Origin of the sequence: Kribbella lupini (assembly GCF_039529595.1) — a bacterium.
GTDB lineage: Bacteria > Actinomycetota > Actinomycetes > Propionibacteriales > Kribbellaceae > Kribbella > Kribbella lupini.
The window spans coordinates 1,351,382-1,407,717 of the sequence record NZ_BAAANC010000001.1; the positions used below are offsets into that span (position 1 = coordinate 1,351,382).

General features: G+C 70.5%; 55 protein-coding genes (2 of these 55 running past the window's edge). 32 read left to right on the forward strand and 23 right to left on the reverse strand.

Features of this window, described 5'->3' with window-relative positions; translation table 11 throughout:
* The 4 genes from hemE to ABD235_RS06110 all read left to right on the forward strand — a co-directional run.
* On the forward strand, positions 1–46 hold the end of the coding sequence (hemE, locus tag ABD235_RS06095) for a uroporphyrinogen decarboxylase (protein ID WP_344170690.1). 995 nt of this gene lie to the left of the window's left edge; only the last 46 of its 1,041 coding nucleotides appear in the window; the start codon falls outside the window, past its left edge; the stop codon is at positions 44–46.
* Between the two features lie 208 nt (positions 47–254).
* Complete coding sequence (hemG, locus tag ABD235_RS06100; RefSeq protein WP_344170693.1) at positions 255–1,676, forward strand: protoporphyrinogen oxidase; 1,422 nt, start codon at positions 255–257, stop codon at positions 1,674–1,676.
* Positions 1,673–2,398 carry a hydrogen peroxide-dependent heme synthase gene (gene hemQ / locus ABD235_RS06105; protein ID WP_344170696.1) on the forward strand — a complete coding sequence of 242 codons (726 nt, stop codon included), beginning with the start codon at positions 1,673–1,675 and terminating at the stop codon, positions 2,396–2,398. The genes hemG and hemQ overlap by 4 nt, the downstream gene beginning before the upstream one ends.
* Before the next feature lies 1 nt (position 2,399).
* Complete coding sequence (locus ABD235_RS06110) at positions 2,400–2,777, forward strand: VOC family protein (RefSeq protein ID WP_344170699.1); 378 nt, start codon at positions 2,400–2,402, stop codon at positions 2,775–2,777.
* 44 nt (positions 2,778–2,821) lie between these two features.
* On the opposite strand, the gene msrB is transcribed toward ABD235_RS06110, so the two are convergent.
* From msrB to ABD235_RS06135, 5 genes are all read right to left on the reverse strand, one after another.
* Positions 2,822–3,238 carry a peptide-methionine (R)-S-oxide reductase MsrB gene (gene msrB / locus ABD235_RS06115; protein ID WP_344170701.1) on the reverse strand — a complete coding sequence of 139 codons (417 nt, stop codon included), beginning with the start codon at positions 3,236–3,238 and terminating at the stop codon, positions 2,822–2,824.
* A 154-nt stretch (positions 3,239–3,392) separates the two neighbouring features.
* Positions 3,393–5,786: a lamin tail domain-containing protein gene (locus tag ABD235_RS06120; protein WP_344170704.1), complete on the reverse strand. Its 2,394-nt coding sequence runs from the start codon at positions 5,784–5,786 to the stop codon at positions 3,393–3,395.
* Between the two features lie 94 nt (positions 5,787–5,880).
* Positions 5,881–7,224: an adenylate/guanylate cyclase domain-containing protein gene (locus ABD235_RS06125; RefSeq protein WP_344170707.1), complete on the reverse strand. Its 1,344-nt coding sequence runs from the start codon at positions 7,222–7,224 to the stop codon at positions 5,881–5,883.
* Between the two features lie 39 nt (positions 7,225–7,263).
* Positions 7,264–9,009 (reverse strand): NAD(P)/FAD-dependent oxidoreductase, encoded by a 1,746-nt coding sequence (locus ABD235_RS06130; RefSeq protein WP_344170710.1) that lies wholly within the window; start codon positions 9,007–9,009, stop codon positions 7,264–7,266.
* Positions 9,010–9,155: 146 nt separating this feature from the next.
* Positions 9,156–10,748, reverse strand: coding sequence for a M4 family metallopeptidase (locus tag ABD235_RS06135; protein ID WP_344170713.1), 1,593 nt, complete (start codon positions 10,746–10,748; stop codon positions 9,156–9,158).
* 161 nt (positions 10,749–10,909) lie between these two features.
* On the opposite strand from ABD235_RS06135, the gene ligD reads away from it, so the two are divergent.
* Positions 10,910–11,974 carry a non-homologous end-joining DNA ligase gene (gene ligD / locus ABD235_RS06140; protein WP_344170716.1) on the forward strand — a complete coding sequence of 355 codons (1,065 nt, stop codon included), beginning with the start codon at positions 10,910–10,912 and terminating at the stop codon, positions 11,972–11,974.
* 36 nt (positions 11,975–12,010) lie between these two features.
* Here ligD and ABD235_RS06145 read toward each other — a convergent pair whose 3' ends face one another.
* Together ABD235_RS06145 and ABD235_RS06150 are read right to left on the reverse strand one after the other, a co-directional pair.
* Complete coding sequence (locus tag ABD235_RS06145; RefSeq protein WP_344170719.1) at positions 12,011–12,775, reverse strand: SDR family oxidoreductase; 765 nt, start codon at positions 12,773–12,775, stop codon at positions 12,011–12,013.
* 104 nt (positions 12,776–12,879) lie between these two features.
* Positions 12,880–13,707 carry an SURF1 family cytochrome oxidase biogenesis protein gene (locus ABD235_RS06150; protein WP_344170722.1) on the reverse strand — a complete coding sequence of 276 codons (828 nt, stop codon included), beginning with the start codon at positions 13,705–13,707 and terminating at the stop codon, positions 12,880–12,882.
* Positions 13,708–13,783: 76 nt separating this feature from the next.
* Here ABD235_RS06150 and moaA point away from each other — a divergent pair, with 76 nt between their 5' ends.
* The gene (moaA, locus tag ABD235_RS06155) at positions 13,784–14,794 is read left to right on the forward strand and encodes a GTP 3',8-cyclase MoaA (RefSeq protein WP_344170725.1); all 1,011 of its coding nucleotides are present in this window, start codon (positions 13,784–13,786) and stop codon (positions 14,792–14,794) included.
* 92 nt (positions 14,795–14,886) lie between these two features.
* Here the strand turns inward: moaA and ABD235_RS06160 are convergent, their stop codons facing one another.
* Entirely contained in the window at positions 14,887–15,090 is a 204-nt protein-coding gene (locus ABD235_RS06160; RefSeq protein ID WP_344170728.1) for a hypothetical protein, read from the reverse strand.
* 177 nt (positions 15,091–15,267) lie between these two features.
* Positions 15,268–15,627 carry a DUF3099 domain-containing protein gene (locus ABD235_RS06165; RefSeq protein WP_344170731.1) on the reverse strand — a complete coding sequence of 120 codons (360 nt, stop codon included), beginning with the start codon at positions 15,625–15,627 and terminating at the stop codon, positions 15,268–15,270.
* 74 nt (positions 15,628–15,701) lie between these two features.
* Between ABD235_RS06165 and ABD235_RS06170 the strand changes: the two genes are divergently transcribed.
* From ABD235_RS06170 to ABD235_RS06190, 5 genes are all read left to right on the forward strand, one after another.
* On the forward strand, positions 15,702–15,914 hold the full coding sequence (locus ABD235_RS06170) for a dodecin (RefSeq protein WP_344170733.1): 213 nt from the start codon (positions 15,702–15,704) through the stop codon (positions 15,912–15,914).
* Positions 15,915–16,017: 103 nt separating this feature from the next.
* Positions 16,018–16,722 carry a 3-oxoacyl-[acyl-carrier-protein] reductase gene (gene fabG, locus ABD235_RS06175; RefSeq protein WP_344170736.1) on the forward strand — a complete coding sequence of 235 codons (705 nt, stop codon included), beginning with the start codon at positions 16,018–16,020 and terminating at the stop codon, positions 16,720–16,722.
* 30 nt (positions 16,723–16,752) lie between these two features.
* Positions 16,753–17,523: an enoyl-ACP reductase FabI gene (fabI, locus tag ABD235_RS06180; RefSeq protein ID WP_344170738.1), complete on the forward strand. Its 771-nt coding sequence runs from the start codon at positions 16,753–16,755 to the stop codon at positions 17,521–17,523.
* Positions 17,516–19,213: a Mur ligase family protein gene (locus tag ABD235_RS06185; protein ID WP_344170739.1), complete on the forward strand. Its 1,698-nt coding sequence runs from the start codon at positions 17,516–17,518 to the stop codon at positions 19,211–19,213. Before fabI ends, ABD235_RS06185 begins: the two co-directional genes overlap by 8 nt.
* Before the next feature lie 36 nt (positions 19,214–19,249).
* A complete protein-coding gene (locus ABD235_RS06190) occupies positions 19,250–20,122 on the forward strand; it encodes a hypothetical protein (RefSeq protein ID WP_344170741.1) in 873 nt (290 codons plus the stop codon).
* Here the strand turns inward: ABD235_RS06190 and ABD235_RS06195 are convergent.
* Complete coding sequence (locus ABD235_RS06195) at positions 20,106–20,954, reverse strand: ACT domain-containing protein (protein WP_344170744.1); 849 nt, start codon at positions 20,952–20,954, stop codon at positions 20,106–20,108. The genes ABD235_RS06190 and ABD235_RS06195 overlap by 17 nt on opposite strands.
* Positions 20,955–21,092: 138 nt before the next feature.
* Between ABD235_RS06195 and ABD235_RS06200 the strand changes: the two genes are divergently transcribed.
* Complete coding sequence (locus tag ABD235_RS06200; protein WP_344170747.1) at positions 21,093–21,440, forward strand: peptidase inhibitor family I36 protein; 348 nt, start codon at positions 21,093–21,095, stop codon at positions 21,438–21,440.
* A gap of 3 nt (positions 21,441–21,443) precedes the next feature.
* Here the strand turns inward: ABD235_RS06200 and ABD235_RS06205 are convergent, their stop codons facing one another.
* The 4 genes from ABD235_RS06205 to ABD235_RS06220 all read right to left on the reverse strand — a co-directional run bounded on the left by ABD235_RS06205 (position 21,444) and on the right by ABD235_RS06220 (position 27,094).
* Positions 21,444–22,538, reverse strand: coding sequence for a Dyp-type peroxidase (locus tag ABD235_RS06205; RefSeq protein ID WP_344170750.1), 1,095 nt, complete (start codon positions 22,536–22,538; stop codon positions 21,444–21,446).
* 89 nt (positions 22,539–22,627) lie between these two features.
* Positions 22,628–23,146, reverse strand: a complete 519-nt coding sequence (locus ABD235_RS06210; protein ID WP_344170752.1) for a copper chaperone PCu(A)C — start codon at positions 23,144–23,146, stop codon at positions 22,628–22,630.
* Positions 23,147–23,204: 58 nt separating this feature from the next.
* Positions 23,205–26,027: a cyanophycin synthetase gene (gene cphA / locus ABD235_RS06215; protein ID WP_344170755.1), complete on the reverse strand. Its 2,823-nt coding sequence runs from the start codon at positions 26,025–26,027 to the stop codon at positions 23,205–23,207.
* Positions 26,024–27,094: a cyanophycinase gene (locus ABD235_RS06220; RefSeq protein WP_344170758.1), complete on the reverse strand. Its 1,071-nt coding sequence runs from the start codon at positions 27,092–27,094 to the stop codon at positions 26,024–26,026. The genes cphA and ABD235_RS06220 overlap by 4 nt, the downstream gene beginning before the upstream one ends.
* Before the next feature lie 65 nt (positions 27,095–27,159).
* Between ABD235_RS06220 and ABD235_RS06225 the strand changes: the two genes are divergently transcribed.
* Positions 27,160–27,933 carry a hypothetical protein gene (locus ABD235_RS06225; protein ID WP_344170761.1) on the forward strand — a complete coding sequence of 258 codons (774 nt, stop codon included), beginning with the start codon at positions 27,160–27,162 and terminating at the stop codon, positions 27,931–27,933.
* 53 nt (positions 27,934–27,986) lie between these two features.
* Here the strand turns inward: ABD235_RS06225 and ABD235_RS06230 are convergent, their stop codons facing one another.
* Complete coding sequence (locus ABD235_RS06230; protein ID WP_344170762.1) at positions 27,987–29,384, reverse strand: glycoside hydrolase family 16 protein; 1,398 nt, start codon at positions 29,382–29,384, stop codon at positions 27,987–27,989.
* Positions 29,385–29,464: 80 nt separating this feature from the next.
* On the reverse strand, positions 29,465–30,361 hold the full coding sequence (locus ABD235_RS06235; RefSeq protein ID WP_344170763.1) for a GNAT family N-acetyltransferase: 897 nt from the start codon (positions 30,359–30,361) through the stop codon (positions 29,465–29,467).
* Positions 30,362–30,514: 153 nt separating this feature from the next.
* On the opposite strand from ABD235_RS06235, the gene ABD235_RS06240 reads away from it, so the two are divergent.
* Both ABD235_RS06240 and ABD235_RS06245 read left to right on the forward strand, forming a co-directional pair.
* Positions 30,515–31,336, forward strand: coding sequence for a hypothetical protein (locus ABD235_RS06240; RefSeq protein ID WP_344170766.1), 822 nt, complete (start codon positions 30,515–30,517; stop codon positions 31,334–31,336).
* A 185-nt stretch (positions 31,337–31,521) separates the two neighbouring features.
* Complete coding sequence (locus tag ABD235_RS06245; protein ID WP_344170769.1) at positions 31,522–32,349, forward strand: hypothetical protein; 828 nt, start codon at positions 31,522–31,524, stop codon at positions 32,347–32,349.
* A 128-nt stretch (positions 32,350–32,477) separates the two neighbouring features.
* Here ABD235_RS06245 and serB read toward each other — a convergent pair whose 3' ends face one another.
* Positions 32,478–33,689 (reverse strand): phosphoserine phosphatase SerB, encoded by a 1,212-nt coding sequence (serB, locus tag ABD235_RS06250; RefSeq protein WP_344170772.1) that lies wholly within the window; start codon positions 33,687–33,689, stop codon positions 32,478–32,480.
* Positions 33,690–34,177: 488 nt separating this feature from the next.
* Between serB and ABD235_RS06255 the strand changes: the two genes are divergently transcribed.
* Entirely contained in the window at positions 34,178–34,396 is a 219-nt protein-coding gene (locus tag ABD235_RS06255) for a hypothetical protein (RefSeq protein WP_344170775.1), read from the forward strand.
* A gap of 450 nt (positions 34,397–34,846) precedes the next feature.
* On the opposite strand, the gene ABD235_RS06260 is transcribed toward ABD235_RS06255, so the two are convergent.
* Entirely contained in the window at positions 34,847–35,581 is a 735-nt protein-coding gene (locus tag ABD235_RS06260) for a hypothetical protein (protein ID WP_344170778.1), read from the reverse strand.
* A gap of 503 nt (positions 35,582–36,084) precedes the next feature.
* On the opposite strand from ABD235_RS06260, the gene ABD235_RS06265 reads away from it, so the two are divergent.
* The 4 genes from ABD235_RS06265 (at position 36,085) to ABD235_RS06280 (ending at position 40,632) form a co-directional block, all read left to right on the forward strand.
* Complete coding sequence (locus ABD235_RS06265; RefSeq protein WP_344170781.1) at positions 36,085–36,867, forward strand: ABC transporter ATP-binding protein; 783 nt, start codon at positions 36,085–36,087, stop codon at positions 36,865–36,867.
* Between the two features lie 990 nt (positions 36,868–37,857).
* The gene (locus tag ABD235_RS06270) at positions 37,858–38,442 is read left to right on the forward strand and encodes an NfeD family protein (protein ID WP_344170784.1); all 585 of its coding nucleotides are present in this window, start codon (positions 37,858–37,860) and stop codon (positions 38,440–38,442) included.
* Between the two features lie 155 nt (positions 38,443–38,597).
* Positions 38,598–39,746 carry an SPFH domain-containing protein gene (locus ABD235_RS06275; protein ID WP_344170787.1) on the forward strand — a complete coding sequence of 383 codons (1,149 nt, stop codon included), beginning with the start codon at positions 38,598–38,600 and terminating at the stop codon, positions 39,744–39,746.
* Positions 39,747–39,885: 139 nt separating this feature from the next.
* Complete coding sequence (locus tag ABD235_RS06280) at positions 39,886–40,632, forward strand: sulfite exporter TauE/SafE family protein (protein ID WP_344170790.1); 747 nt, start codon at positions 39,886–39,888, stop codon at positions 40,630–40,632.
* Here the strand turns inward: ABD235_RS06280 and ABD235_RS06285 are convergent.
* Positions 40,616–41,287 (reverse strand): TetR/AcrR family transcriptional regulator, encoded by a 672-nt coding sequence (locus ABD235_RS06285; protein ID WP_344170792.1) that lies wholly within the window; start codon positions 41,285–41,287, stop codon positions 40,616–40,618. The genes ABD235_RS06280 and ABD235_RS06285 overlap by 17 nt on opposite strands.
* Before the next feature lie 62 nt (positions 41,288–41,349).
* On the opposite strand from ABD235_RS06285, the gene ABD235_RS06290 reads away from it, so the two are divergent.
* Positions 41,350–42,303 (forward strand): quinone oxidoreductase family protein, encoded by a 954-nt coding sequence (locus ABD235_RS06290; protein WP_344170794.1) that lies wholly within the window; start codon positions 41,350–41,352, stop codon positions 42,301–42,303.
* Between the two features lie 23 nt (positions 42,304–42,326).
* Positions 42,327–42,758 carry an organic hydroperoxide resistance protein gene (locus ABD235_RS06295; RefSeq protein WP_344170796.1) on the forward strand — a complete coding sequence of 144 codons (432 nt, stop codon included), beginning with the start codon at positions 42,327–42,329 and terminating at the stop codon, positions 42,756–42,758.
* Between the two features lie 56 nt (positions 42,759–42,814).
* Here ABD235_RS06295 and ABD235_RS06300 read toward each other — a convergent pair whose 3' ends face one another.
* The 3 genes from ABD235_RS06300 to ABD235_RS06310 form a co-directional block, all read right to left on the reverse strand.
* A complete protein-coding gene (locus ABD235_RS06300) occupies positions 42,815–43,639 on the reverse strand; it encodes a helix-turn-helix domain-containing protein (protein ID WP_344173672.1) in 825 nt (274 codons plus the stop codon).
* A 416-nt stretch (positions 43,640–44,055) separates the two neighbouring features.
* Positions 44,056–44,592 (reverse strand): YbaK/EbsC family protein, encoded by a 537-nt coding sequence (locus tag ABD235_RS06305; protein ID WP_344170798.1) that lies wholly within the window; start codon positions 44,590–44,592, stop codon positions 44,056–44,058.
* Positions 44,592–44,894, reverse strand: coding sequence for a GNAT family N-acetyltransferase (locus tag ABD235_RS06310; protein ID WP_344170801.1), 303 nt, complete (start codon positions 44,892–44,894; stop codon positions 44,592–44,594). Before ABD235_RS06310 ends, ABD235_RS06305 begins: the two co-directional genes overlap by 1 nt.
* Before the next feature lie 139 nt (positions 44,895–45,033).
* Here ABD235_RS06310 and ABD235_RS06315 point away from each other — a divergent pair, with 139 nt between their 5' ends.
* The 8 genes from ABD235_RS06315 (at position 45,034) to ABD235_RS06350 (ending at position 52,692) form a co-directional block, all read left to right on the forward strand.
* Entirely contained in the window at positions 45,034–46,632 is a 1,599-nt protein-coding gene (locus tag ABD235_RS06315) for an MFS transporter (protein WP_344170804.1), read from the forward strand.
* Positions 46,633–46,642: 10 nt separating this feature from the next.
* Positions 46,643–48,100: a cobyric acid synthase gene (locus ABD235_RS06320; RefSeq protein WP_344170807.1), complete on the forward strand. Its 1,458-nt coding sequence runs from the start codon at positions 46,643–46,645 to the stop codon at positions 48,098–48,100.
* 30 nt (positions 48,101–48,130) lie between these two features.
* The gene (locus tag ABD235_RS06325; protein WP_344170809.1) at positions 48,131–48,694 is read left to right on the forward strand and encodes a DinB family protein; all 564 of its coding nucleotides are present in this window, start codon (positions 48,131–48,133) and stop codon (positions 48,692–48,694) included.
* A 45-nt stretch (positions 48,695–48,739) separates the two neighbouring features.
* Positions 48,740–49,861 carry a CaiB/BaiF CoA transferase family protein gene (locus tag ABD235_RS06330; RefSeq protein ID WP_344170812.1) on the forward strand — a complete coding sequence of 374 codons (1,122 nt, stop codon included), beginning with the start codon at positions 48,740–48,742 and terminating at the stop codon, positions 49,859–49,861.
* A 15-nt stretch (positions 49,862–49,876) separates the two neighbouring features.
* Positions 49,877–51,019 (forward strand): acyl-CoA dehydrogenase family protein, encoded by a 1,143-nt coding sequence (locus ABD235_RS06335; protein WP_344170815.1) that lies wholly within the window; start codon positions 49,877–49,879, stop codon positions 51,017–51,019.
* Between the two features lie 85 nt (positions 51,020–51,104).
* Positions 51,105–51,701, forward strand: coding sequence for a sulfite oxidase-like oxidoreductase (locus ABD235_RS06340; protein WP_344170817.1), 597 nt, complete (start codon positions 51,105–51,107; stop codon positions 51,699–51,701).
* Positions 51,671–52,423 (forward strand): ferredoxin reductase, encoded by a 753-nt coding sequence (locus tag ABD235_RS06345; RefSeq protein ID WP_344170820.1) that lies wholly within the window; start codon positions 51,671–51,673, stop codon positions 52,421–52,423. Before ABD235_RS06340 ends, ABD235_RS06345 begins: the two co-directional genes overlap by 31 nt.
* Positions 52,420–52,692, forward strand: a complete 273-nt coding sequence (locus ABD235_RS06350; RefSeq protein WP_344170823.1) for a DUF6510 family protein — start codon at positions 52,420–52,422, stop codon at positions 52,690–52,692. Before ABD235_RS06345 ends, ABD235_RS06350 begins: the two co-directional genes overlap by 4 nt.
* Here the strand turns inward: ABD235_RS06350 and ABD235_RS06355 are convergent.
* Positions 52,689–53,426, reverse strand: a complete 738-nt coding sequence (locus ABD235_RS06355) for a MerR family transcriptional regulator (RefSeq protein ID WP_344170826.1) — start codon at positions 53,424–53,426, stop codon at positions 52,689–52,691. The two genes, ABD235_RS06350 and ABD235_RS06355, sit on opposite strands and share 4 nt — an antisense overlap.
* Before the next feature lie 88 nt (positions 53,427–53,514).
* On the opposite strand from ABD235_RS06355, the gene ABD235_RS06360 reads away from it, so the two are divergent.
* Entirely contained in the window at positions 53,515–54,732 is a 1,218-nt protein-coding gene (locus tag ABD235_RS06360; protein ID WP_344170829.1) for an acetyl-CoA C-acetyltransferase, read from the forward strand.
* A protein-coding gene (locus ABD235_RS06365; protein WP_344170832.1) for a 3-hydroxyacyl-CoA dehydrogenase NAD-binding domain-containing protein crosses the window boundary here: on the forward strand, positions 54,729–56,336 show its 5' portion. 537 nt of this gene lie beyond the right edge of the window; 1,608 of the gene's 2,145 nt are visible here — the first part of the coding sequence; the start codon lies at positions 54,729–54,731; its stop codon lies off the right edge, out of view. The genes ABD235_RS06360 and ABD235_RS06365 overlap by 4 nt, the downstream gene beginning before the upstream one ends.

Consider the following 56,336-nt stretch of genomic DNA (forward strand, 5'->3'; position numbering starts at 1 on the left):
CCACCAGATCGTCAAGGCAGTCCAGGAGAAGTCGGCCCAAAGCTGAGCCTGCCCGGCCCACCGCCGCCCAGCTGATCGAACCCGCAGCTCCCGCGCGTCCGAAGAATCTGCATACGTCCGAAGGACCGTGCGCTATAGCCTCGGCTTCTTCGGACGCACGCGGGTTCTTCGGACGCATCCGCTGGGCCCTGGCTTGGTGGTGGGGTTCGGACGCCGGGTCCTTCGGGGTTGGAAGCGTGGGTGAGGATGGGCTTGTGGATGCTCGGACGGTGGTTGTGGTCGGCGGTGGGATCAGCGGGCTCGCGGCGGCTCATGCGTTGGTGAGTGGAGTGAATCCGCCGCGCGTCGTCTTGTTGGAGTCCTCGCCTCGGCTGGGTGGGAAGCTGGCGGGGGACGTGCTCGAAGGAGTCCCGGTCGACCTCGGGGCCGAGTCGGTGCTGGCTCGGCGGCCTGAGGGTGTGGAGCTGATCCGGGCGGTCGGCCTGGGGGACGACTTGGTGCATCCGGCAACGACCTCGGCGGGGCTGTGGGTCGGGGACCGGATCCGGGCGATTCCGCCGACGGTGATGGGCGTGCCGGTGGACCCGGCCGCGACCGTCGACGTACTCGGGGAGGAAGCCGCAGCGCGGGTCGCCGAGGAGAAGACGCTGCCGGAGCCGGCGCTGACCGAGGACGTGGCGATCGGGCGGTACGTCGCCGAGCGGATGGGCCCGGCGGTGACGAACAAGCTGATCGATCCGCTGCTCGGCGGGGTGTACGCCGGGCGCGCCGACGAGATCTCGCTGGCGGCCGCCGTACCGGAGCTGTACGCGAAGCTGAAGACCGCGCCGAGCCTGCTCGCGGCGACCGCCGAGCTGAGGGTGACGAGCCAGCGCCGGGCGTCCGACGGCAAGCCGGTCTTCGCCGGCATCCGCGGCGGCGTCAACCGGCTGATCCAGGCGCTGGAGACAGATCTGAGCAGCCGTGGGGTGGAGATCCGGCGGTCGACGACGGTACGGAAGATCAGTCGTACGCCGGCCGGCTACTTCCTGGAGACCGGCCCGGTCCCGGCTCCGGACACGGTGTTCGCCGACGCGGTGGTCGTGGCGACGCCGGCTTCGCCCGCGGCGCGGATGCTGGCCGGTCTGGTGCCCACGGCGTCGACGGAGCTCGGCGCGATCGACTACGCGAGTATGGCGATCGTCACGCTCGCGGTCCGCAAGAGCGACTGGCCGGAGGCGGCGGCCGGATCAGGGTTCCTGGTGCCCTCCGACGAGGGCCGCACGATCAAGGCCGCGACGTACTCGCACGCCAAGTGGGAGTGGTCGTCCGAGGCCGGGGGAGAGCTCGCCGTACTGCGGTGCTCGGTGGGACGGCTCGGCGAGGAGTACGTGCTGCAGCGCTCCGATGAGGACCTCGCCGCGCTGGCGACGGCCGATCTGCGCAAGGCGGTCGGGCTCGACGCGCCGGTCGTCGGGTCGCTGGTGACTCGCTGGGGCGGCGGCCTTCCGCAGTACGCGGTGGGCCATCTGGACCGCGTCGACCGGGTCGAGAAAGCGGTCGCGGAACACGACGGACTGGCGGTCTGCGGAGCGGCGTACCGAGGTGTCGGGATCGCCGCCTGTGTCGCCTCGGGGAGCCGGGCGGCAACCCGGGTGCGGGCCCACCTGGACGCATTGGCGACAATGGGGTCGTGACCGACGCGAACCAGCCCGAGAGCAGCACGCCCGCGAAGCCCAAGGCCCGCGAGCTGAACAACGTGATCCGCTACACGATGTGGTCGGTCTTCAAGGTGGAGACCCCGCTCGGTGACACCGATCGCGACGAGCTGACCGCCGAGCTGACCGAGCTGGTCGGCAAGCTGGCGGCCGACGACGTGGTGATCCGCGGCTGGTACGACGTGGAGGGCTTCCGCGCGGACGCCGACTTCATGGTCTGGTGGCACGCGCCGACCTCGGACGCGCTGCAGAAGGCGTACCACGCGCTGCGCCGGTCGCGGCTCGGGCGGCACCTGACGCCGATCTGGTCGCAGTACGCGCTGCACCGGCCGGCCGAGTTCAACAAGAGCCACATCCCGGCGTTCCTGGCCGACGAGGAGGCGCGCGGGTACGTCTGCGTGTACCCGTTCGTCCGGTCGTACGAGTGGTACCTGCTGCCCGACGAGGAGCGCCGGCACATGCTCGCCGAGCACGGCAAGATGGCGCGCGGCTACCCCGACGTCCGGGCGAACACGGTCGCCTCGTTCGCGCTCGGCGACTACGAGTGGATGCTGGCCTTCGAGGCCGACGAGCTGCACCGGATGGTCGACCTGATGCGCGACCTGCGCGCGTCGACGGCCCGGCGGCACGTGCGTGAGGAAACCCCGTTCTACACCGGCAAGCGGACCGAGCTCGGCGAGCTGGTCGCCAACTTCGCCTGACATGGAACGCAAAGCGTTTCCGGTCCTGTACGTCGGCAGCGTCCGGCGGTCGGTCGAGTTCTACGCCCTGCTGGGCTACGAGCAGACCTACCAGTTCCCGCTCGAGGGCGACCCGCACTACGTCGGCCTCGAGCGCGGCGAGTCGTCGCTCGGCCTCGCCCACACCAGCTGGCCCGAGGCCCAGCTCGGCATCACCGTCGGCACGGCGCCGCGCTTCGAGCTGTTCGTCTACGTCGACAACGTCGGCGCCCAGGTGGAGATCCTCCGCGAGGCGGGCTACACGATCGTCCAGGAACCGGCCAACATGCCGTGGGGAGAGCGACAGGCCTACGCCTTCGACCCGGACGGCAACCCGGTAGCCCTCGCCACTCCTATCTGAAGAAGCCCGGCACTCTGTGGAGTGCCGGGCTCTTCAGCGTTTGATCAGGCCGGGTCGAGCGTGAGGCTGATCGAGTTGATGCAGTAGCGCAGGTCGGTCGGGGTGCCGTAGCCCTCGCCCTCGAAGACGTGGCCGAGGTGGGAGCCGCAGTTGGCGCAGCGGACCTCGACGCGCTTCATGCCGAGCGCGGTGTCCTCGATGTACTCGACGCGGTCCTCGGCCAGCGGGGCGAAGAACGACGGCCAGCCGCAGTGCGAGTCGAACTTGGTCTCGCTGCGGAACAGCTCCGCGTCGCACGCCCGGCACTTGTAGACGCCGACCGTCTTGGTGTCGGTGTACTCACCGGTGTACGGCCGCTCGGTGCCGGCCTTGCGCAGTACCTGGTACTCCGCGGGGGACAGCTGCGCGCGCCACTCCTGGTCGGTCTTGTCGATCGCGTACTGCTTGGTGCCGTCGGTCACGGTGCCCGTACCTCCTCAAGGTCAAGGAGCCGGTTCCCCGGGGAAACCGGCTCCTTTTCATTATCGGCGGTGGGACAAGCGAAACCCCGCCCGGGGCCCCGGCGTCAGCGCCCCGTAACCGGCCGGCCGGAGAGCGGACGCCGAGGCCCTGGGCTCACCGGTACCAGGACGGCAGCGGCACCACCCGGACCACCTGCGGGTCGTGGTCGGAGATCTGGTCGGGGAACTCCGCGTTCATGTGCACCACGTCGTACGACGACGCCGGCTGCAGGTTCCGCGACATCAGGATCTGGTCGAGGATCTGGCTGTTGCCCTCGAACACGTAGCTGTACCGCTGGTTCGCGGGCAGCGTGCGCGGCAGGTCGATCAGCGACGTCCGGCCGGAGCCGACCAGGATGTCGGTGGTCTGGCTGAAGTCGAAGTCGTTCAGGTCGCCGAGCACGATCACGTTGGCGCCCCGGTCCTTGGCCAGCAGCTGGTCGACGAACGTGCGCACCGACTGCGCCTGCTGGTGCCGCTTCGGCGCCGAGCTCTGGACCGGCGGCTGGATCCGGCCCCACAGCGGGTCGTCGCCGCCCTTGGAGCTGAAGTGGTTGACCACGACGAACAGCGACTGGCCGAGCCAGGTGAACTCGCCGGCCAGCGGGACCCGGGTGGCCTCCCAGGCCGGGTTCGCCGGGTCGACGCGACCGGGCGACGCGCTCAGGTGCGGCCGGCCGAACCGGTCGGTCGTGATCGTGGTGCCCACGGTCGGACCGCCGCCCGCCCGGTCGACGAACTTCACCGGCCGGTCGGTGCGGTACAGGAAGGCGACTCGGATGTTGCCGCCCGGCTCACCGCCTTCCTTGCCGTCGACCGGGTCGATCTGGCGCCACGCGTATTTCGGGCCGCCGGCCTTCTGGATCGCCGCCGCGAGCGTGTTCAGCGTGACGTCCGCGGCCGTCGTGCCGGAGTTCGTCGCGCCGTCGTTGTCCTGCACCTCCTCGAGCCCGAGGATGTCCGGTGACGCGAGGTTGTGGACGACGGCCTGCGCGAGCCCGTCGAACTTGGCCGGGCCGTCGGACGGGTCGAGGTTCTCGACGTTGAACGTCGCCACCGAGACCTGCAGCTTCGACGACGGCGTCGTCTTCTCCCGCGTCACTCCGCCGTCGATCACGGTCGGTGTCTGGGTGACGAGGAACTTGAAGTTGCCGAACCCGTAGTCCAGGACCCCGGTCACCGTGCCGGCCAGCGTGTCACCGGTCTTCGCGTCCGGGATCGGAGCCAGTACGTCGTCCAGCAGGACCCGCTCGGGGTTGCTGTCGGTCTTCTGCAGCACGATCCCGCCGCGGACGGTTCGCACCCCGGCCCCGGCCGGGACCACCGACAGCTCGCGGAACGAGCTGGTCGGCCCGGTCACCTGCGGCTTGTCGATGCCGAGCCACATGCCTTCGAGGGACTCCCAGAAGTCGAGCCCGTCGGTGGCCGGCTCGAACGTGCCGGTCGTCTCGACGTCGCCGGCGGAGTCGTCGTCGATCACGGTCGACGGCGGAACGCGCCCACCGGGACCGACGATGGTCGGCGCGGGCACCGAAGCGCCGGAGCTGACCACCGTGACGGTCGGGTTGGTCAGCTCGGTCGTGGTCAGGTTGTCGCTGCCGCCCGAACCACCCGGCCGGAACTCGGCGACGGTGCCCTGGACGGACACGGCGTCCCCGACGGCAACCGTCGGCGCCGAGCTGGTGAAGACGAACAGGCCCTCACTGGTCGCGGGGTCGCTGTCCGGCGCGGTGTCCTGGAACCAGAACCCGTTGCCGCTCTTGGCGGTGACCACACCAGTGACATCGCCGACGAGTTTGCCGTTCAGCGGCGACAAGTGCGCCGCGCCCTGGATCTCGTGGATCTTCGCCGGAACCGGGTCCTCGGCCGGCGGCGCGGAGGTCAGCGTCTTCGGCGAGGGGTTCGCGGACTCGAACTCCACCGCGTTGTTGTCCGCGTCCTTGGTCGGGTCCTTGCGGGTCGCCGACGTGGTGCTGGACAGCCCCGGCGCCGCGGCGGTCTCGAAGTCGTTGGCCGCGCCGTACCCGACGAAGTCGACCACGCCGGCCGCGGTCGCACAGGCTGCCCCACAGGTCAGGGAGTCCACCGACGACACCAGCGCGACCTTGCCGGACGCCGCGGACATGTTCACGCTGCCGGTCGCGTCGGGCGTCGGCATCGGCTGGCCGTTGGCCCCGCCGGACGCGCCCTGCGCGAGGTAGACGCCGCCGGGCGCGATCGAGCCGGACAGCGTGATCTTGTTCGCCCAGGAGGTCCCGGCCGACGACGCGTACTGGATCGACCAGCCGGTCAGGTCGACCGGGGCGCTGCTGTTGTTGGTCAGCTCCACGAAGTCGTTGGTGTACGACGCGCCGGAGTTGCCGCCACCGCCGTACACCTCGGTGATGACCACGGTGGAGGAGGCGGCCTGCGCCGGGGCGGCCGCGATGGCGACCACTCCGGTCAGGACGAGAGACGATGTGACCACGAGGGCGCCCAGGCGGCGCCGTGATCGGTTCTGGGCAGACATGTGCCGGATTCTCACACCCGCACCCGACCGCGCCAAGGCCCAACACGTGAACAGCCGGTACGACGCCGAACACGAGGGTGATCATGCACGCCGGTCAGTCGTCGAGGGCGATCAGGCGATGGACCTCGAGCGGCTCGGCCTTGCCCTTCAGGCTGATCGGCCCGAGCGACTCGGTCACCGCCCCGGGCAGCAGCGCCTTCGTCGCGGGCCCGATCGCGACGCCGCCGCCGGGCGCCTTGCCCTCGATCCGGCTGGCCACGTTGACGGTGTCGCCGATGACCGTGTGCGTGCGACCACCCTCCGTGCCCAGCAGACTGACCGACGCGATCCCGGTGTTGATCCCGACCCGGAACCGCGGCCAGTCCGGGTGCCCGGTCCGTACCTTCTCGGCTGCCACCTGCAACGCCAGGCCCGCGGCGGCCGCCAGCCGGGCGTGGTCCGGCTGGTCGCCGCGCTTGTTGAAGGTGACCATCAGGGCATCGCCGATGATCCGGTCCACCTCGCCGCCGTGCCGCCCGACGACCGGCGGGACGACGTTCTCGAAGTAGGTGTTCAGCATCGCGGTCACCTCGTCCGGCTCGTGCTGCTCGGAGAACGTGGTGAACCCCTGCAGGTCCGCGAACAGCACCGACAGTTCGCGCCGCCCGGCCACGGTTCCGGCGACGTACAGGTCGGAGAAACGTTCCTCGTACCACTGGATCCGGACGCCGGCGACGACCAGGACGAACGCCGCGAGCAGCAGCAGGTGCCACTCCCACCACGACAGCGCCCAGTTCCGCGCGAACACCAGCGCGACCATGGCCTCGCCCAGCAGGACGAAGGCGGACACCAGTGAGAGCAGCATCAACGACGGCCGCGCGGACCACATCCGCAGGTAGCGCGCGGCCGCGACGCCGTACAGGACGACGGTCGGTACGGCGAGCGCGGTGAGGATGCCGTCGGCAACTTCCGGTACGGCGGTGTCGTGCAACGGCGGGAGTTGGGTGACCGAGGCAACGGCCCACAACGCCATCAGGAGCAGCAGCCCGAACCGGATCCGCCGTCCTCGCCGCATCCACGGCACGGACCGCTCGCCCTCGAACCGCAGGCTCGACAGCACCGCACAGCCCGACCCGACCGCGACCCCGACCGGCGTCGCGAGCACGAACCCGGCGTTCGGCGTACTGAGCAGCACGCCCGGCGTCGCCAACGCGTGCAACGCGAGGAACCCGGCCGCCGACAGGAACGCCAGCGACACCAGCAGCACGCGCGGATCCCCGCGGCGCAGCGCGGCCGAACCCATCGCCTGAGCCAATACGGCGCTCAGTGCAGCGGTCAGCAGCACGAGCCAGAAGTGCGACGGGTGATGCTCCCAGTGCACGTCGAGTCTCGGCGCCCGGAGTAGCAGCAGGAGCCCGGCGAGTGGAAGCAGCAGCACCAGAGCAGTCAGCGCGACCATCGCCGTGGAGTACACGAAGCGAGGTCGCGCCGGGGAGCGTCAACCATCGGAGGCGGCTTGCTCCGCGATGCGCACTGCCTTGAGGTGCTCGTGGACCTGCGACACCACGACCGACCCCTCGCCGACCGCCGACGCCACCCGCTTCACCGATCCGCACCGCACGTCACCGACCGCGAACAGCCCGGGGACCGTCGACTCGTACGGCTGCGGTCCTCGCGAGGAGGTCCACAGTCCCGATGCCGTCGCGTCCGCACCGGCCAGGACGAATCCGTGGTCGTCGCGGCCGACCTCGCCCGGCAGCCAGGCGGTCCGCGGCTCGGCGCCGATCATCACGAACAGCCCGTCGACCCCGAGCACGTCCTCGGCGCCGGTTTCCCGGTTCCGCAAGGTGATGCGCTCGAGGCGCCCGTCGCCTCCACCGTCGACGATCTCGCTGGACGGCCGGACGGCGATGTTCGGCGCCGCGTCGATGACGTCGATCAGGTACTGCGACATGCTCGCCGACAGGTCCGGCCCGCGGACCACCAGCGTCACCTGCCGGCAGTAGCGCGCCAGGTGGACGACGGCCTGCCCGGCCGAGTTGCCGCCGCCGACCACGCACGCGTCCAGCCCGGTCAGCCCGTGCGCCTCGGAAACGCTGGCGCCGTAGTACACCCCGGCTCCGGTCAGCGCTTCCAGACCCGGTACGCCGAGCCGCCGGTACGAGACTCCGCTCGCCAGCACCACGGCCTTGGCCGACACCTCGCCGACCCCGTCGATCGCGGCGACGAATCCGTTGCCTGAGGCATCGAGCCGGACGACCTCGCGCATCAGCGCGAAGTGCGCCCCGAACACCCACGCCTGCTGGTACCCGCGCTGGGCCAGCTCCGACCCGCTGATCCCGCGGGAGAACCCGAGATAGTTGCGGATCAGCGAGCTCGTGCCCGCCTGGCCGCCGATCGCCTCGCGCTCGACGACCAGCGTGCGCAGCCCTTCGGACGACGCGTAGACCGCCGTCGCCAGCCCGGCCGGCCCGCCGCCGATCACCAGCACGTCGAACTCGCGCTGCCCGTCGTCCAGCGTCGTCGACACGCCCCAGGCCTCGGCGATCTCCACGTCGGTCGGATCGTGCAGCACGGTGCCGCCGATCGCGGGCATCCACACCACGACGCCGTCGCCGGGATCGGGCTCGCCGATCTCGGCCAGCACGAGGTCGGCGTTCGCCGTACCGGTCGCGCGGAACGCGCTGGGGATGCCGTTGCGCCCGAGCAGCGCGTGGATCGCGTGCCCCCGGCCGGACCGCTCGTCGGCGACCACGACCACCTCGCGCAGGTTCGCGACCTCGTTGCGCGACCACTCCTGGACGAACTCCGCGACCGTGCGGTGGAACAGCTCGTCGTGCCCGATCCACGGCTTCAGCACGTAGTAGTTGATGTCGCCCTTCGACATCGCCGCCAGGATCGCCGCGGCGGTGTCCCGCTCGGCCCACGCACCCCACGGGATCGTCAACGCCCGTCGCGCGTCGGGATGCGCCTCCCGTGCTTTCGCCAGTACGGCGGCCCGCTCGTCGTCCGGCAGCTCGTGATCGACCAGGACGACGGCCACCCGCTGCTCGAGCTCGTGGGCCAGGTCGAGGCAGTGCAGCGCCGCGGCGGCCGTCAGCTCGCCGCGCACCCGGAAGTCGACGCCGAAACTGCGCTCCAGCTCGTTCTCGATCCGGTCCAGCCGCAGCGGATCACGGTCGACGACGAGCAGCAGGGGCCGTGCCTCGCGAAGGCTCGACCGTACGCCCGGATCCCCACCCATGAACCGAAGGTAAGTCCGCTCCGGCGCGGCGGCAATGGACAAAACGTTTGATCACCGGCCCTGTCCGCCCCAGTGGGACAGGGCCGGTGACCAAGTACAACGACCAGCCGGCTACGACGAGGTCGCGGGTTGGTTGCTGTCGGCGATCAGTTGACGCTCACCCCGGACCAGGCCGCGGCGACCGCGCTGCGCTCCGGGCTCGAGGCGCCGTACAGGTCGGTGGCCGCGTTCAGCGTCGCGGTCCGGGCCTGCGCGTACGTCGTACCGGTCGTCATGTACGTCGTCAGCGCCCGGTACCAGATCTTGCCGAGCTTGTCCTTGCCGATGCCCTGCAGCGTGGTGCCGTTGCAGGTGGTGGAGTCGTGCGGCAGGCCGGCGAACGTCTTGGGTCCGGTGCCCTCGGCCAGCAGGTAGGCGAAGTGGTTGGCGACGCCGGAGGAGTAGTGCACGTCGAGGTTGCCGATGCCGGAGTACCAGCAGTCCTTCGACTGGCCGTCCTTGCTCGGCTTGTCCATGAACCGCAGCGCCGGGCGGTCCTTCATGATCTCCTCGCCGATGTAGTAGTCGCCCGGGTCGGAGGTGTTGTCGGCGGAGAACTCGACCAGCGAGCCGAAGATGTCGCTGGTGGCCTCGTTCAGGCCGCCGGACTCACCGGAGTAGGTCAGGTTCGCGGTCGCGGTGGTGACGCCGTGGGACATCTCGTGGCCGGCCACGTCGAGCGAGACCAGCGGGCCGGCCGCGACGCCGTCACCGTCGCCGTACGTCATCTTCTTGCCGTCCCAGAAGGCGTTCACGTAGTTCACGCCGTAGTGGACCCGGCTCGGAACGCCCTTGCCGTCGTTGAAGATGCCGTTGCGGCCGTGGTTCAGCTTGAAGTAGTCGAACGTCTTCGCCGCGCCGTAGTGGGCGTCGACGGCGGCCGAGGCGCGGTCGGTGTTGACGCCGGTGCCCCAGTGGTTGTCCGCGTCGGTGAAGCGGGTCGGCGTCGGGCAGCCGAAGCCGAACAGCTGGCACAGGATCGAGTCGGTCTTGTTGTTCGCGTCGGCGGTGTAGCCGTTGCCGCGGGCCGGGTCGGTCAGCGTGAAGCCACCGGTGGCCGGGGTGGTGTCGATCGCGACCGTGCCGGAGTACAGGCTCTTGCCGTCGCCGCCCGCGGTGTGGATGTGCTGCTCGGTGACCAGCTTGGCGCCGGTCAGCGCGTCCACGGTCGTGGTGACGTGGCTCGGTGTGCCGTCGGCCTGGGTGCCGCCGGTGGTGACCAGGTACGCCAGGCGGGGCGCACCCTTGCGGGCCTCGATGACCAGGGACGGCTTCCCTTCGGCCTTCATCCCCCCGGACAGTGCCTTGGCGGTGGCACCGGCGAGCGAGATCTTCGGCGTCCGGTCGACGTTCGCCGGCCTGGTCAGGGTCAGGCTGGTGTCCTTCCAGGCGCCGTTTCTGGCCTGGTGGACGACGACGTCGCCGCCGAGCACCTTCAGGCCGCCGATGCTGCGGTCCATCCGGACGTGGCTGGTGCCGTCGGCGTCGACGATCACGTCGCGGACGGCGAACGTGTCGGCGCCGGTGGCCTTCAGGGTGCCGAGGTTCTGGCCGATCGCGGCCTTGACCCGGGCGGCCGCGGTGGCCGGTGACGGGCCGGGTTCGGCCTGCGGGGCGCCGGTGGCGGTGCCGGTTCCCAGGCCCAGGGCGGTGGCGGTCGCGACTGCGGTCGCAGCGGCGAGCAGGGCGGATCTGTTCATCCTCGTGCTCCTTCAAGAGTGTCCCGGGGGCCTCACGCCCTAGGAACGAGGTGCAGGAACGTTACCGCTCGGTCACCCAGGGTGGCCAGAGGTTGGGAAAAGTTCGCTTTTCCTGGTGGTCACGCCCACTTCTGGTCCGTGCCGGGCGGTAGCGTCGCGCCATGGCGACGACGAAGGCGATCGAGCTCGAGGTGGCGGGACGAACGGTCCGGGTGAGCAATCCGGACAAGCCGTACTTCGCGGACCGTGGGCTGACCAAGCTGGACATCGTGAACTACTTCGTGGCGGTCGGCGACGGCATCCTCGGCGCGCTCCGGGACCGGCCGACCACGCTCGAGCGCTGGCCCGGTGGCTGGTTCGAGGGCGCGAAGCTGTCCACCCGGATGGACAACAAGGGCGACGCGTTCTACCAGAAGCGGGTCGCCAAGGGCGCGCCCGAGTGGGTCGAGACGGCGACGATCAAGTTCCCGAGCGGCCGGCCGGCCGACGAGGTGTGCCCGACCGAGCTCGCCGTGGTCGCGTGGGCGGCGAACTTGGGCACCCTGACCTTCCACCCGTGGCCGGTACGACGTCCTGAGCTGGACTCGCCGGACCAGCTGCGGATCGACCTGGACCCGCAGCCCGGCACGGACTTCAAGAGCGCCGTCGCCGTGGCCCCCGCGCTGCGCGAGCTGCTCGCCGAGCACGGTCTGGAAGGCTTCCCCAAGACCTCGGGTGGTCGCGGTCTGCACGTGTACGTCCCGATCGAGCCGCGGTGGGACTTCGTCCAGGCCCGTCGTGCGGTGATCGCTCTCGGCCGTGAGCTGTCGAAGCGCCTCCCGGACCAGGTCACGGTGAACTGGTGGAAGGAGGAGCGCGGCGAGCGGATCTTCATCGACTACAACCAGATGGCCAGGGACCGCACGATCGCGTCGGCGTACTCGGTGCGTCCGAACGCGCGGGCGCGGGTGTCGGCGCCACTGCGCTGGGAGGAGCTGGAGGACGTCGTGCCGGACGACTTCGACGTGCTCACGATGCCGGCCCGCTTCGCCGAGGTCGGCGATCTGCACGCGGCGGTCGGTGAGCAGGCCTTCTCGCTGGACTCGCTCCTGGAGCTGTCGGCCAAGCACGAACGGGACCACGGCGAGGCGGACCTGCCGTACCCGCCGGAGTACCCGAAGATGCCCGGCGAGCCCAAGCGCGTCCAGCCGTCGAAGGACAAGGACCGCCCGAAGGACGCCGACTAGCAACCGATCAGCCCGGCCACCGCTGGGAGGCCGGGCTCAGATCGTCCGCAGGGCTCCGCCGTCGACCGGGATCATGACGCCGGTCAGGTACGACGCGGCGGGGGACAGGACGAAGGCTGCGACTCGGCCGAACTCCTCCGGCAGGCCGTAGCGGCGGAGCGGGATCGTCTTCTCCGCCGCGCGGCGCACGACGTCGGGGTCGCCGCCCTTGGAGTCGAGCTCCCGGACGCGGTCGGTGGCGATCTTGCCGGGGAGCAGGCCGTTGACGCGGACGCCGTTCGGACCCAGCTCGTCGGCGAGGGTCTTGGCGACCATCGCGAGGCCCGGGCGCAGGCCGTTGGAGATCGCCAGGCCGGGGATCGGCGACTTCACCGACGACGACAGGACGAAGGCCAGCGACGTCCCCTCGGCACCGGCGCGCGCGACCGAGCGGGCGATCCGCAGTCCACCCAGGAACACGCTGTCGAAGGCGGCGCGCCAGTCGTCCTCGTCGCTGTCCAGCGCCGTACCGCCGCGGGGTCCACCGACGCTGATCAGCGCGCCGTGCAACGCGCCCCACTTGGCGATCGCCGTCGCGGCCAGCCGCTCGGCGCTCTCGGGATCGGCGTTGTCGACCGGGATGCCGACCACGTTCTCGCCGAGCTCGGCGGCGGCCCGCGCGATCGACTCCTCGTTGCGGCTGGAGATCACCAGCCGGGCGCCTTCGGCGGCCAGTGCCCGCGCGGTGGCGAAACCGAGCCCGCCGCTGGCGCCGGTGACGATGTAGGTGCGATCGCGAAGTCCGAGGTCCACGGCCACCATCCTGCCGTACAACGCCGACGCCCGCTGAAGTGCGTGCCGCGGCAGCGCCCGGTCATCTCAAATCATGAAACCTCAGTCTCATTGATGTGCCACATCAGCACGCGCTAGCGCTCCGGAGCAGACCCAGAACCGTCCGACACGCCGACAACCGGCTCCGAACGGTTGCGATCGGCAACCTCGGGTTCGTGCTCGTCGGGATCACTGTCGCCGACGGGCTCCTGGTCCTTCTGCAGGTCCTGGCGCGAGAAGTACACCAACCCACCGATCGCCATCAGCGCGAAGAAGAACCACTGCAGCGCGTAGAAGAAGTGCGGCCCGTCGTCGATCTCCGGTCCGGGGAACGTCCCGAACGCCGGGTCCGCCGCCGGCTGCTGCTGATCGACCGTCAGGTACCCGTCGTACAGCTTGAGCCCGAGCGGGCCCGAGTACTCCGGCCCGTTGATCAGCCGCGCGGTCCCGTCGACCGGCGTACCGCCGCTCGTGTGCCCGCCGTGCTCACTGCGCCGCAGCCGTCCGGTCACGGTCACTTCACCACTCGGAACCGCGGGGATCGCCGTCGGCGCCAGCTCGGAGCTCTGCCGGACCAGGAAGCCGCGGTCGACCAGCAGCGCCGTCCCGTCGGTGAGGATCAGCGGCGTGACGATCTCGAACCCGGGCCGGTCGTTCACGTTACGGTACCGGACCACGATCTGCTTGCTCGCGTCGTACCGGCCGGTGACCACCGCGGTCCGCCAGTCGTGCTGCGGCCCGATCACGTGGTCGGGGCCGACGATCTCGCTGATCGGCGCCGGCGGGGCGGCCAGGTTGCTCGTGGTGACGTGGTTGCGGGCCTCGCGTTCGTGGAGGCGGTGCAGCTGCCATCGGCCGAGCTGCACGCAGGCCCCCGCCAGGACCAGGATCACCAGCGCGGAGCCGATCCACCGCCTTGTCATCAAACGACGCACCCCACGAACTTAGGCCATGACCTGAAACACACCACGGCCGCCCGTCGCCACGTACGCTGGTGGTGTGTATACCAAGACGCAGGCGGGCCTGGCCGACAACTACGGCCGGGTGGCGACGGACCTCCGGGTGTCCCTGACGGATCGCTGCAACCTGCGCTGCACCTACTGCATGCCCGAGGAAGGCCTGGACTGGCTCGCCAAGCCCGAGCTGCTCACCGACGACGAGATCGTCCGGCTGGTCTCGATCGCGGTCACCCACCTCGGCGTCGACGAGATCCGGTTCACCGGCGGTGAGCCGCTGCTGCGGCGCGGCCTGGTCGGCATCGTGGACCGTACGACGAACCTCGAGCCCCGCCCGCAGGTCTCGCTGACCACCAACGGCATCGGCCTGGCCCGCCAGGCGGAGGCGCTGGCCGCGGCCGGGCTCGACCGGGTGAACGTCAGCCTCGACACGGTCCGCCAGGACACCTTCCTGCAGCTCACCCGGCGCGACCGGCTGAAGGACGTGCTGGCGGGGCTCGCCGCCGCGCACGCGGCCGGTCTGGCTCCGGTGAAGGTCAATGCCGTGCTGATGCGCGGCGTGAACGACGACCAGGCGCCCGAGCTGCTGCAGTTCTGCCTCGACCACGACTACGAGCTGCGCTTCATCGAGCAGATGCCGCTCGACGCCCAGCACGGCTGGGACCGGTCGACGATGATCACCGCCGACGAGATCCTCGAGAAGCTCAGCGACCGGTTCGGCCTGGAGCCGACCGACGCGGCGAGCCGGGGGAGTGCGCCGGCCGAGTCCTTCACCGTGCACGGCGGCCCGGCGACGGTCGGGATCATCGCCAGCGTGACGCGCCCGTTCTGCGGGGACTGCGACCGGGTCCGGCTGACCGCCGACGGTCAGGTCCGCGACTGCCTGTTCGCCCGGACCGAGTCGGACCTGCGGACGGCACTGCGCGACGGCGCGTCCGACGAGGAGCTCGCCGAGCGCTGGCGGACCGCGATGCGCGGCAAGCTGCCCGGCCACGGGATCGCCGATCCGTCGTTCCTCCAGCCGGTGCGTCCGATGTCCGCGATCGGCGGCTAGCGCGCACCATCAGTACGGCGTACCAGAAGGTGCCGGTGCAAATCTGAACCGGAAATTTACTTTTTCACCCGGAACGCACCGAGGCGTTGTTCTCAGCCGGTGAAAGGCTCGACCTCGCGCAGGAAAGAGCGCGCGCCGAGGAAGTCGCTCAACGACTGCTTGTGGTCGTCACAGGCGACCCACGTCTTACGCCGGTCGGGCGTGTGGATCTTGGGGTTGTTCCAGCGCAGCGCCCAGCGGGCGGGGGCGCCACAACCCCTTGCGGAGCAGACGGACGCCGGTGCTTGTTCACTCATGAGGAATTGTTCCTGATCACTCAATAATCAAAAGCCTGGGGAAAATGAAGCGACGTCGGACAGCCACGGGGGGAGCCGTCCGACGCCGCATCAAGTCCCTGAATTTCACTGGTGAACTTCAGAGCACGCGGGAGATTCTGACACGGATCAGGTGGCAGAATCCAGTCCCGGCCGAGATCACTTTTCGGTGTCGCCACGCAACTCCTGATCGGGCACGTATTCACCCTGGACGACGGGCCCCGGCTGCTGCTCCAGCTGAATCCGCGGCGGCGCGTCGTACGGGTCGGCGCCGGTGACCTTGCGGCGCTGCTGCGCGTTCGCGAAGACCACCGCGACCGACGGCAGGAAGACCGCGCCGACCAGCAGGATCCACCGCCACGGCGACGGCGTCAGCACGGCCGCGACGAAGCACACGACGCGCAGCGACATCATCCAGGCGTAGCGCGCGATCCTGCTGTCCAGGTCCTCGGAGCGACCTGGTTGGGCCGTAGTTACAGAGACGACCGTTTCGCCGTCGGTCTCACGTCGTCGGGGCATCTATTCTCCTCACCAAAGACAACGGTACGCCGCTGATTCAGGGCCGCCGCAGCCAGCTGTGAAGGGAGAGCACGATGACAGATCGCACCTACCGGGTGACCGAGCTCGTCGGCACGTCCAAGGACGGCGTCGACGCGGCGATCCAGAACGCGATCGGCCGGGCCGGCGAGACGCTACGGCACCTCGACTGGTTCGAGGTGACCCAGATCCGCGGCCACATCGTCGACAACCAGATCGACCACTACCAGGTCGGCCTGAAGGTCGGTTTCCGCCTGGAAGACGCCTGACAGCAGGTCGTACGCCGCCCCCTCGGCCGCCCGGTTCACGGCGCGGCCGGGGGCGGGCGATAGCGTTCGTCCGGCAGCAGTCCCAATGTGAGGAGAAGTGTTCGTGGCCAGATCGGTACTCGTCACCGGGGGCAACCGGGGCATCGGCTTCGCCATCGCGACCGCGTTCAAGGAGGCCGGCGACAACGTCGCGGTCACCTACCGCAGCGGTGAGCCGCCCGAGGGCTTCTTCGGCGTGAAGTGTGACGTCACCGACACCGAGCAGGTGGACGCCGCCTTCGAGGCGATCCAGGCCGAGCAGGGCCCGGTCGAGGTCCTGGTCGCGAACGCCGGCATCACCAAGGACACGCTGCTGCTGCGGATGTCCGACGACGACTGGGACGCGGTCATCCGGACCAACCTCACCGGGTCGTTCAAGGTCGCCAAGCGGGCCGCCAAGGGCATGCTGCGGCTGCGCAAGGGCCGGATCGTGTTCATCTCCTCGGTAGTTGGCCTGCTCGGCTCGCCCGGCCAGGTGAACTACGCCGCCAGCAAGTCCGGCATGATCGGGATGGCCCGTTCGATGGCTCGCGAGCTGGGCAGCCGCGGCATCACCGCCAACGTCGTCGCCCCGGGCTTCGTCGAGACCGACATGACCGCCGTACTCCCGGAGGAGACCCAGAAGCAGTACCTGGGCCAGATCCCGCTCGGCCGGTTCGGCCTGACCACCGAGATCGCCAACGCCGTGCGCTGGATCGCCTCCGAGGAAGCCGGGTACATCACCGGCGCGGTGCTCCCGGTCGACGGCGGCATCGGTATGGGCAACTGACCACCAACTTCTTCTGAGAAAGGGACGCCGGTGGGCATCCTCGACGGCAAGCGGATCCTGGTCGCCGGAGTCACCCTCGACTCCTCGATCGGCTTCGCCACGGCCAAGGTGGCGCAGGAACAAGGCGCCACCGTGCTGATCTCGAACTTCGGCCGCGCGCTGAGCATCACCAAGCGGATCGCGAAACGCTTACCCGTCGAGCCTCCGGTGCTCGAGCTGGACGTGACCGACGAGGAGCACCTGGCCGCGCTGCCGGACAAGATCCGCGAGCACGTCGACGGCCTGGACGGCGTCGTGCACTCGATCGCGTACGGCAACCCGGAGACGATCCTCGGCGGCAAGTTCCTGGACGGGCCGTGGGACGACGTGTCGCGCGCGGTGCACGTGTCGGCGTACAGCCTGAAGGCGCTGGCGGTGACGTGCGCGCCGCTGATGAGCCGCGGCAGCAGCGTCGTCGGGCTGACCTTCGACGCGACCGTGGCCTGGCCGGGGTACGACTGGATGGGCGTGGCCAAGGCCGCGCTGGAGTCGACCTCGCGCTACCTGGCGCGGGACCTCGGTGCCCAGGGCATCCGCTGCAACCTGGTCTCGGCCGGCCCGCTGAAGACCCTGGCCGCGAAGGCGATCCCGGGCTTCGAGAAGTTCGAGGAGCCGTGGCTGGACCGTGCCCCGCTGGGCTGGGACCCGTCCGACCTCGAGCCGACCGGCAGGACGATCGTCGGCCTGCTCAGCGACTTCTTCCCTTCCACCACCGGCGAGATCATCCACGTGGATGGCGGCTACCACGCGATGGGTGCTTGATGTGACGTCCCAGGTCGAGCTCCGCGTACTGGACGGGGCCAACCTCTACTTCAGCCGGGCCGCGGTCAAGCTGACTCTCGATCTGTCCGCGCTGATCGACGCGCCCGCGCCGGCCGCCAAGTCGTACGCCTCGGCGCTCGGGCTGGGCGCGACGCGACCGGGCCGGATCGGCTCGGGCTTCCGGCAGCGGTTCGCGATCCGCGTGGTCGGGCACATCGTCCGCCGGATCGCCCGCGAGGCCGGGATCGGCCGGATCGGCGTCCGGGTGCGTCCGGAGACCGACGTACGGCGGTTGGTGGTCGCGTTCCCGTGGGCGCACGAGCAGCGCGCCCGGGCGCTCGGCCAGGCGATCGTCGAGGTGATCGACGCGTTCGGCACCGACGAGAGCGAGCTGACCGCCCTCGTCACGGCCGTCGGCGACCGGGTCCGCAACGAACCGCCGGGCAACCCGCCGCCGACGCTGCGGCCGAAGGTCCCGGTGGTCGCGGTGACCGGCACGAACGGCAAGACCACCACCTCGCGGATGATCGCGCACATCGGTCGCGCGGCCGGGCTGCACGTCGGCTGGTCGAGCACCGACGGCGTGTACTTCGACGGTGAACTGGTCGAGTACGGCGACTTCTCCGGCCCGAGCGGCGCCTCCCGCGTGCTGTCCCAGCCGGGGATCCAGCTCGCGGTCACCGAGACCGCCCGCGGCGGGATCCTGCGCCGGGGCATCGGTGTCGCGTCGAACGACGTCTCCGTCGTCACCAACGTCACCGCGGACCACCTCGGGCTGGGCGGGATCGACACCGTCGACCAGCTCGCCGAGGTGAAGGCGGTGATCACCAAGATCACCCGCCCGCGCGGCTGGTGCGTGGTCAACGGCGACGACCCGCGCACGTTCGCGATGCGGCTGGACTCGCCGGCCAAGTGCTGGGTGTTCTCCCGCGACCCGGACTCGCCGTCGATCCGGACGGTGCTGGAGGAGGGCGGCCGGGCGACCACCGTCCTGGACGGGTTCGTCACCGTGCTGGACAACGCCAGCGACGCCGAGGCGCTGCTGAAGGTGACCGACATCCCGATGACGCTGTCCGGGCTGTCCCACTACAACGTCGAGAACGCGCTGGCCGCGACCTCGGCGGCGCTCGGGCTCGGCCTGCCCAAGGCGGCCGTGGTGGAGGGGCTGACCAGCTTCTCGCCGAACGAGAACAATCCCGGCCGGATGAACATGTACTCGATCCGGGACTTCACCGTGGTGATCGACCTGGCCCACAACGAGGCCGGGCTCGAAGCACTGCTGGAGATCATGAACGGCGTCCGCCGCGAAGGCGCGCGGCTGCTGCTGGCGCTCGGCTCACCGGGCGACCGGGCCGACGAGATGGTCTCGGCGATGGGCGCGATCGGTGCCCGGGGCGCCGACCGGGTGGTGATCGGGCACAAGGACACCTACTTGCGCGGCCGGCCGCCGTCGGAGCTGGACGCGGTCTTCCGGGAGGGCACGAGCTCGGTCGGCGTCGACGACGTCCCGTCGTTCCCGACCGAGCTGGACGCGGCCAAGGCGCTGGTCGCCGAGGCCGGTCCCGGCGACGTGGTCGCGGTGATGTCCCTGCAGGATCGGGCGAGTCTTGACGCCTGGTTGCGGTCCGAGGGAGCTACCGTCGATACCCCGGAGATCTTGAAGAGCAAGGTCGAGCGAGCCCAGCACTGAACCCCGGCCCCGGGCGCCGGGGCCGAATGGGGTGTCATGCGCTATCTGTGGGCCGTCCCGGCGGCCGTGATCGGCTGGTTCGTGGCGGGTTTCGCCCCGAGCTACCTGGCCGGCCTGCCCGAAGCGACCACGACGTTCGTCCCGGCCTCCACCGGCCGGGTCGACCTGCTCGTGCTCGGCGGGTTCGCGGGGGGAGTGGCGGCCGGTTTCCTGATCGGCCGCGTCCGGTACGCCGTACCGCTGGTCCTGGTCGTTGCCGCGGGCACGTGGTGGCTCAGCGGACACACCCTGTCCGCGCGTGAACTGCTGATCACGTTGCTCGCGGCAAGTGCCGTCGGCGCCTTCTTCGGTGCCCTGGGCACCCGAAGCTCGGTGGTCGCCGCGTTCGCGCTGGCGCTGCCCCTGGCCTGGTACGCCGCCCGCCCGGCGGCCGACTTCGCCGACGACTTCCGCTGGATCTGGCAGCTCAACGGCCTGCTCGTCGCGGTCGGTCTCGCGATCGTGCTGTACGTCGCCTGCTGGCGGCGCGGCTGGCGTTCGGCGTACTTCTGGCCGGTGCTGGTCGCGACGTACCTGCCCTCGTTCGCGATCGTCGACGGCGTCCGGGCCGTGGCCGGCTCGGCCGGCCGCTCGTCCGACGAGATCGCCGACGCCGGCACCAAGGCCTTCTTCCAGTCCTTCGAGCCGCTGCTCACGAACTACTGGCCCTGGCTGGTGCTCGCCGTCCTGCTGGCGATCCCGATGACCGCCCTCAAGCTCCGCGCCCTGCCGCCACCGCCGCCCCCGCTCGACCCGTACGCCGACCGCACCAACGACGCGGTGCTGTCCGACGACCTCGACTGGATCGACCAGCGCGAGCCGGAGCGCAAGCTCCTGGCCCGCCGCCAGCCGGTCAGCGACAACAGCTGACCTCTCCTCGCGACAGCTCGGCAATCTGAGCCAGTCGATGCGCTCGGGCCGACTCAGCCGGCGTGAACCCCTCACCCGACCGGGTGAACACGATCAGCCCGTTCCAGGGCGACGGAATCTTCAGCACGCTCCCGTCCGTCGGCAACCGCCCGTTGCTGACCGCCAGCCGATCGGTGACCAACCGCGCACCCAGCAGCTCGCTGACGGCGTGCGGCAACTCGGCCGGATCGGCCACCACGCGCGCCGCGAGGTTGAGTGCCTCGGTCTGGCCGTCGACCAGCGCGAGTGCGGTCGTCGGCCACAGGTGCGCGTCCCGTCCGCCCGCGGCCGCGATCGCGTCGAGCAGTTCGTCCGCGCTGAGTTCGGCCGGCGTACTGACAACCAGTTCGTCGCGCACGCCGTCAGCCAGCGGATGGACGGTCAGACCGAGGATGTTGACGTCGAGCTCGGCCAACCGGCCGGTGAGCCGCTCGAGCTGTCCGGTCTCGTCGTCGAGCGTCACCCGGATCCGCCACAGCGACGGAGCCTTCTCGATGGTTTCGCGCGCGGCTCGCCTCATCCGGTACGCCGGGCCGTGCAGCCACCCGCGCAGGAGCCGCATGGCCGACGGCTCGACGACCCAGACGACCAGCACGGTGGTGCTGATCGCGAGCAGGGCGACAGCGAGCAGGTACGGCGGGTGCAGCGCGAGCACGAGCGCGTGGAGAGCCAGCTCGACCGGCAGTACGGCGGCGAGCTTGGCCAGGGACAGGCGGAAGCGGTGCGGGTGGGGCAGCCGCCCGCAGACGTCGCACGCCGATCCGGCGGCGACCGATTCCCGGAGTTGTTCCATGCCACTCAGCGTGCGGGCGTCCTGTTGCCGACGCGTTGCCCGGACGTAAAACCCGCGGACACGCCGTCGGACCGCGCCTGGGTGAATGTTCAACAATATGGTCTGAACAGTTGAGGAATCCGCCTTCCTGGAGGAACTGTGACAATCCGTCCCGCCCTGGGTGCTGCCGCCGTCGCGGCCGCCGCACTCGCCTTGTCCGTGACCCCGGCCTCCGCCGCGCAGCAGCAGACCGGCGCCTTCGAGTGTCAGCAGGGTCAGGCCTGCTTCTTCGAGACCACCAGCTTCAGCGGCAAGGTCGTCGTCTACAACGACGTCCCCAGCGCGTGCACCGTACTGCCGTTCGCGCCCGGCGCCCTGTTCAACTGGTCCACCGAGGACGTGCTGCTCTACCGCACGGCCGACTGCACCGGCCCGGCGAACCTCGAGCCGGCCAACAACTTCCACAGCTACCCGAGCACCAAGTTCCTCAGCTTCCGGGCGGGCTGAGGCTCACGCCAACAGGTCGCGCGCCAGCCAGCCGTCTTCGCGCCATCCCGGAGGGATCGCGAAGACGGCTGAGCCGATCGTCGTCGTCCACTCGTTCAGCGCGTCGGCGGCGTCGAGCCGGGCCAGCAGGGGCAGGAACTGCCCGGCCACGTCGGCCTGGAAGCTGAGGAAGATCAGCCCGCTCTCGCGGGTCGCGCCGGTGTCCTGCACGTAGTTGAGGCCCTTGCGGAAGATCCGGCGCCCGTCGTTCGTGCTGTGGTGAGACAGCCGCGCGTGCGCGTTCTCCGGTATCACCAGCCGCCCGTCGGCGTCCCGCGCCCCCAGGTCGAGCTCGTCGTGCTCGGCCGTACCGGTCACCGGCGCGCCGGTCGACAGCTTCCGCCCGACGGCGCGCTCCTGCTCGGAGCGGGTCAGCTCGTCCCAGGTGTCGAGGTTCATCCGGATCCGCCGTACGACGAGCGTCGTGCCACCGCGGAACCACTCCGGCCCGTCGGCCCACACGGTCGCGTCGAACTCCGGCGTCCCGACCGCCGGGTTCCCGGTCCCGTCGACCTGGCCGAACAGGTTCCGCCCGGTCACCGGCTTGCCGTCCGGACCGGTCCCGTTCCAGAAGCCGGTCTGCCGCCACACCGGCTTGGCGAACGGCGCGGCGTCCGCCACCAGCCGCCGTACGGCGTGCACGACGCTGACCGCGTCGTCGGCACCGACCTGAATCAGCAGATCGCCCCCGGACCAGGTCGGGAGCAGCCGGTCGTGCCGCATCACCGGCAGATCGTCCAGCCCGCGCGGCTTGTACGCCGTGAGCCCGGGACGGGTGAACACCCGCGGCCCGAACCCGACCGTGACGGTCAGCACCGCGTTCGGGACGGCCAGCTCGGGTGCGGTGTCGCCAGGTGTCGGGCGGCCCTCGGTCAGCGCGACGATGTCCGTGCTCCACAACCGCATCAGCCGGCCGAGCGCCGCCCGGTCGGTGCTGCTGAGCAGGTTCAGCGCGACGAGCTCGGCGTGCTTGGGTGAGGGCGCGGCGATCGCGGGCTGGTGGTCGCCGTACGGGCTGAGGTCGCGGGACGCCACGGCGCGCGGCGGCTCGTTGCTCAAGGCAACTGCCGCACCGGACACGGCGGCCCCCGCGGCGGCGGCGCCGGCGTAGCCGAGGAGCTGCCGCCTCGAGGGCCGGGTGGAGGAAATCAAGAGGCAGGCGTCGGGGTCTCGGAGGGGTGGTAGTGCTCTTCCTCCTCGGTGAAGTTCTTCACCGGGACGGTCAGGTCGTGGGTGCTGCCGTCGGAGAACTTCAGCGTCAGCGGCACCTCGTCACCGGGCTTCAGCGGCTGCTTCAGGTCCATCAGCATCACGTGGTCACCGCTCGGCGCGAGGTGCGCGTGCGAGCCGGCCGGTACGACGATGCCGCCGGCCTTCTCCTGCATCACCATCTTGCCGTCCTTGGTCGTCATCTCGTGCAGCTGCACGGTGCCGGCCACCGGAGAGGTTGCCGAGATCAACTTGATCTCGGCGTCACCCGGGTTGGTCAGCGACATGAACGCCGCCGTCATCGTGGTGTCCTTGGCGCCGGCCGTGGCGCGCACCCAGGCGTCCTCGACCAGCACGCTTGGCGTACTGGTCGAGGGCGCGTCGTCCGCGGCGGCGGCCGTCTTGTTCGCACCGCACGAGGAGACCAGGAGGGGGAGGGCAACGGCAACGCATGCCATCAGCAACTTCTTCTTCACGCAGAGGCCAACGAGGCTTCCCCGACCCGAGTTCCCCTTCCTACTGTTGTTCTTGGTCACCCTCTTCGTCCGGACGGACGAAGTCGGGGTCGCCGCCCTCGTCACCGGACCGCGCGCCGGCCTGCGCGAGATGCGACACGGACTCCAGCTCGGCGAGCACCGACTGGTGCTGGTCGACGCACAGCACGACCAGGTCACCCCGGTTCGACCGGCCCAGCGCGTGCCGGACGGCGTCGAGCTCCTCGAGCACCAGCTCCACCGACCGGCACCGCGCGCCGTTGGCGATCGCGGCCCGGACGCCCTCGATGATCAGCTCGGCCGACTCGCCCCGCTTGCGTCCGCGCAGCCGGGTGTCCTCACGGACGATCAGCTGGTCGAAGTGCTGCGCCGCGACCTCGCCCAGTTCGCGCATGTCGTCGTCGCGCCGGTCGCCCGCGGTCGCGATCACACCGATCCGCGACGGCCGCCCGAGCTCCGACGACGCGCCGAGGCTCTCGCCGATCCGGTCGACGAAGTCGCCGAGCATCCGCATCGCCGGCGCGTTGTGGCAGTAGTCGACGATCACGTGCCGGCCGTCCACCTCGATCTCGTTCAGCCGGCCCGGCGACAGGTAGTACGACGTACTGAACGTGCGCAGGCCCTGCCGGATGTCGTGCAGCGGCGCCCCGGCCGCGAACGCCGCCGCGGCGGCCGCCATCACGTTCTGCACGTTCATCATCGCCCGGCCGCCGAACGTTGCCGGCAGCAAGTGGGTCCAGGCCAGCTGCATCGAGCGCCGGCCGTGCTTCATGATGATCATGTCGCCGAGCTCGGACCGCTCCAGCACGACCGCGCGGCCACCGCGACGGCAGTGCCCCTCGATGTACTCGCGCACCTCGCTGCCGGCCTCGGCCATGCTGAACCACACGACCTGGCCCGAGCACTTGCGCCGCATCTTGCGCACCAGCGGGTCGTCGGCGTTCAGGACGGCGAAGCCGGTCCGCGGCACCGCCTCGACCAGTACGGCCTTCACGTCGGCCAGCTGCTCGAGCGTGTCGACACCGCGCAGCCCGAGGTGGTCGGGCTGGATGTTCAGCACGACCGCGACGTCGTTGCGCTCGTAGCCGAGGCCCTCGCGCAGGATGCCGCCGCGGGCGACCTCGAAGACCGCGAAGTCGACCCGCGGGTTCTGCAGCACCATCCGGGCCGACTTCGGGCCGGACGCGTCGGACCGGATCACCAGCCGCTCGTCGATCACGACACCGTCGGTCGACGTCATGCCGACCTTGCGGCCCATGCCCTTGAAGACGTGGCTGATCATCCGCGACGTGGTGGTCTTGCCGTTCGTCCCGGTCACCGCGACGATCGGGATCCGGCTGGTCGCACCGGGCGGGAACAGCATGTCGACGACCGGCTTGGCGATGTACTGCGGCTCGCCGATCGTCGGGTTGGTGTGCATCCGGAAGCCCGGCGCGGCGTTCACCTCGCAGATCGCGCCACCGGTCTCGCGGACCGGCTGGGTGATGTCGGGGCAGATGAAGTCGATGCCGGCGATGTCCAGCCCGATCATCCGGGCCGCCTCCTCGGCGATCTCGACGTTCTCCGGGTGCGCCTCGTAGGTGCGGTCGATCGAGATCCCGCCGGTGGACATGTTGCCGGTCAGCGTGAGCTTCACCATCACGTCTTCCGGCGGTACGTCGTCCAGCTCGAAGCCCTGGCTGCGGACCAGCTCGCGGGCGGCGGCGTTGACGGTGATCCGGGTCAGGATCTTCTCGTGCCCGACGCCGCGGCGCGGGTCGGCGTTGGTGATCTCGACCAGCTCGGCGACCGTGTGCACGCCGTCGCCGACCACGTGCGCGGGCACCCGCTCGGCGATGGCCTCCATCCGGCCGTTGATGATCAGGCAGCGGTAGTCGCGGCCGGTGACGAAGTTCTCCACGATCACCCAGCCGCGGCGGGACTGGTCCTGCGCGATCGGGAACGCCTCGCGGACCGCGTCGGCGTCGGCCAGGTTCAGGCAGACGCCGCGGCCGTGGTTGCCGTCGAGCGGCTTGCAGACCACCGGGTAGCCGATCTTGTTCGCCACCGAGACGGCGTCCTCGACCGTGCGGACCGAGTCCGAGCGGGGGACCGGCAGGCCGGCCGAGGCCAGCAGGCGCGTGGTCAGGTCCTTGTCGCTGGCCACGTCGACCGCGATCGAGCCGGTCTCCGACGTCATCGTGGCCCGGATCCGCTTCGCGTGCACGCCCTGGCCCAGCTGGACCAGGCTGGCCTTGTTCAGCCGGATCCACGGGATGTCGCGCGAGGTCGCCTCGTCGACGATCGCCTGCGTCGACGGGCCGAAGGCGGTCCGCTCGGCCTGCTTGATGAACCGCTCGAGCTCAGTGGTGAAGTCGAAGTCCGGGTCCGGCTGGACCAGGTGGTTGACGAAGCGGACAGCCAGCTCGCCGGCCGCCAGGCCGACGGCCTCGTCGGCGTACGCGTAGATGATGTTGTATCGGCCGGGGATGCCCTTGACCTGACGGGTCTTGCCGCGCCGCATGTCGTGGCCGGCCTCCTGCTGCAGCTGCAGGGCGACGTGCTCGGCGATGTGGCCGAGCCAGGTGCCCTCCTGCAGCCGCTCGATGAAGCCGCCGCGGCGGCCGCGCGAGCAGTGGTGCTGGTCGAGCCGGGGCAGGTCGGCGAGCAGCCGCTCGGTGAAGCCGTCGATCGTGTCGGACGGCCAGTCCTCCAGCGATCCGAGGTCGACCACCAGGTGGATGGCCGGCTCGTAGCTCCAGACGTTCGGGCCGCGGAAGACGCGGGTCTCGATGATCTTCAGGTCGGGGCTCGGCGCGCCCTGCGGGTCGGCGGGCTTGCGGCGCTGGGGGGCGGTCTCGGTCATTGGCTCGTCCCACTGTCTGCTGGTGGCTCGGTGTCTGGTCGGCTGCGTTCGGCGCCCGCGCTCAGAGGCTCGGTCGCCTCCGGTCTGGACTCCGTGGCCGACGACACCCGCCGGGCGACGCGCTTGCCGGCGCGGCGCTTCTGCTCGGCGTAGTACCGCGGGGACACACCCTCGGCCGCGATGTCGCGGGCCAGCTTGCGCAGGTCCGCCTCGGCCTGCTCGATCTCGGCCAGCTCCTCGGCCGGGGGCTGCGGGCCGTACGACAGCAGCGCGCGGGCGCGCAGGTCGAAGGTCGAGGTGGCGGGCAGCACGTGCAGAACGACGCCGGAGGCAAGGATCGCCTCGGACCGCTTGGCGTAGTGCGCGTTGGAGGTGATCCGGCTGCCGTCGAAGATCGTCACGGCACCTCGGCCGACGACCTCGAGGTGCGAGCCTCGTACGACGGCCGCCGTGTCCTCGTCGACGCCGATCCCGAGCAGGCCGGGGGACTGGGCAACGAGTGAGAGGAGCCGGCCGTACCGGTTCCGCTGGGCGAAGTGCTGGTCGACGATCGCGCCCTGGACCAGGCCGAGCCCGCCGGCGAGCTGGCTCATCCGCTGCCGGGGCGTCGCACCGGAACGGCCAAAGGCGATCATGTGCTCGGCGAGGATGCTGGCGCCGGCCGACGTACCGCCGACTGCCGCACCGCGGCGGTGGGCGGCGGTGACGGCCCGGCCGAACGCCGTACCGGTGACCACGCCGCTGAGCTTGAGCTGGTTGCCGCCGGTCATGAAGATCCCGGTCGCCTCGTTCAGCGGCTCGATGAACGCCGGGTCGTCCGCGTCCTCGCGGTTCTCCGGGCGGACCCCGACCACACTGGCCGCACCGAGCGCGGAGAACAGCGCGGAGTACACGTCGGTCACGTCCGGCCCGAGCGCGGACGCCGTGGGCACCACCACGATCCGAGCCTTCGGCCCACCGGCCGCCTCGACGAACTCCTGCAGCACCGTCCGTTTCTTCAGCTTGTCCTCGGCCCCGCCGATCGCGAAGAGAGCACCCGGCCCGCTGCTCACCACCTGTTGAGACATGTCCGAAGAATAGGTCACGGCCCGGGACCGCCGGACGCACGACGGAGGTGTGGCAGTCTTCGCGGGTGAAGAAATTGATGACACCGTTGCTGGTGGCTGGGGCGTTGGTGCTTGCGGCGGGCTGCGGCGGATCTGAGGAAACCGGTGCGCCGGTGGCGGCGGACAGCAAGGTTGTGGCGCTGACGCAGGGCGAGTTCGCCGGGAAGGTTCAGGCGGCGCTGGCGGCCAAGAAGACGTTCCAGGTGGTGACGACCACGACGGACACCGACGGGCCGGCGACGTTCACGACCAACGTGCGGCTGGCGGGTGCGAGCGCTGACGTGCAGGGGAGTGCTCTGGAGAGCACGTTCGTCCGGGTGGGCGGGACGCTGTACGGCAAGGGTGGGCAGTTGTCGAGCGATCCGAAGAAGCCGTGGGTGAAGTACGACCCGACGGGCAAGGGCACAGGCAAGGAGGCGACGGCGATTCTGGCGGGCGCGATGTTGCAGTTGTTGGGCGCGCAGCTGGACCAGTACCGGATGGCGGTGGCCGCTTCGCCGTACGCGACGGACTTCAAGAGTGAGGCCGGGCAGCCGGTGGACGGGGTCGCGACGACGAAGTACACGATGACCGTCAACGTGCTGAAGGCGACCCAGGCCAAGGCGTTCGGGCAGTACCTGACGTCGGAGTCGGCGGCCCAGTCCAACCTGACCGAGCTGCCGATCGAGGTCACGGTCGATGCCGAGTCGCTGCCGCGGACGTTCGCGTACGAGGCGGACGGCGCCAAGGTCAGCGGGACGTTCGGCAAGTTCGGCGAGCCGGTGACGATCACCGCCCCGGCGGCGACCGAGATCGCCTGATTTCTCGTACGACGAAGCCGCGGCCGGCCATCCGGCCGCGGCTTCGCTGCGGTCTAGTGGCCGAAGGTGAACCAGTTGACGTTGACGAAGTCGGCGGGCTGACCGCTGGTGAAGGTCAGGTAGACGTCGTGGACGCCGGTGACGGCGGAGATGTTGGCGGGGATGGTTCGCCAGCTCTGCCAGCCACCGGTGTTGCCGACGGCGAAGCTGCCGATCGGTGCGTTCGACCTGCTGTCCAGCCGGACCTCGACCAGCCCGCTGACCCCACCGCCGGCGCCTGACGCGACGCGCGCGACGAACTGTCTGGCCGGCGTACTGCCGAAGTCGATGGAGCTGTACCGGGTCCAGTCGCCGTTGCCGACCTGACTGAGGTTCTGGCCGCCGCCGGAGTCGCTGGTCGTTTCAACGGCCACGCCACCTTGCTGGGCGAACGACTCGGCCTGCAGTGTCCCGTACGCGCCGCTCCCACCAGGAGGCGGCGTCGTGGGCGGGGGAGTCGTGCCGCCGCCCTTCGTGGAGACGGCCACGTAGTCGACGACCATCGGGTGGCCGGGGACGGTCTCGGCGCGCGGCGTCGGGCCGTTCAGCGCGTCGGGGAACGCGCCGCCCATCGCGACGTTCAGCAGGATGAAGTAGCCCGCGTGCGACGTCATGCTCGCCCAGGTGTCGGCCGGCAGCTGCGCCTGGGTGACGGAGTGGAACTGCTGCCCGTCGACGTACCAGCGGAACGCGTTCGGCGTCGTACTGGTGTCCCACTCGAACCGGTACGTGTGGAACGCCGACTGGCAGCTCGACCCGGGGCAGGCGCGGCTGGCGCCGAGGCCGGTGGTCTCGTTGCACGGGCCGCCGGGGTTCACGCCGCAGTGCAGCACGCCCCAGACCGAGTTGATCCCGTTGACGTTCTCCATGATGTCGAACTCGCCGATGCCCGGCCAGTTCCAGTAGTTGCCCCGGTACGGCTGGCCGAGCGCCCAGAACGCCGGCCAGTAGCCGAGCGCGGCGTTGCCGGTCACGTTGGGCATCTGGATCCGGCCTTCGATCGCCAGCACGCCGCCCGCCGGCGGCTTGAAGTTCGCGCGCTGGGTCTCGATCCGGGCCGACGTCCAGTTGCCGGCGCCGTCGCGGCGCGGAGTGATCCGCAAGTTGCCGGCGCCGTCGAGGGACAGGTTGTCGGCGTTGCTGGTGTAGTTCTGGATCTCGCCGGTGCCCCAGTTGCCGGGGCCGCCGGGGTAGCCGTGGCCGGTGTCGACGATCCAGTTCGCGCTCGACGGCAGGCTGCCGCTCGGGCCGTCGAAGTCGTCGGACCAGACCGTCGTCCAGCCGGCCGGTGGTGGCGGAACGCTGGCCTGCGCCGCGATCGTCAGCGGTACGGCGACCATCACCGGTACGACGAGCGCGCTGAGCAGGGTCCTGAAGCGGGGGCGGGACCATGTGTTCGGGCGGGAACGCATCTTGACCTCCCTGGATGGGTTACGCCTATGGGAGCGCTCTCATCGCCGCGCGTCAACACCTCGTCACGATCTGGTGGAACTCAGACCCGCCCGCGCAGTACCGTCGTACTGCGGCGCACGGTCATCCCGAGCCGCTCGTACATCGCCAGCGCGCCGGTCCCGGAGTGCGTCCACAGCGTCAGCCGGGTGCGGCCGTCGGCTCGCATCGCCTGGGCCGCGGTCGCGAGCAACGCCTTCGCGACGCCGCGACCCCGCTGGTCCTTGCGGACGGCGACCTGCTCGACGTACCCGTCAAGAGAGTCCGGGAGTTCGAGGCTGAGCGCCGCACCCACCAGTTCGTCGCCGGCGAAGGCGACCGGCGAGAGCCGCGGCGCGAAGCTCGAACGCTCGATGCTCATCCGCGCCCACTCGTCGTACTCCTTGCGGCGCGGTTGCCAGTCGTCGAACGCGTCCTCGATCACCTGGTACGCCGGCTGCGCGTCGCCGGGCTGGAAGGGCCGGATCGTGATGCCGTCCGGGACCTTGACCTCCAGATCCGCGGTCGGCATCTCCAGCAACCAGTTGGTCGCGAGAACCTCGTAGCCGCGCGAGCGCAGCAACTCGGTGCCGGCCAGGTCCTGGTCGTCGACGGTCTGCGAGTACCAGTCCGTCCCGACCTCGGCGGCGCGGGCCTCGACCCAGTCGAGCAGCGCCGTACCGATTCCGCGGCCGCGGAACGCCGGGTCGACGTCGACTTGCGCGCGCCGGCCACGGTTGATCCAGGCCCAGCCCGCGAGCTGCCCGTCGTCCGCGTGCACGACGAGGCTGTCGACGGTCGCGTCGAGCCCCGGCCGGGTGAGCGCGGCCTCGATCCCGTCGGCGCCGGTCTCCACCACGCCGGTGGTCGCGCGCTCGGCGGCGCTGACCAGCGCGTGGATCGCCGGTACGTCGGCGACGGTCGCGGGGCGGGCGCTGAAGGTGTCCGGCAGTGAGGGCATGGGCGCGATCCTGCCTTCCGGCGTACGGCGTCCGCAAACGGATTGGCAGCTTGTGCTACGTCACAGAGTGTTTGCGGGGACCACGAGATCTGTCACCATGTGAGCGAACCGGGTCGGCGTGTCCGCGATCCCCGCCTCGAGGAGTGTTTCGCTGTGCGTATCGCCAAGGCCGGCGCCGTCACCGCCGTGCTGGTGCTGGCTTTGACCGCCTGTGGATCCACCCCGGGTGCCGGACCTGTCGCCGACGCTTCCACCGCCAGTACGCCGTCGGCTTCGCCCAGCTTCTCGGTCTCCGCGACGGCGCCGAGCGACGACGGGTTGTCGCCGGCGAACCTCGCGTCGGAACTGCTCGGTCGGTTGGCCGAGAAGGGCACCTTCCACGTCGTCTCCCGGACGACGACCGCGGGGGAGGGCGCATCTGTCGTCACGGCCGACCTCAGGATCGGTGGTGACCACGCCGGGCTGATCGCGATCGGTGGTGGACGGAAGCTCATCAAGACCGGCAGCGCCGTCTACCTGAAGGACGCGACGGTGACCGGGGACAAGACGCGCCCGTGGTCCGAGCTCGCCGCCGGCGGTCAGTCGTCGCGCCCCGGCAGGCAGCTGCTGCGCGCGGCTCAGGTCCACGCGCTGATCGGCGGCGCCGCGCACGCGACCACCTTCCAGCGCGGCGACCGGATCACCGTCAACGGCGCACCGGCCCAGGAGTACGTCGTCAGCATCGACCTGGCCCGCGCCACCGCGGCCGGCGCGATGGACGGGTACCTCACCGCCGACACCACGAGTTCGTTGCCCGAGGCCCTTACCGTACGGATCGCCGTCGGCGCCCACTGCCTGCCGGTCCAGCTCCGCTTCACCCTCGACGACCAGACCACCGGCCGCGCCGACGTCACCGCCACCTTCAGCCGCTTCGGCCAGAAGCTCACCCTCACGCCGCCCTCCCCCCAGAAGATCGCGAGCCCGGCAACCACCTGAGCGTCCCGCCGGGCGTGTCTCCCGCTCCCGCCGCCCGCCTCCGCCGCAGTACCGCCCGCGCGTTGCAGCTTGCTGCAACCGAATCTTTTAGGTCCCACGTCGCGGTTGTGTCACCATCTGACCCGAGTCGGGTCGATCTGATCGGGAGCAGCAAGACCCTCAACCGCAAACGAGGAGTCCTTGCTGTGCGTTCCGTCCTGCCCGCCCTGATCGCAGGTTCCGCCCTGGCCCTGACCGCTGCCTGCGGCAACAACCCGACTCCGGCCGCCGGCCCGGCCCCCACGCCAACGGTCGCCGCCAGTACGCCGACCGCTCCGCCCCTGCCGGCCGAGTTGACCAAGGCGGACTTCGGGCCGAAGGTACTGGGCGCGCTGCGGGCCGCCGGGACGTTCCGGTTGACCTCGAACCTGATGGCCAACGGGAGCACCGTGGACCCGCTGCTGAAGGCCGACATCCGGCTCAAGGGGGCGACGGCCGACGCGGTGGTGACCAGCGACGAAGGCCTGCCGGTCACGCGAATCGGCAAGGTCCTCTACATGGAGAACGACGAGCTGACCGGCAACCCGAAGAAGCCGTGGGTGAAGCTCGACCTGGCGTCGAAGGACCCGAACGTCCTGGCGGCCGCGCTGGTCGTGGTCCAGGACTACAACCAGGCGATGGTCCACCAGGTGCTCGGCGGGGCGCCGTACGCGACGAGCTTCCGGGCCCTCGGGCTGCAGCCGATGGACGGGACGCAGGTGCGCGAGTACCAGCTGAGCATCGACCTGAAGAAGGCCACCGCCGCCCGCGCGATGGGGGTCTACCTGACCCAGGCCGACGCGAAGACGCTGCCGACGCAGCTCAGTGTCTCGGTGATGGTGGACGCGAAGAACCTGCCGCACCTGATCGTCTTCGTACTCGCCGACACCAAGGACGGCAACACCGCCGTGCGGGCGTCGTACGAGAAGTTCGGCGCGAAGCTGCCGGTCGTCGCACCACCGGCCGCGAAGACCGCCAAGCTCGACCTGGACTGAGGGCGAGGAACGCAGGCCGCGATCCCTCGACCCCGCTGGCGACGTCGGGCTGAGGCCGCGCGACCAGGTGAGGGGCGCAGGGGCAGGCCGCGATCGTGATCCCGCTGGCGAACTGAGGCCGCGTGACCTCAGCTGAGGTTGTCGGCCGCTTCGACCTCTTCGCGGGAGATGCCGAGCAGGTAGAGGATCGTGTCCAGGTACGGCACGCTCAGGTGGGTGTCGGCGGCGGCGCGGACGACCGGCTTGGCGTTGAAGGCGACGCCGAGGCCGGCCGCGGCCAGCATGTCGAGATCGTTGGCGCCGTCGCCGATCGCGACCGTCTGCGACAGCGGCGTACGGGACGACTCGGCGAACCGGCGCAGCGCGACCGCCTTGCCGGGCCGGTCGACGATCTCGCCGATCACCTTGCCGGTGAGCTTGCCGTCGACGATCTCCAGCTCGTTGGCCGCGGAGTAGTCGATTCCGAGGTCGGCGGCGATCTTGTCGGTGATCTGGGTGAAGCCACCGCTGACGATCGCGAACTGGTACCCGAGCCGCTTCAGCGTCCGGACCAGCGTCCGCGCACCCGGCGCGAGCTGGATCGCGGCGTACACCTCGTCGAGCGCCTTGGCCGGCAGCCCTTCCAGCGTGGCGACCCGCTGGTGCAGCGACTCGGCGAAGTCCAGCTCGCCACGCATCGCCTGCTCGGTGACCGCGGCGACCTCCGCCTCCCGCCCGGCGTGCGCGGCGAGCATCTCGATCACCTCGCCCTGGATCAGGGTCGAGTCGACGTCCATCACGATCAGCCGCTTGGCGCGCCGGTACAGACCACCGGCCTGTACGGCGACGTCGAGCCCCTGCCGGACACCTTCGAGCGCGAGCACCGTCCGCAGCGCGTCGGTGTCCGCACCGGACACGGCGATCTCGACGGCGGTCACCGGGTACCGCGCCATCCGGCTGATCCGGTCGATGTTCGCGCCGGTGTCGGCGATCCGCCCGGCGATCGCGGCGAACCCTTCGGCGGTCAGCGGCGCGCCGATCACGGTCACCTGCGTGCGGCCCTTGCGGCGCGGTTCGTTGTCGCCGACACCTTTCTTGACGTCGATCTCGACGTCGAGCAGCTCGGCGAGCTCCTTGAGCTCCTTCTTCAGCTGCTTGTGGTCGCGCGGCGCCGACAGCAGTACGCCGAGCACCAGCCGCCCCCGCAGCACGACCTGCTCGGCATCGATCACCTCGAGCCCGCGACTGGCGATCGTCGACAGCACCGCCGACGTCAGCCCAGGCCGGTCCGTACCGGTCAACGTGACCAGCAGGGTCGGACGATCCAACGGCGGCGTCTCTTGCTCAGGCTGTCCTGTCATCGCAGAACAGAAACCTATCCGAGCCACCCCAATCTGTGGACGCCCGGTCCACATACCGACGCGCCGCTCGGCGGGGACGGCCGCACTCGGCCGCTCAACGCGAACCTCGCCGGCGCGGCACTGGACCCGCACCCACTGTGTCGGCTCTTGACTGGCACGCTCTGCCGGTGGCGGAGCAGCGAGACCGACTTGGGCGCCCTGCCCGCGTTGCCCCGAGCCGCCTCCGACTTTGAGCACGGCTCCGCCGGATTCCGGCGCTCGCGGTGGCTGGCGGGTGCGCAAAGTGCTGTGGGGGAGCCGAGAGGCCGCAGGAGCCGAGGGCGTGGGATGCGCGCGAGCCGAGGGGCCCGCCCGATGCGTGGGAACGTGTGAGCCGAGGGGCGCCCAATGCCCGGAACGTGTGAGCCGGGGGCGTGGGATGCGTGCGAGCCGAGGGCCCGCCCGATGCGCAGGGCCGCCCACGTTGCCGCGGGCACCCTCCGACGCAGGTGGTGCTGACCTTCGGCGAGCTCATCGCCAGTACCGGCGCGCAGGTGCAGGTGAAGTCGCCGACCGGGGTGAATGGTGCCCTCGGCGAACTCGACTTTGAGCACGGCTCCGCCGGATTTCGGGCGTCGCGGCGGCTGGCGGGTGCACAAACTGCGGTTCGGGAAGTGAGCCGAGAGGTGGCGGGAGCCGAGGGGGCGCGGATGCGCGGGACCGTTTGATGCACGGGAGTCGAGGGGGAGGCGAGATACGCAGGGCCGCCCACATCGCCGCGGGCACCCTCCGACGCAGGTGGTGCTGACCTTCAGCGAGCCCGTCGGCAGTACCGGCGCGCAGGTGCAGGTGAAGTCGCCGACCGGCGTGAACGTTGCCCTCGGCGACCTCGACTTTGAGCACGGCTCCGCCGGATTTCGGGCGGCGCGGCGGCTGGCGGGTGCACAAAGTGCTGTGGGGGAGGTGGGGAGCCGAGGGCGTGGGATGCGCGCGGGCTGAGGGGCATGGGGTGCGCGCGAGCCGAGGGCGCCTGATGCGCGCGAACGTGTGAACCGAGGCACGCAGGATGCGTGGGATCGCGTGAGGCGTGGTGCGAGGAAGTGCGCGATGCGAGGGAAGCGACGGGGGCGCTGGAGTCGAGAGGCCGAGGGAGGGTGGGGCGAGCGAAGGCCGGAGCGTTATTGCGGGGCGAACGGGCCGCAGGCGGCGACGAGGGCTCGGCGGGCGGAGGCGGCGAGTTCGGTGAGGGCTCGGCGGCGGGCGTCGGCTTCGGCGCCGGTGACGGCGGCGCCGTCGTCCTCGAGGGCGGCGTCGGCGATCGCCAGGCAGCGGCGGGCGGTGGCGGCGGCCTTGACCGCGCGGGCGTCGTACCCGGGAGCAAGGTCGTCGCCCTTGCCCTGGCCGATCTTGCGGATGTCGATCAGCGCGTCCGCGATCTCCGGCTTCCAGCGCGCGACGTCCAGCGCCGCCAGCGACTCGGCGGCGTCGATCAGCGCCGCCCGCAGTCCGCGATCGGCCTCGCCGAGATCCGCCGGCGGCGGGGTCTGCGCGGTCAGCACCGACCACTGCACGGCGGGCCCGACGTACGCCGGAATCAGCCCGATCCCAGCCCCGGCCAGTACGACGGCCTCGCCGGCTTCCAGCGCCGACTCGTTGAACGCCGGCGGTCCGGCCAGTCCGATCGGATCACCCGGTACGGGCAGGGCGAGGTAGGCCTCGCGCGCACCGGCGGCGCGCAGCAGATTGAGCGCCACCGGCAACGTCGCGGGTTCGGGATGCGCCGCGAGCCCGGCCACGTGGTGCCCGACGTCCGCACCGAGAATCCGGTGCGCGGCGGTGTCGGGATCGCAGGTCCCGGCAAGCATCGCGTTCGTCCACACGGTGAAACGCACCGAGGCGGCAGTCGTCAGCACGCCGACAAGTCTCCCATCCCCGCCCCACCCCACCGACACGCCCACTCACCCCAAGGCCCCGGCCCTCGACGACCGTCCACTCTCCACACCTCGCACCCCGCCGAGTCTCCAGCACACCTCACCGCCCGGCCCGGCTCACCGCCCGGCCGAGGTCGTCCCAGCCCGGGTCCATCGCACGGCGGAGGTCCAACGCATCCGGTGGTTGCCCCGCTGTCGTCTCCCCTTCGCGAACTTGGCGGGTTAACCCGCCAAGAAACCCGTTGGCCCGCAGGATCTCGATGGGCCAACGGGCCGGTTCGCGAGTTGACCCATCAGATGCCTGCGGCGGCTGCCCCTGCCGTCTCCTCCCACCGCCCCACCGGGCTCGGCGTGCTGGCGGGCTGGGCGCCTCGGTCGGCGCCGGCACGTCGAAGCTGCTGCTGGCGATGTCACCGGCCCGCCGAGGTCGTTGGCAGCGGAGGGTCCTGACTGACCTTGCGGAAGGACCCCGTAGGTTTTGCTTCATGACTGCAGTGGTGGAGCTGGCCGGCATCACGATCGTTCGGGGTGAGTCGCGTCTGCTGGACGGGATCGACTGGACTGTTGACGAGACCGACCGCTGGGTGGTGATCGGCCCGAACGGCGCCGGCAAGACCACGCTGCTGCAGGTACTCGCGGCGCAGATGCACCCGACGGCCGGCGTGGCCGGTCTGCTCGGGGAGGTGCTCGGTGCGGTCGACGTGTTCGAGCTGCGGCCGCGGATCGGGCTGACCAGTGCGGCGCTTGCCGACAAGCTGCCGCGGTCCGAGCGGGTGTCCGACGTCGTCGTCTCGGCGTCGTACGCCGTGATGGGCCGGTGGAACGAGGAGTACGACGAGCTCGATCACCAGCGCGCCAAGGAACTGCTGACCGAACTGGCGATCGACCACCTCGCCGACCGGACCTTCGGGACCTTGTCGGAGGGCGAGCGCAAGCGCGTCCAGATCGCCCGCGCGCTGATGACCGACCCCGAGCTGATGCTGCTCGACGAGCCGGCCGCCGGACTCGACCTGACCGGGCGCGAGCAGCTGGTCCGGTCCCTCAGCGCGATCGCGACCGCCGAAGGCGCTCCGGCGATGGTGCTGGTGACGCATCACGTCGAGGAGATCCCGCCCGGGTTCACCCACGCGATGCTGCTCAAGCAGGGCCGCGTCGTCGCGGCCGGCCCGATCGAGCAGGCCCTCACGTCGGAGACCCTCAGCGACACCTTCGACCTGGCGCTCACCCTCCAGCACTCCGACGGCCGCTACACCGCCCGCGCCTTCTGACCCACCCGCCTGTACGGCGGTGCGTCCGAAGAACTCGCACACGTCCGAAGAACCCGCACGCGTCCGAAGAACCCGCACGGATCGGACGAACCCGCACGCGTCCGAAGAATCCGCACGGGTCCGAAGAATCCGCACGGGTCCGAAGAATCCGCATGCGTCCGAAGAACCCGAGGCTATAGCGCACCGTTCCTCGGACGCAGCGCAACCCTTCGGACGCAAGCACACCTCTTCGGACGTTGGCCCGCTCGTCGTGCGCGACAAGCCCGTACGGCGGCCCGTCCGAAGAACCCGCACGCGTCCGAAGAAGCCGAGGCTATAGCGCACCGTTCTTCGGACGCAGCACAACTCTTCGGACGCAAGGAGACCTCTTCGGAGGTGGGCCGCCCGTCGTGCCCGACCCAGCCCGTACGACGGCTCGTCCGGAGGCGGTGGCCCGTTCCGAGGTGGTCGCCTGTCCCGAGGTGGTCGCCCGGTCGAGGCGGTGCGTCGCGAGGTGGTCGCCCGGCCGAAGCGGTGGCGCGTGCCGAGGCGGTCGCCTGTGCCGAGGCGGCGGCTGTCCCAAGGCGGTGGCCCGGCCGAAGCCGTAGCCCGTCCTGCGGCGGCGGCCCGTCCCAGGTGGTGGCCCGCCGTAGCGGCGGCCCCTTCCGCGGCGGTTGCCCGTGCTGCGGCGCGGCCCGTCCGAGGTGGTGGCCCGCCGTAGCGGCTGCCCTTCCCGCGGCGGTTGCCCGTCCTGCGGCGCCGGCCCGTCCCAGGTGGTGGCCTGCCGTAGCGGCGGCCGCTCCCGCGGCGGTTGCCCGTCCTGCGGTGTCTCGCTCGCCCGGGGATGGTGCCCGCCTCCGGGCGTCTCGCTCGTCCGGGGTTTCTCCCGCCTCCCGGAGTACTGTCGACAGCAGAGCATCTCAGTCACGGCTGGGGAATCCGGCAGGGTTCGGGCTGCGTCCGACGGGTGGTGGACCTGCCGGAGGTCCCGATCGCGGATAGGGTTGGCAGATGATGGATTGGCTGCGCGAAAACGTCTGGGCCGCCTGGCTCGGAATCGCCGTCGTGCTCGGCCTGGCGGAGCTGGCCACGCTCGACTTCACCCTGCTGATGCTGGCCGCCGGCGCGCTCGCCGCGACCGGTGCGGCCGCACTGTTCCCGGGCCTGCTCTGGCTGCAGATCGTCGTCGGTCTGCTGACCGCGGCCGCGATGCTCGGCGCGATCCGCCCGCTGCTGGTGCGCAAGATCCACCACGGCGTGGAGATGAAGACCGGCTCCCAGCACGTGATCGGCCGGACCGGTGTGGTGGTGAAGGAGATCCACCCCGACAGCCTCGGCTCGATCAAGCTCGGCGGCGAGCTGTGGACCGCGCGGCCGTTCGACGACCTGACCACGATCCCGCCCGGTACGCGGGTCGAGGTGATGCAGATCGACGGCGCGACCGCCGTGGTCTACCCGATCGGCCTGCCGCTCGGGCACCACGACCACGGACCGAGCCAGCACGAGCCGGTCCAGCACGAGCCCGTCCAGCACGAGCAGAGCCGGCCCGACGCGCAGGCGACCGACGGCAAACCAGATTCCGACCCGCCGCGCTGAGCTCACCCCGAGCCGCAGCAGCGACTCGGCGGGAAGAAGATCCAGCGCCGTCCGGAGTTCGTCCGACCGACTCCGGATCGTGAGGGAACCGGGCTGGGCAGTGGCCCGTCAGTAGGAAAGACTGTCGATCCTGTTTCGTTCGAGTGGAGGGTCACGTGGAAGCGTTCCTCATCGTGCTGGCACTGGTTGCACTACTGGTGATCGTCACGCTGATCAAGTCCGTCCGGGTCGTGCAGCAGCAGACCGTCGGCATCGTGGAACGGTTCGGGAAGTTCAAGGTGGGCCTGCAACCCGGCCTGAACCTGCTGACCCCGTTCGTCGACAAGGTGCGGTACACGATCGACATGCGCGAGCAGGTCGTCGCGTTCCCGCCGCAGGGCGTCATCACCGAGGACAACCTGATGGTGTCGATCGACTCCGTCATCTACTTCCAGGTCAACGACCCGGTGCGGGCGACGTACGAGATCTCCAACTACATCCAGGCGATCGAGCAGCTCACGATGACCACCCTGCGCAACATCATCGGTGGCATGGACCTCGAGCAGACGCTGACCAGCCGCGAGGAAATCAACGAGAAGCTGCGGTACGTGCTGGACGAGGCCACCGGCAAGTGGGGCATCCGGGTCAACCGGGTCGAGCTTCGCTCGATCGACCCGCCGCCGTCGATCCAGGACTCGATGGAGAAGCAGATGCGCGCCGACCGCGACAAGCGCGCGGCCATCCTGACCGCCGAAGGTATGCGGCAGTCGGCCGTCCTGTCGGCCGAGGGCCAGAAGCAGTCCGCGATCCTCACCGCGCAGGGCGACCGGGAGTCCCGGATCCTGCGGGCGCAGGCCGAGCGGGAGGCGCGGATCCTGAAGGCGCAGGGTGAGGCGCAGGCCATCACCACGGTCTTCAACGCGATCCACGCCGGCAAGCCCGACCAGGGGCTGCTCGCCTACCAGTACCTGCAGATGCTGCCGTCGATCGCCCAGGGCGACTCGAACAAGCTGTGGATCATCCCCAGCGAGATCGGCAAGGCGATGGAAGGCCTCGGCAGCGCCGTCGGCCAGATCGCCGGCATCCCGCAGAAGGCCGAGGGCCCGTTCCCGGAGCCGCACGAGGTCGAGCAGGCCGCCCCGGCCCAGGAGCTGACCAGTACGCCGGACGCCGCCGTGGCCGAGGCCGACAACGCGGTGCAGGAGGCGATCGAGGCCGCGCAGAAGGCCGCGGTCAGCTCGCGCTCGCAGCAGTCGGCGCCGGCCTCGTCGACCTCGCCGACGCAGGACGTCGTACCGCCGACCACTCCGCCCCCGGCCCAGTAGCGCCTTAGAGACAACGCATCCCGGCTCGGTCCTCACCTCACGGTGGGCGCCGGGTCGGTGTGTCGTTGGCGACACCTGAAGGCTCAACAACCGGACACGTGAGTCGCGTGCCGCGTCAGGTGCGTACAGTTTTGCAACGATGACATGGTTCGAGGCGCTGTTCGTCCTGGTGGCGGGTGTGGGCGCGGGCACGATCAACGCGGTGGTGGGCTCGGGCACGTTGCTGACCTTCCCCGCGCTGCTCGCTGTCGGGATTCCGCCGGTGCTGGCCAACGTGAGCAACAGCGTCGGCCTCTCACCCGGCACGGCGGCCGGCGCGATCGGCTACCGGCGCGAGCTCGAGGGGCAGCGCGGCCGGATGATCCGGCTGGTCCCGGCGTCGCTGGTCGGTGGTGTGGTCGGTGCCGTCCTGCTGCTGACGCTGCCGGACTCGGCGTTCCACGCCGTCGTCCCGGTGCTGATCCTGCTCGGCTGCGTGCTGGTCGCGTTCCAGCCGTGGCTGTCGAAGTGGATCAGCGTGCCGACGCACACCCACCGCGGCGCGTGGTGGGTGATCCCGGCGGTCTTCCTCACCGGCGTGTACGGCGGCTACTTCGGCGCCGCCCAGGGCGTGCTGCTGATGGCGATCCTCGGCCTCGGCCTGGACGCGAACCTGCAGCGGATGAACGCGCTGAAGAACGTGCTGGCCACCTTCGTGAACACCGTCGCGGCGATCCTGTTCGTGATCGTCGCGGACGTCGACTGGCTGGCCGCGGCGCTGATCGCGGTCGGTTCGACGATCGGCGGTTTCGTCGGCGCCCGCTACGGCCGCAGGCTGCCGCCGATCGCGCTGCGCTGCCTGATCGTGGTGATCGGCGTCGTCGCGATCGTCACGATGCTGTTCTGAGCCCGTTGATCAGCAGGTCGAGGCCGTAGTCGAACTGCTCGTCGCCGCCGGTCGTCCGGGCCAGCTCCGGCGCGAGCTCGACCACGGTCGGGAACTCGGTCGCCGACAGCGACTCCATCGTCGTCCGCAGCCGCCGCAGTCCTTCGGGATCGCGCTGCTCGGTCGCCATCTGGATCTCCCACGAAGTGGCCCCGAGCACGTAGGTGAACAGCGTCGTGTGCGTCCGCGCGGCGATCTCCTTGTCGAACCCGGCCGAGTGCAGCACGCTCAGCAGCCCCTCGGCGACCCGCGCGGTCTCGTGCCCGATCAGCGGCCGGCTCGCGAGTAGTTGCGCGAGGCAAGGATGTTGGAGCATCAGCCGGCGCAGCCCGCGGCAGACGGCGCGGACCTGGTCCGGCCAGGACGCACCGGCCGGTACGGCGGGCAGCAGGCCCATCAGGTGATCGCGGACGGCGTCGTACAGCTCGTCCTTGTTGCGGAAGTAGGTGTAGATCGCCATCGGACCGACACCCAGCTCACCGGCCAGCGCGCGCAGGCTGAACGTGTCGAGGCCGCGGCCCTCCATCAACTCGAGTGCCTTGCTGATGATCAGCTCGGGGTTGAGCGTATTCCGCGGTGTCCGTGTCGGCCTTGTCACTGCAGGATTGCCCTTCATATCGCTAACGTACACTGTATTGTACGGTGTAAGGACATCAATTCGGAAGGGAAGTGTCTGGCGTGCGTGCAGTGCAGATCACCGAGTTCGGCGGTCCGGAGGTCCTGAAGGTCGCCGAGGTCGATCCGCCGGCCGCCGGCGACGGTCAGGTGCTGATCACCGTCGACCGGGCCGGCATCAACTACGCCGACACCCACCAGGTCGAGAACAGCTACCTCACCAAGGCCAAGCTCCCGCTGGTCCCCGGCGGCGAGGTCGTCGGCCGTACGACGGACGGCCGCCGCGTGGTCGCGCTCGTCGGCACCGGCGGGTACGCCGAGCAGGCGGTCGCCGCGAGCCAGTCCGTGTTCGACGTACCGGACGGTGTGAGCGACGGTGACGCGCTCGCGCTCGTGGTCCAGGGCACCAGCGCCTGGCACCTCCTGAAGACTTCGACCAACCTGCAGCCGGGCGAGTCCGTGCTGATCCACGCCGGCGCCGGGGGAGTGGGGTCGCTCGCGATCCAGCTCGCCAAGCTCTGGGGTGCTGGGCGCGTGATCGCGACGGCCTCCTCGGACGACAAGCGCAAGCAGACGCTGGAGCTCGGCGCGGACGTCGCGATCGACGGCGCCCCCGAGGGCCTGAAGGACCGCATCCTCGAGGCGAACGGTGGCAAGCCGGTCGACGTCGTGCTGGAGATGGTCGGCGGCCAGACCTTCGACGAGTCGTTCGAGGCGCTGGCGCCGTTCGGCCGGCTGGTGACGTTCGGCGCCGCGTCGGGTGAGGCCGCGAAGGCGCTGGCTCCCGGCCGGCTGATGAAGGGCTCCCGGACCGTGGCCGGCTTCTGGCTGGTCGACTGCTTCCGGCGGCCCGGGATGCTCGCCGACTCGCTGCGCGACCTGTTCGAACTGGTGGCCGCCGGCAAGCTCCGCCCGATCGTCGGCGGTGAGTACGGGTTGTCCGAGGCCGACAAGGCCCACGAGGACATGCGCGCCCGTCGTACCGTCGGCAAGTTGTTGCTCGACCCCACCCGCTGAACCCCCACGAGGAGAACACCCGCATGACCATCGCAGTCGAGAAAGTCCTGTACACCGCTCGCGCCACCGCCCAGGGCGGTCGTGACGGGCACACCGCCAGCGACGACGGCAAGCTGGACGTCACCGTCGCGCCGCCGAAGGAGATGGGTGGCAACGGCGAGGGCACCAACCCCGAGCAGCTGTTCGCGGCCGGGTTCGCCTCCTGCTTCCACAGCGCGCTGAAGCTCGTCGCGCGCAAGGCCCGCGTCGACAGCGACGGCTCGACCGTCACCGCCGAGGTCGGCATCGGCCCGATCAACGGTGGCGCCGGCTACGGCCTCGAGGTCGCGCTGGTCGTCAGCCTGCCCGGCGTCGAGCGTTCGGTCGCCGAGGAGCTGGTCGCGAAGGCGCACGAGGTGTGCCCGTACTCGAACGCCACCCGCGGCAACATCAAGGTCGACCTCAAGGTCGCCTGAGCCGTTCCGAAAGCCTCCGGGTGATCAGAATTCTGATCACCCGGAGGCTTTTCTGGTCAGTGCATGCGGTCGAGTGCTTCGAGCAGCAACCGCGGCGTCTCGCCGATGGGCGCCGCGGCGATGCTCAACGCGTCCATGATCGCGGCGTACTCGTCGAGGTCCTCGACCTTGTCGAGGTAGAGGGCGCTGGCCGCGTGCTCGATGTACACCACGTCGGGCAGGTCGCCCTCGGGGAAGCGCAGAATACTGAACGCTCCGCCGGCACTGGGGTAACCGACGCTGCTGAACGGCATCACCTGAAGGGTGAGGTTCGGTAGCTTGGTCATCTTGAGCAGGTGCTCGATCTGCTCGCACATCGCCTCGCGGCCGCCGACCGGGCGGTGCAGCACGGCCTCGTCGATCACCACCCAGAGCTTGACCGGGTTGGCGCGGGTGAGGATCTGCTGGCGGGTGACGCGGAGGGCGACCCGCTGGTCGATCTCCTCCTGCGGCAGGTAGGCCTTGCCGAACTGGACCACCGCGCGTGCGTAGTTCTCGGTCTGCAGCAGGCCCGGGACGAACAGCACCTCGTAGGTGCGGATCAGCTTGGCGGCGACCTCGAGGCCGACGTAGTTGGAGAACCAGGCCGGCATCACGTCGCCGTACCGGGACCACCAGCCGGGGTTGTTCGCCGCCCGGGCCAGCTCCATCAGGCGTTCTTTCTCGCGCTCGTCGGTCAGCCCGTACAGCCTCAGCAGGTCGGCGACGTCGCGTTCCTTGAACCCGACCCGGCCGAGCTCCATCCGGCTGACCTTGGACTCCGACGAACGGATCTGCCAGCCCGCGTCCGCCCGGCTGATTCCCGCCGACTCCCGCATCCGGCGCAGGTGCCCGCCCAGCATGATCCGCAGGGCGGTCGGCCCGCCGTCGTCCCCGCCCGTCACGGTCACGACCTCATCACGCCTTCCCCAGCCTCCCTGCAGTCCCCAGTCGAGGGCAGGCAGCAGCTGCCTCTCACCCAAGACGCTCCCGATGCTATCGCCCCGACGCCGATCCCGCGCGTCTTTCCGCCGGTCAGCCGCCGGTTGACCCGGAAGCTTCCCCGAGCAGCTGTGGTCGCGGCCGGCGGCGATGCGGCCGACAAGCTGGTTGCCAGCTGAGGCCGCTCCGGCCGGAAAAGAGCGGAGTAGTGCTCAGCCCGGGGCCGTGGAGCCCCGCGGTGTTGCTGAGCGCCACTCCGCTGTTCTCCGGCCGGAGCGGCCTCAGCCGAAGACGACCTGCTCGGCCGCATGGTCGCCGACAGCAACCTCCGCGGGTCTCAGGTCGAGGAGGACGCCAGGGCCAGCACGGTGGCGGTGGGGAGTTTGGCGAGGTCGGCGCCGTCGACGAGGAGTTTGGAGGCTCGGATGCCGCTGCCGATGACGACCAGGCCGGCGTGGGCGACGGACTCGTCGACGAGGACGGGCCAGTCGGTGGGGATACCGATCGGGGTGATGCCGCCGTACTCCATGCCGGTGGAGCTGACCGCGTCGTCCTGGGCGGCGAACGAGATCTTGCGGACGCCGAGGTGCTTGCGGACGACGCCGTTGACGTCGGCGCGGTCGGTGGCCAGCACCATCACCGCGGCGTACGTCGACTCGCCGGCTCGCTTGCCGTGCACGATCACGCAGTTCGCCGACGCGGCCATCGGTACGTCGTACTCGGCGCAGAACGCCGCGGTGTCGGCCAGCGACGGGTCGATCGCGGCCGCCCACGCCGGCAGGTCACCCAGCGCGGCCCGCACGGGCGCGGCCAGCAGTTCCGGTACGTCGGCCGCCGGCTGCCACTCGAGCTTGCCGAGCTGCGGGACCGCCACTACGACGCCACCCCTTCCAGCAGGTCGGAGTACTCGGGGTGCTTCTCGAAGTACTGGATGTAGTACGGGCACGCCGGCCGCACCTTGATCCCCGCCGCGCGGGCGTCGTCCAGCGACTGCCGCGCGACCTTCCCGGCCACCCCGCGGCCCTGGAACTCCGGCATCGTCTCGGTGTGCAGGAAGGTGATGTGGTCGCTGGTCCGCCGATAGGTGGCGATCCCCATCAGCGCGCCGGAGGCGTCGCGGGCCTCGTACCGGTGGTGCTCGGGGGCATCTGCGACGGTCACGTCGTCGTTGTCCATGCCGCCACTGTAGTCAGCCCGGCCGCCCGCGCGGGAGCGGTGCTCGCACTCCGGAACCATCGGTGACGGATGAACCGCGGACGCGTGGGTACCCGGTCCAACGGACAACTTCAAACCGGCCAAGAGGAGAGGGCGGGGCATGAGTGAACACGCGTTGGAGGAGGGCAAGGCGATACCGAGCCTGGTGCCTGCCCGGATGGACCGGTTGCCGTGGACCCGCTTCCACTGGATGATCGTCGTCGGCCTCGGGGTCTCCTGGATCCTGGACGGCCTGGAGATCCAGCTGGTCTCGCTGGTCGGCAACGTGCTGAAGGAGTCGCAGACCCTCGGGCTGACCACCGCCCAGGTCGGTCTGCTCGCCTCGATCTACCTGGCCGGCGAGGTCGTCGGCGCGCTGGTCTTCGGCCGGCTGACCGACCGCTGGGGCCGCCGGAGCCTGTTCATCATCACGCTGATGGTCTACCTGGTCGCCTCCGGCGCGGCCGGCCTGACCTGGGACTTCTGGTCGATCGCGCTGTGCCGGTTCGTGGCCGGCATGGGCATCGGCGGCGAGTACGCCGCGATCAACTCCGCGATCGACGAGCTGATCCCGTCGAAGTACCGCGGCCGCGTCGACATCGGCGTCAACGGCACCTACTGGGGTGGCGCGCTGATCGGTTCGGCGGTCGGCCTGGTCTTCCTCAACGACGACATCGTGCCGATCGAGTGGGGGTGGCGGCTGTGCTTCCTGATCGGGCCGGTGATGGGCCTGATGATCATCTACCTGCGCCGGCACATCCCGGAGAGCCCGCGCTGGCTGATGACGCACGGCCGGGTCGAGGAGGCCGAGCGGACCGTCGACGAGATCGAGGAGACGGTACGGCGCCAGGGCGGCGAGCTGCGCGAGGTCCGCGACGACGAGGCGATCAACCTGGTCGACTACCCGCCCGTGACTTACCGCGAGATCGCCCGGGTGATGCTGCGCGACTACCGCAGCCGGTCGTTCCTCGGCTTCTCGATGATGGTCACCCAGGCCTTCCTCTACAACGCGATCTTCTTCACCTACGCCCTGGTGCTGAAGGCGTACTTCGGGCTGAACGACTCCAGCATCGCGCTGTACTTCTTCCCGTTCGCGATCGGCAACCTGGCCGGCCCGCTGCTGCTCGGCCACCTGTTCGACACGGTCGGCCGGCGCAAGATGATCCTGGCGACGTACTCGATCTCGGCGGTCGTCCTGTTCGTCACCGCGTTGCTGTTCAACGCCGGATCGCTGAACGCGGCGTCGCTGACCGGGCTGTGGTGCGTGGTGTTCTTCTTCGCCTCGGCCGGTGCGTCGTCGGCGTACCTGACGGTCAGCGAGATCTTCCCGATCGAGCTGCGCGGCCAGGCGATCTCGTTCTTCTTCGCGATCTCGCAGCTGACCGGTGGTGTGGTGGCGCCGTTCCTGTTCGCCTCGCTGATCGGTGAGGGGGACAACCCGGCGCGCGGCCCGTTGACGGTCGGCTACATCATCGGGGCCGCGGTGATGCTGATCGGCGGTCTGATCGCCTGGTTCTTCGGCGTCGACGCCGAGGGTCAGTCGCTGGAGAACGTCGCCAAGCCGCTGTCGGCCGCCGAGCGGACCTCGGGAACCCGCTTCCAGGGCACGGCTCCGCGGCTGCCCAGCACCGATGCCCAGGGCCGCCGGATCACCCCGGTGCTGCCGCCGGACGAACAGGGCAAGCACCAGCCCGACGACGTGAGGAACGACCGCACCTAGGATCGCGGGTGTGAACTCGCTGCTGATCGCCGGTACGACCTCCGACGCGGGCAAGACGACCGTGGTGACGGGGTTGTGCCGGTGGTTGGCGCGCCAGGGCGTGCGCGTCGCGCCGTACAAGGCGCAGAACATGTCGAACAACTCGATGGTCTGCGCGGACGGCGCCGAGATCGGCCGCGCGCAGTGGATCCAGGCCGTTGCCGCCGGCGCCGAACCGGAGGCGGCGATGAACCCGGTGCTGCTCAAGCCCGGCAGCGACCGCCGCAGCCACGTCGTGCTGATGGGGGAGCCGTGGGGCGAGCTCACCGCGCGCGGCTTCCTGACCGAGCGCGCGGAGTTGGCGAAGGCGGCCTTCGCGGCGTACGACGATCTGGCGAGCCGGTACGACGTGGTGATCAGCGAGGGCGCCGGCAGCCCGACCGAGATCAACCTGCGCCAGTCCGACTACGTCAACATGGGGCTGGCCCAGCACACGAAGGCGCCGGTCGTCGTGGTCGGCGACATCGACCGTGGTGGGCTGTTCGCCTCGATGTTCGGCACGGTCGCGCTGCTGTCGGCCGAGGACCAGCGGCTGATCAGCGGGTTCGTGGTCAACAAGTTCCGCGGCGACGTGTCGTTGCTGCAGCCGGGCATCGACATGCTGACCAGCGTCACGGACCGGCCGACGTACGGCGTCCTGCCGTGGCTGCCCGAGCTCTGGCTCGACTCCGAGGACGCGCTCGACATCCCCGCGCGCCGGACCGACCACGATCCCGACGTCCTGTCGATCGCGGTCGTGCGGTTCCCGCGGATCAGCAACTTCACCGATCTGGACGCGCTCGCGGTCGAGCCGACGACGAGCGTGTTCTTCACCGCGAGCCCGGCCGAGGTCCGCGACGCCGATCTCGTCGTCCTCCCGGGATCGCGCGCGACGACCTCCGATCTCGCCTGGCTGCGGGAGACCGGCCTCGCCGATGCGGTCCAGGCTCGGGTCGCCGCCGGTCGTCCGGTGCTCGGCATCTGCGGCGGCTACGAGCTGCTCGGCGGCGCGATCGACGACCCGTACGGCGTGGAGGGCGGCGGCCGGCACACCGGGCTCGAGTTGTTGCCGGTGGCCACTGAGTTCGCCCGGGCCAAGGTGCTCGCGCGGCCGGCGCCCACGGCGTACGAGATCCATCACGGGGTCGTCGAGGTGACCGGTGACGCCGACGAGTTCCCGGGCGGCTGCCGCAGCGGCGTTGTCTGGGGCACGATCTGGCACGGGCTGCTGGACGATGACGCGGCGCGGCACGCGTTCCTCGCCGAGATCGCTTCGCTCGCGGGCAAGCGGGCGCCCGACGGCTCGGTCTCGTTCGCCGGGCTGCGCGAGGACCGGTTGAACCGCTTGGCCGACGCGATCGACGAGCACCTCGACACCGAGGCGCTGCTCACGCTGATCGAGAAGGGTGCCCCGAGCGGCCTGCGCTTCGTTCCTCCCGGCGCACCCTGAATTGTCGGTGCCCTCGGTTAGCGTCCGGGGATGGACCTCAAGCCCGTGCTGCACGAGTACCTGCGAAACACCCGGGCGTTGATGCTCGCCAAGCTGGACGGGCTCAGCGAGTACGACCGGCGCCGCCCGCTCGTGCCCTCCGGCACCAACCTGCTCGGCCTGGTCAAGCACCTGATCGGGATCGAGTACGTCTACCTCGGCACGAGCGTCGGTCGGCCGCCGGAGCGGCCGCTGCCATGGGAAGAGGACGGCTCGGTCTGGGACGGCGCGGACCTGTGGGCGCTGCCGTCGGAATCCAGCGAGTACCTGACCGATCTGTATCGCCGCGCCTGCGAGCACAGCGACGCGTCGCTGGCCGCGCTCGACCTGGACACCCCGGCCGAGGTGCCGCACTGGCCCGAGGGTCGTCGCAGTACGACGTTCGGCGCGCTGCTGGTTCGGGTGGTCGACGAGACCGCCCACCACGCGGGCCATGCCGACATCGTGCGCGAACTGATCGACGGCAAGGGCGGTCAAGACGCCGGCATGCTGGACGAGGCGGGCTGGTCGGCGTACTACGCCAAGGTCCAGCAGGCCGCGGAGGCGTTCCGCTGACTGTGACTTGACGACTGTGACAGTTGGACTGTCACAATGGGCCGCATGGGTCCACTGCGCGGGGTCAAGGTCGTCGAGCTGGCGGGCATCGGGCCGGCGCCGTTCGGGTGCATGCTGCTGGCCGAGCTGGGTGCGGACGTCCTGCGGGTGGAACGGCCGGGCGGCGGGCTGGCGATGGGGCCGCCGGAGTACGAGCTGGTCAATCGAGGGCGGCGGAGTGTTGCGCTGGATCTGAAGAAGCCTGAAGCAGTTGCGGCCGTGCTGGAGCTCATCAAGCAGGCCGACGTACTGGTGGAGGGCTTCAGGCCCGGCGTGGCCGAGCGCCTGGGGCTGGGGCCGGAGGACTGCTGGGCGGTCAACGAGCGGCTGGTCTACGGCCGGATGACCGGCTGGGGGCAGGAGGGTCCGTTGGCGCAGTCGGCGGGACACGACATCGACTACCTCGGGCTGTCCGGCGCGCTGCACGCGATCGGACGCGCGGGTGGGCCGCCGCAGGTGCCGGCGAATCTGCTGGGCGACTTCGCCGGGGGATCGCTCTACCTGGTGATCGGCGTACTGGCCGCGCTGACGGAAGCGAGGACCAGCGGCCAGGGCCAGGTGGTCGACGCGGCGATCGTCGACGGCTCGGCGCACCTGACCACGATGCTGCTCGGCGCGCTGGCGAGCGGCGTGTGGACGCAGGAGCGCGGCACCAACTTGCTCGACACCGGCGCGCCGTTCTACGACGTGTACGAGACCTCCGACGGCAAGCACCTGAGCGTCGGTGCGATCGAGCCCAAGTTCTACGACGAGCTGATCAAGCTCCTCGGCATCACCCCGCCCGACCGGTACGACGTGACCACCTGGCCCGAGCTGCGCGAGCAACTGGCCAAGGCGTTCGCGCAGAAGACGCAGGCCGAGTGGACCGAGATCTTCGACGGCACCGACGCGTGCGTCGCGCCGGTCCTCCCGCTGGCCGGCGAGCACCCGCATCTCGCGGCGCGCGGCGTCTTCGTCGAGCACCACGGCGTCCGCCAGGCCGCACCGGCGCCGAGGTTCTCCCGGACGCCGACCAGCCTCGGCGAGCCGCCGACCCGCCCCGGGCAGCACACGCGCGAGGCCCTCACCGAGTGGGGTGTCGAAGGCGTCGAGGAACTGCTGCGCTCAGGCGCCGCCGTACAGAACTGACCGAGGAGACCGCCCATGGAACGTCACCTGTTCGACGCCGACCACGACGCCTTCCGCGAGACCGCGCGCGCCTTCTGCGACAAGGAGATCGTGCCGCACCACGACAGCTGGGAGGAGGCCGGCATCGTCCCGCGTGAGCTGTGGACGGCGGCGGGCAGCGCGGGCCTGCTCGGGTTCATGATCCCCGAGCAGTACGGCGGGGGAGGCGTGCGCGACTTCCGCTTCAACGCGGTCCTGATCGAGGAGCTGACCCGGGCCCGGGCGAGCGGGGTCGGGTTCAGCATCCACACCGACATCAACTCGGCGTACCTGCTGGACTACGCGACCGACGAGCAGAAGGCGCGCTGGCTGCCGGACTTCTGCAGCGGCGAGACGATCACCGCGATCGCGATGACCGAGCCGGGCGCGGGCAGCGACCTGCAGGGCATCCGGACGACGGCCGTCCGCGACGGCGACGAGTACGTGATCAACGGGCAGAAGACGTTCATCTCCAACGGCATCCTGGCCGACCTGGTGATCGTGGTCGCCAAGACCGACCCCGACGCCGGCTACCAGGGCATCTCGCTGCTCGTGGTCGAGCGCGGCACGCCCGGCTTCGAGCGCGGCCGGAACCTCGACAAGATCGGCCTCAAGGCGCAGGACACGGCCGAGCTGTTCTTCGACAACGTCCGCGTCCCGGCCACCAACCTGCTCGGCCAGGAGGGCCAGGGCTTCGTCCACCTGATGGAGAAGCTGCCGCAGGAACGCCTCACCATCGCCGTCGTCGCCGCGGCCGCCTGCGAGAACATCCTCGAGTCGACGCTGGCGTACGTGAAGGAGCGGACCGCGTTCGGCCGCCCGATCGGTTCGTTCCAGAACAGCCGCTTCGTGCTGGCCGAGCTGGCCACCGAGACCCAGATCGCCCGGGTCTTCGTCGACCGCTGCATCGAGGAGCTGAACGCCGGCGCGCTGACCGTCAGCGAGGCGGCGATGGCCAAGTGGTGGACCACCGAGCTGCAGAAGAAGGTGGTCGACCGTTGCCTGCAGCTGTACGGCGGCTACGGCTTCATGACCGAGTACCCGATCGCCAAGGCCTACCTCGACACCCGCGTCCAGACCATCTACGGCGGCACCACCGAGATCATGAAGGAGATCATCGGCCGCACCCTGGGAATCTGACGACCAGGGAGTTGCCGGGGGGTCTTTCCGCGTCCGGCCGTGTCAGACTGCTCCAGAGACGGTCTGATCCAGGGAGGTCGCGCTGATGGGAATCGTGTCGCCGGGGTTCGCCGGGCGGCGGCGGAGCGGAACGGAGCTGCCCCCGGGGCAGTACCTGACGCGGGACTTCCCGGTGCTGTCGGCCGGGCCGACGCCGCACATCCAGCCGGAGCACTGGGAGTTCAGCATCGCCACCGAGTCCGGTGAGGTGCACAAGTGGGACTGGCAGGCGTTCCTGAAGCTGCCGGCCGAGGAGATCACGCGGGACATCCACTGCGTGACGCGCTGGTCGAAGCTGGAGTCGGAGTGGAAGGGCGTCTCGCTGGACACCCTGTTCGCCGACGTCGAGACCAGCGCCGACTTCGTGATGGCGCACAGCTACGGCGGTTACACCACGAACCTGCCGCTGGACGACCTGCTCGACGGCCAGGCCTGGATCGCCTACGAGTTCGAGGGCGAACCGCTCGGGGCCGAGCACGGCGGTCCGGCGCGGTTGCTGGTGCCGCACCTCTACTTCTGGAAGAGCGCCAAGTGGGTCCGCGGCCTGGTGCTGTCCGACACCGAGGACCTCGGGTTCTGGGAGACCGCGGGCTATCACGAGTACGGAGACCCATGGAAAGAACAGCGGTACGCCGGCGACTGACCTGGCAGGTCGGCACGGTCACCGAGGTGCGCGAGGAGACCGCGACCGCCCGGACGATCGTGCTGGACCTGCCGGACTGGCCCGGGCACCTGGCCGGGCAGCACCTGGACGTCCGGCTCACCGCGCCGGACGGTTACCGCGCCTCGCGGTCGTACTCGATCGCCTCGGCGTGGACCGGTTCGACGGTCGAGCTGACCGTCGAGCAGGTTCCCGACGGTGAGGTCTCGCCGTACCTGGTGGAGGTCCTCGAGGTCGGCGACCCGCTGGAGGTTCGCGGGCCGGTCGGCGGCTGGTTCGTGTGGCGGCCGGAGACGGCCGGCTCGATCCAGCTGATCGGTGGCGGCTCCGGCGTCGTACCGCTGATGGCGATGCTGCGTGAGCACGCGCACGCGTCCAGCACGGCGCCCGCCCGGCTGCTCTACTCCGTACGGCGGCCGACGTCGGTGATCTACCCGGCGGACCTGAAGAAGCTGGCCATGTCCGACGACGTGGACCTGACCTTCGTCTACACCCGGGAGGCGCCGCCCGGCGAACCCCGGGTCGGCCGGATCGACGCCGAGCTGCTGGCGGCGAAGGCGTTCGCCCCGGCCGACGACCTGACCACCTACGTCTGCGGCCCGACGCCGTTCGTCGAGACGGTGGCCGACCTGCTGGTCGCCGCCGGTCACGACCCGGCCCGGGTCCGTACCGAACGTTTCGGACCGACTGGAGGACCGCAATGACCGCGGATGTCCCGACCTACCTGGACGGCAACGCGGCGGCGGGCGCGCTCAGCGAGGTGTTCGCCGCCGACCTCACCGCCGCGATCGGCCGGTGTGCCGGCTGCGGCCGCACCGGCGTCTTCGCCGAGGCGCACCTGTACACCGACGCGCCCGGCCTGGTCGCGCGGTGCCCGGGGTGCGACGACGTGCTGCTGCGCGTCGTCACAACGCCGACCGACACCTACCTGGACCTGCGCGGCCTCACGTACTTGCGGGTCTCCAACAGCTAGCGGCGCCGGCGGCGTACGGTGTCGCGCTGGGTCTCGCCGACCGCGCGCTCGTACGCGAGCACCAGCCCCTGGATGGTGACCGGCTTGAAGCGCTCGACCAGCTGCTGGATGTGCTCCGGCGGACCGCCGGAGTCGCGGTAGTGCGGCCAGACCTTCGTCCGGAACACCTCGGTCAGCTCCTCGGCGATCGCCCGGCCGTGGTCGGTGAAGATCCGCCCAGCGGCGAGCACGGCCTCCACCGGCAGGTCGAGGTCGAGCAGCTCGACGCCGAGGCTGAGGTGCGCGGTCGCGACCTGGAACACGTCCTCGTCCGGCGTCGGCTCGACCACGCCGAGCGCGACCAGCATCTCGATGTCGTCGTCGGTCAGCTCCCGGCCGGTACGCCGTACCAGCGCCGGCCGGTCGAGCGTCTCGGGCAGGTCGCGCATCCACGGCGTCAGCAGCGTCCGGTGCAGGGCAATGTCCTGCGGCGACGCGTCGTCGGGGATCCGCTCCAGGTACCCCTCGATCGCGGACAGGGTGAAGCCGTGCGCCTGCAGCTCGCGGACCAGGTCGAGCCGGGCGATGTGCTCGGGACCGTAGTAGCCGACGCGGCCGCGGCGGACCGGGGGAGGGATCAGCCCGCGCCCGGCGTAGAACCGCAACGTCCGGACCGTCATCCCGACCCGGGCCGACAGTTCGTCGACGGTCAGCGTCGCCCCGTCGGGGCCGGCCTCCGAGCTCGCTTCCGCCATGGCGCAGATCATAATGGTCCCCGCTTGACGACTGTGACACCATCGCTGTCACAATCAGAACCGTCCACTCCAGACGACGGGACCACCGATGACCGAAGCATTCCTGTACGACGCGATCAGGACTCCCCGCGGCAAGGGCAAGCCGACCGGCGCGCTGCACGAGGTGAAGCCGATCCAGCTGATCACCGGCCTGCTCACCGAGCTGCGCGCCCGGCACCCCGACCTGGACCCGGCTGCGATCGACGACGTCGTCCTGGGCGTGGTCACGCCGATCGGCGATCAGGGCATGGACATCGCCCGGACCGCCGTCCTGGCCGCCGGCTACCCGGAGACCACCGGCGGCGTGCAGCTCAACCGCTTCTGCGCGTCCGGCCTGGAGGCGGTCAACCAGGCGGCGCAGCGGGTCCGGTCCGGCTGGGAGGACTTCATCCTGGCCGGTGGCGTCGAGTCGATGTCGCGCGTCCCGATGGCTTCCGACGGCGGTGCCTGGGCGATGGACCCGGAGACCGCGCTGGAGACCAACTTCATCCCGCAGGGCATCAGCGCCGACCTGATCGCGACCATCGACGGCTTCTCCCGGACCGACGTCGACGCGTACGCCGCCGAGTCGCACGCCCGCGCCGCCAAGGCCTGGGCGAACGGCTACTTCACCCGCTCGGTCGTCCCGGTCGACGACCGCAACGGCCTGCGGATCCTCGACCACGACCAGCTGGTCCGCCCCGGTACGACGGTGGAGACGCTCGCCGGGCTGCCGCCGTCGTTCGCGGCGATCGGTGAGCACGGCGGCTTCGACGCGGTCGCGCTGGAGAAGTACGTCAAGGTCGAGCGGATCGAGCACGTGCACCACGCGGGCAACTCGTCCGGCATCGTCGACGGTGCCGCACTGGTGGCCATCGGCAACGAGAAGGCCGGCGAGGCGCTCGGCCAGGCACCGCGCGGACGGGTGGTCGCGGCCGCGGTCAGCGGGGCCGACCCGACGATCATGCTGACCGGCCCGGCACCGGCCGCGCGCAAGGCGCTGGCCAAGGCCGGTCTCGACGTGAGCGACATCGACCTGTTCGAGATGAACGAGGCGTTCGCCGCCGCGGTCCTGCACTTCATGGCCGATCTCGGCGTACCGCACGAGAAGGTGAACGTGAACGGCGGTGCGATCGCGCTCGGGCACCCGCTCGGCGCGACCGGCGCGATCCTGGTCGGAACCCTGCTGGACGAGCTGGAGCGGCGCGAGCTCCGCTACGGTCTGGCCACCCTGTGCGTCGGCGGCGGGATGGGCGTCGCGACCATCATCGAGAGGCTGGCGGCATGATCTCCTGGCACAGCGACAACGGGATCGTCACGCTGACGATGGACGACCCGGACGCGTCGGCGAACACGATGAACGACGCCTACCTGACCGCGATGGGCGCGACCGTCGAGCGGTTGCAGGCGGAGAAGGACTCGCTGAAGGGTGTCGTGATCACGAGCGCGAAGAAGACGTTCTTCGCCGGTGGCAACCTGCAGCTGATCTCGCAGGCCCAGCCCGAGGACGCGGCACGGGTGTTCGAGACGGTCGAGGAGGTCAAGCGCCAGCTCCGCGCCCTGGAGACGCTCGGACTTCCGGTCGTCGCCGCGATCAACGGGTCGGCACTCGGCGGCGGTCTGGAGATCGCGCTCGCCTGCCACCACCGAATCGTTGCCGACGACAACCGGATCGAGCTCGGCGTCCCGGAGGTGACCCTCGGCCTGCTGCCCGGTGGCGGCGGCGTGACCCGCACGGTCCGGATGCTGGGACTGCAGGAGGCGCTGATGAAGGTCCTGCTGCAGGGCCAGCGGATGAAGCCCGCGCACGCGCAGTCGGTCGGCATCGTCGACGAGGTCGTCCCGCGCGACGAGCTGCTCTCGCGGGCAAAGGCCTGGATCGAGAGCTACGACGGTGACGCCAAGCAGCCCTGGGACCGCGACGGCTACAAGATCCCCGGCGGGACGCCGTCCTCGCCGAAGCTGGCCGCGTTCCTGCCGGCCTTCCCGGCGAACCTGCGCAAGCAGCTCAAGGGCGCGCCGTACCCGGCGCCGCGGGCGATCATGAGCGCGGCCGTCGAGGGCGCCCAGGTCGACTTCGCCACCGCGTCCCGGATCGAGTCGCGGTACTTCGTCTCGCTGGCGACCGGGCAGATCGCGAAGAACATGATCAACGCGTTCTTCTTCGAGCTGCAGGCGATCAACGCGGGCGCCTCGCGGCCGGACGGCGTACCGGCGTACGGCGCGCGCAAGGTCGGCGTCCTCGGCGCCGGGATGATGGGGGCCGGGATCGCCTACTCCTGCGCGAAGGTGGGCCTCGAGGTCGTGCTCAAGGACGTCTCGCTGGAGGCGGCCGAGAAGGGCAAGCAGTACTCCGAGAAGCTGCTCGCGAAGCAGCTGAAGAAGGGCCGGACCACGGCGGAGAAGGCGGAGGCGTTCCTCGGCCTGATCACGCCGACCGCCGACCCGAACGACCTGGCCGGGTGCGACCTGGTGATCGAGGCGGTGTTCGAGAGCGAGGAGCTGAAGCAGAAGGTCTTCGCCGAGATCGCCGGCGTGGTGGAGCCGGACGCGCTGCTGTGCTCGAACACCTCGACCTTGCCGATCACCTCGCTGGCCGACGGGATCGACCGGCCGGACGACTTCATCGGCATGCACTTCTTCTCCCCGGTCGACCGGATGCCGCTGGTCGAGCTGATCGTGGGGGAGAAGACGTCGGACCGCGCGCTGGCCAAGGCGTACGACGTGGTCCGGCAGATCAAGAAGACCCCGATCGTGGTCAATGACAGCCGCGGCTTCTTCACCTCGCGCGTCTTCGGCACGCTGGTGATGGAAGGCGCGGCAATGGTTGCCGAAGGCGTCGACCCGGTGACGATCGAGCGGGCGGCGACCCAGATGGGCTTCCCGGCGCCG

Bases quoted from the DNA above. Each gene is read 5' to 3' on its own strand.
- ABD235_RS06120 (WP_344170704.1), bottom strand. From the start codon at position 5,786: ATGTCTGCCCAGAACCGATCACGGCGCCGCCTGGGCGCCCTCGTGGTC.
- ABD235_RS06315 (WP_344170804.1), top strand. From the start codon at position 45,034: ATGAGTGAACACGCGTTGGAGGAGGGCAAGGCGATACCGAGCCTGGTG.
- ABD235_RS06210 (WP_344170752.1), bottom strand. From the start codon at position 23,146: ATGGCATGCGTTGCCGTTGCCCTCCCCCTCCTGGTCTCCTCGTGCGGT.
- ABD235_RS06285 (WP_344170792.1), bottom strand. From the start codon at position 41,287: ATGAAGGGCAATCCTGCAGTGACAAGGCCGACACGGACACCGCGGAAT.
- ABD235_RS06190 (WP_344170741.1), top strand. From the start codon at position 19,250: ATGCGCTATCTGTGGGCCGTCCCGGCGGCCGTGATCGGCTGGTTCGTG.
- ABD235_RS06125 (WP_344170707.1), bottom strand. From the start codon at position 7,224: ATGGTCGCGCTGACTGCTCTGGTGCTGCTGCTTCCACTCGCCGGGCTC.
- ABD235_RS06335 (WP_344170815.1), top strand. From the start codon at position 49,877: ATGGAACGTCACCTGTTCGACGCCGACCACGACGCCTTCCGCGAGACC.
- ABD235_RS06235 (WP_344170763.1), bottom strand. From the start codon at position 30,361: ATGCCCTCACTGCCGGACACCTTCAGCGCCCGCCCCGCGACCGTCGCC.
- ABD235_RS06220 (WP_344170758.1), bottom strand. From the start codon at position 27,094: ATGTCTCAACAGGTGGTGAGCAGCGGGCCGGGTGCTCTCTTCGCGATC.
- ABD235_RS06230 (WP_344170762.1), bottom strand. From the start codon at position 29,384: ATGCGTTCCCGCCCGAACACATGGTCCCGCCCCCGCTTCAGGACCCTG.
- ABD235_RS06195 (WP_344170744.1), bottom strand. From the start codon at position 20,954: ATGGAACAACTCCGGGAATCGGTCGCCGCCGGATCGGCGTGCGACGTC.
- ligD (WP_344170716.1), top strand. From the start codon at position 10,910: ATGGCGACGACGAAGGCGATCGAGCTCGAGGTGGCGGGACGAACGGTC.
- ABD235_RS06345 (WP_344170820.1), top strand. From the start codon at position 51,671: ATGGAAAGAACAGCGGTACGCCGGCGACTGACCTGGCAGGTCGGCACG.
- ABD235_RS06300 (WP_344173672.1), bottom strand. From the start codon at position 43,639: ATGCTGGGCGGGCACCTGCGCCGGATGCGGGAGTCGGCGGGAATCAGC.
- ABD235_RS06110 (WP_344170699.1), top strand. From the start codon at position 2,400: ATGGAACGCAAAGCGTTTCCGGTCCTGTACGTCGGCAGCGTCCGGCGG.
- ABD235_RS06270 (WP_344170784.1), top strand. From the start codon at position 37,858: ATGATGGATTGGCTGCGCGAAAACGTCTGGGCCGCCTGGCTCGGAATC.
- ABD235_RS06130 (WP_344170710.1), bottom strand. From the start codon at position 9,009: ATGGGTGGGGATCCGGGCGTACGGTCGAGCCTTCGCGAGGCACGGCCC.
- ABD235_RS06340 (WP_344170817.1), top strand. From the start codon at position 51,105: ATGGGAATCGTGTCGCCGGGGTTCGCCGGGCGGCGGCGGAGCGGAACG.
- ABD235_RS06350 (WP_344170823.1), top strand. From the start codon at position 52,420: ATGACCGCGGATGTCCCGACCTACCTGGACGGCAACGCGGCGGCGGGC.
- ABD235_RS06360 (WP_344170829.1), top strand. From the start codon at position 53,515: ATGACCGAAGCATTCCTGTACGACGCGATCAGGACTCCCCGCGGCAAG.
- ABD235_RS06165 (WP_344170731.1), bottom strand. From the start codon at position 15,627: ATGCCCCGACGACGTGAGACCGACGGCGAAACGGTCGTCTCTGTAACT.
- ABD235_RS06170 (WP_344170733.1), top strand. From the start codon at position 15,702: ATGACAGATCGCACCTACCGGGTGACCGAGCTCGTCGGCACGTCCAAG.
- ABD235_RS06160 (WP_344170728.1), bottom strand. From the start codon at position 15,090: ATGAGTGAACAAGCACCGGCGTCCGTCTGCTCCGCAAGGGGTTGTGGC.
- serB (WP_344170772.1), bottom strand. From the start codon at position 33,689: ATGACAGGACAGCCTGAGCAAGAGACGCCGCCGTTGGATCGTCCGACC.
- ABD235_RS06355 (WP_344170826.1), bottom strand. From the start codon at position 53,426: ATGGCGGAAGCGAGCTCGGAGGCCGGCCCCGACGGGGCGACGCTGACC.
- ABD235_RS06265 (WP_344170781.1), top strand. From the start codon at position 36,085: ATGACTGCAGTGGTGGAGCTGGCCGGCATCACGATCGTTCGGGGTGAG.
- ABD235_RS06135 (WP_344170713.1), bottom strand. From the start codon at position 10,748: ATGAACAGATCCGCCCTGCTCGCCGCTGCGACCGCAGTCGCGACCGCC.
- ABD235_RS06150 (WP_344170722.1), bottom strand. From the start codon at position 13,707: ATGACAAGGCGGTGGATCGGCTCCGCGCTGGTGATCCTGGTCCTGGCG.
- cphA (WP_344170755.1), bottom strand. From the start codon at position 26,027: ATGACCGAGACCGCCCCCCAGCGCCGCAAGCCCGCCGACCCGCAGGGC.
- ABD235_RS06280 (WP_344170790.1), top strand. From the start codon at position 39,886: ATGACATGGTTCGAGGCGCTGTTCGTCCTGGTGGCGGGTGTGGGCGCG.
- ABD235_RS06145 (WP_344170719.1), bottom strand. From the start codon at position 12,775: ATGGTGGCCGTGGACCTCGGACTTCGCGATCGCACCTACATCGTCACC.
- ABD235_RS06325 (WP_344170809.1), top strand. From the start codon at position 48,131: ATGGACCTCAAGCCCGTGCTGCACGAGTACCTGCGAAACACCCGGGCG.
- ABD235_RS06295 (WP_344170796.1), top strand. From the start codon at position 42,327: ATGACCATCGCAGTCGAGAAAGTCCTGTACACCGCTCGCGCCACCGCC.
- ABD235_RS06330 (WP_344170812.1), top strand. From the start codon at position 48,740: ATGGGTCCACTGCGCGGGGTCAAGGTCGTCGAGCTGGCGGGCATCGGG.
- ABD235_RS06310 (WP_344170801.1), bottom strand. From the start codon at position 44,894: ATGGACAACGACGACGTGACCGTCGCAGATGCCCCCGAGCACCACCGG.